Annotated in this window: 51 protein-coding genes and 1 pseudogene; 21 read left to right on the top strand and 31 right to left on the bottom strand. The window is 63.6% G+C overall.

The genetic code is table 11. The features are described 5' to 3' along the window. Positions 1 to 195: 195 nt before the first annotated feature. Positions 196 to 1665 (top strand): NCS1 family nucleobase:cation symporter-1, encoded by a 1470-nt coding sequence (locus RS027_RS04415; protein ID WP_311954737.1) that lies wholly within the window; start codon positions 196 to 198, stop codon positions 1663 to 1665. 209 nt (positions 1666 to 1874) lie between these two features. Here RS027_RS04415 and RS027_RS04410 read toward each other — a convergent pair whose 3' ends face one another. The 6 genes from RS027_RS04410 to RS027_RS04385 all read right to left on the bottom strand — a co-directional run bounded on the left by RS027_RS04410 (position 1875) and on the right by RS027_RS04385 (position 8654). After that, positions 1875 to 2357 carry a universal stress protein gene (locus RS027_RS04410; protein WP_311954736.1) on the bottom strand — a complete coding sequence of 161 codons (483 nt, stop codon included), beginning with the start codon at positions 2355 to 2357 and terminating at the stop codon, positions 1875 to 1877. A 70-nt stretch (positions 2358 to 2427) separates the two neighbouring features. Further along, positions 2428 to 3990: an AMP-binding protein gene (locus RS027_RS04405; protein WP_311954735.1), complete on the bottom strand. Its 1563-nt coding sequence runs from the start codon at positions 3988 to 3990 to the stop codon at positions 2428 to 2430. A 34-nt stretch (positions 3991 to 4024) separates the two neighbouring features. Beyond that, a complete protein-coding gene (gene sauS, locus RS027_RS04400) occupies positions 4025 to 5464 on the bottom strand; it encodes an acylating sulfoacetaldehyde dehydrogenase (RefSeq protein ID WP_311954734.1) in 1440 nt (479 codons plus the stop codon). A 129-nt stretch (positions 5465 to 5593) separates the two neighbouring features. Beyond that, positions 5594 to 6601, bottom strand: coding sequence for a Bug family tripartite tricarboxylate transporter substrate binding protein (locus RS027_RS04395; RefSeq protein ID WP_311954733.1), 1008 nt, complete (start codon positions 6599 to 6601; stop codon positions 5594 to 5596). Positions 6602 to 6675: 74 nt separating this feature from the next. Beyond that, the gene (locus RS027_RS04390) at positions 6676 to 7128 is read right to left on the bottom strand and encodes a tripartite tricarboxylate transporter TctB family protein (protein ID WP_311954732.1); all 453 of its coding nucleotides are present in this window, start codon (positions 7126 to 7128) and stop codon (positions 6676 to 6678) included. After that, positions 7125 to 8654, bottom strand: a complete 1530-nt coding sequence (locus RS027_RS04385) for a tripartite tricarboxylate transporter permease (protein ID WP_311954731.1) — start codon at positions 8652 to 8654, stop codon at positions 7125 to 7127. The genes RS027_RS04390 and RS027_RS04385 overlap by 4 nt, the downstream gene beginning before the upstream one ends. Before the next feature lie 261 nt (positions 8655 to 8915). Between RS027_RS04385 and RS027_RS04380 the strand changes: the two genes are divergently transcribed. The 3 genes from RS027_RS04380 to RS027_RS04370 all read left to right on the top strand — a co-directional run bounded on the left by RS027_RS04380 (position 8916) and on the right by RS027_RS04370 (position 12923). Then, positions 8916 to 9680 carry a GntR family transcriptional regulator gene (locus RS027_RS04380; protein WP_311954730.1) on the top strand — a complete coding sequence of 255 codons (765 nt, stop codon included), beginning with the start codon at positions 8916 to 8918 and terminating at the stop codon, positions 9678 to 9680. A gap of 211 nt (positions 9681 to 9891) precedes the next feature. Beyond that, positions 9892 to 11463 (top strand): Re/Si-specific NAD(P)(+) transhydrogenase subunit alpha, encoded by a 1572-nt coding sequence (locus tag RS027_RS04375; protein ID WP_311954729.1) that lies wholly within the window; start codon positions 9892 to 9894, stop codon positions 11461 to 11463. Positions 11464 to 11480: 17 nt separating this feature from the next. Further along, positions 11481 to 12923, top strand: a complete 1443-nt coding sequence (locus RS027_RS04370; protein ID WP_311954728.1) for an NAD(P)(+) transhydrogenase (Re/Si-specific) subunit beta — start codon at positions 11481 to 11483, stop codon at positions 12921 to 12923. A 107-nt stretch (positions 12924 to 13030) separates the two neighbouring features. Here the strand turns inward: RS027_RS04370 and pgi are convergent, their stop codons facing one another. Beyond that, positions 13031 to 14728, bottom strand: coding sequence for a glucose-6-phosphate isomerase (gene pgi / locus RS027_RS04365; RefSeq protein WP_311954727.1), 1698 nt, complete (start codon positions 14726 to 14728; stop codon positions 13031 to 13033). Positions 14729 to 14842: 114 nt separating this feature from the next. Here pgi and cmoA point away from each other — a divergent pair, with 114 nt between their 5' ends. Further along, on the top strand, positions 14843 to 15586 hold the full coding sequence (gene cmoA / locus RS027_RS04360) for a carboxy-S-adenosyl-L-methionine synthase CmoA (protein WP_311954726.1): 744 nt from the start codon (positions 14843 to 14845) through the stop codon (positions 15584 to 15586). Positions 15587 to 15590: 4 nt separating this feature from the next. After that, the gene (gene cmoB, locus RS027_RS04355; RefSeq protein ID WP_311954725.1) at positions 15591 to 16595 is read left to right on the top strand and encodes a tRNA 5-methoxyuridine(34)/uridine 5-oxyacetic acid(34) synthase CmoB; all 1005 of its coding nucleotides are present in this window, start codon (positions 15591 to 15593) and stop codon (positions 16593 to 16595) included. Here cmoB and RS027_RS04350 read toward each other — a convergent pair. From RS027_RS04350 to RS027_RS04335, 4 genes are all read right to left on the bottom strand, one after another. Further along, a complete protein-coding gene (locus RS027_RS04350) occupies positions 16592 to 17743 on the bottom strand; it encodes an App1 family protein phosphatidate phosphatase (RefSeq protein ID WP_311954724.1) in 1152 nt (383 codons plus the stop codon). The genes cmoB and RS027_RS04350 overlap by 4 nt on opposite strands. Positions 17744 to 17836: 93 nt before the next feature. Further along, entirely contained in the window at positions 17837 to 18595 is a 759-nt protein-coding gene (locus RS027_RS04345; protein WP_311954723.1) for a phosphodiesterase, read from the bottom strand. 47 nt (positions 18596 to 18642) lie between these two features. Next, on the bottom strand, positions 18643 to 19104 hold the full coding sequence (locus RS027_RS04340; RefSeq protein ID WP_311954722.1) for a DUF1249 domain-containing protein: 462 nt from the start codon (positions 19102 to 19104) through the stop codon (positions 18643 to 18645). Between the two features lie 17 nt (positions 19105 to 19121). Continuing rightward, positions 19122 to 19811: an NUDIX domain-containing protein gene (locus RS027_RS04335; RefSeq protein WP_311954721.1), complete on the bottom strand. Its 690-nt coding sequence runs from the start codon at positions 19809 to 19811 to the stop codon at positions 19122 to 19124. Between the two features lie 145 nt (positions 19812 to 19956). Between RS027_RS04335 and greB the strand changes: the two genes are divergently transcribed. From greB to cyoE, 6 genes are all read left to right on the top strand, one after another. Next, the gene (gene greB / locus RS027_RS04330; protein WP_311954720.1) at positions 19957 to 20493 is read left to right on the top strand and encodes a transcription elongation factor GreB; all 537 of its coding nucleotides are present in this window, start codon (positions 19957 to 19959) and stop codon (positions 20491 to 20493) included. Positions 20494 to 20934: 441 nt separating this feature from the next. Next, positions 20935 to 21849 carry a ubiquinol oxidase subunit II gene (cyoA, locus tag RS027_RS04325; RefSeq protein ID WP_311954719.1) on the top strand — a complete coding sequence of 305 codons (915 nt, stop codon included), beginning with the start codon at positions 20935 to 20937 and terminating at the stop codon, positions 21847 to 21849. 3 nt (positions 21850 to 21852) lie between these two features. Further along, on the top strand, positions 21853 to 23871 hold the full coding sequence (gene cyoB, locus RS027_RS04320) for a cytochrome o ubiquinol oxidase subunit I (RefSeq protein ID WP_311954718.1): 2019 nt from the start codon (positions 21853 to 21855) through the stop codon (positions 23869 to 23871). Next, positions 23871 to 24497 carry a cytochrome o ubiquinol oxidase subunit III gene (locus tag RS027_RS04315; protein WP_311954717.1) on the top strand — a complete coding sequence of 209 codons (627 nt, stop codon included), beginning with the start codon at positions 23871 to 23873 and terminating at the stop codon, positions 24495 to 24497. Before cyoB ends, RS027_RS04315 begins: the two co-directional genes overlap by 1 nt. A 1-nt stretch (position 24498) precedes the next feature. Next, the gene (locus RS027_RS04310) at positions 24499 to 24831 is read left to right on the top strand and encodes a cytochrome o ubiquinol oxidase subunit IV (protein WP_311954716.1); all 333 of its coding nucleotides are present in this window, start codon (positions 24499 to 24501) and stop codon (positions 24829 to 24831) included. After that, positions 24831 to 25730 carry a heme o synthase gene (gene cyoE / locus RS027_RS04305; RefSeq protein ID WP_311954715.1) on the top strand — a complete coding sequence of 300 codons (900 nt, stop codon included), beginning with the start codon at positions 24831 to 24833 and terminating at the stop codon, positions 25728 to 25730. The genes RS027_RS04310 and cyoE overlap by 1 nt, the downstream gene beginning before the upstream one ends. Before the next feature lie 223 nt (positions 25731 to 25953). Here cyoE and RS027_RS04300 read toward each other — a convergent pair whose 3' ends face one another. Beyond that, positions 25954 to 26958, bottom strand: a complete 1005-nt coding sequence (locus RS027_RS04300; RefSeq protein ID WP_311954714.1) for a methyltransferase — start codon at positions 26956 to 26958, stop codon at positions 25954 to 25956. Further along, positions 26955 to 27716, bottom strand: a complete 762-nt coding sequence (locus tag RS027_RS04295) for a methyltransferase domain-containing protein (RefSeq protein WP_376717578.1) — start codon at positions 27714 to 27716, stop codon at positions 26955 to 26957. Before RS027_RS04295 ends, RS027_RS04300 begins: the two co-directional genes overlap by 4 nt. Before the next feature lie 228 nt (positions 27717 to 27944). Between RS027_RS04295 and RS027_RS04290 the strand changes: the two genes are divergently transcribed. Further along, positions 27945 to 28370 carry a DUF488 domain-containing protein gene (locus tag RS027_RS04290; protein WP_311954712.1) on the top strand — a complete coding sequence of 142 codons (426 nt, stop codon included), beginning with the start codon at positions 27945 to 27947 and terminating at the stop codon, positions 28368 to 28370. A gap of 8 nt (positions 28371 to 28378) precedes the next feature. Here the strand turns inward: RS027_RS04290 and RS027_RS04285 are convergent, their stop codons facing one another. From RS027_RS04285 to RS027_RS04240, 10 genes are all read right to left on the bottom strand, one after another. Next, positions 28379 to 28762 (bottom strand): thiol-disulfide oxidoreductase DCC family protein, encoded by a 384-nt coding sequence (locus tag RS027_RS04285; RefSeq protein WP_311954711.1) that lies wholly within the window; start codon positions 28760 to 28762, stop codon positions 28379 to 28381. A 115-nt stretch (positions 28763 to 28877) separates the two neighbouring features. Next, on the bottom strand, positions 28878 to 30692 hold the full coding sequence (locus RS027_RS04280) for a monovalent cation:proton antiporter-2 (CPA2) family protein (RefSeq protein ID WP_311954710.1): 1815 nt from the start codon (positions 30690 to 30692) through the stop codon (positions 28878 to 28880). 61 nt (positions 30693 to 30753) lie between these two features. Beyond that, positions 30754 to 31449: an extensin-like domain-containing protein gene (locus RS027_RS04275; RefSeq protein ID WP_311954709.1), complete on the bottom strand. Its 696-nt coding sequence runs from the start codon at positions 31447 to 31449 to the stop codon at positions 30754 to 30756. Further along, a complete protein-coding gene (locus tag RS027_RS04270; RefSeq protein ID WP_311954708.1) occupies positions 31446 to 32624 on the bottom strand; it encodes a toxic anion resistance protein in 1179 nt (392 codons plus the stop codon). Before RS027_RS04270 ends, RS027_RS04275 begins: the two co-directional genes overlap by 4 nt. A gap of 60 nt (positions 32625 to 32684) precedes the next feature. Beyond that, the gene (locus tag RS027_RS04265; protein WP_311954707.1) at positions 32685 to 33626 is read right to left on the bottom strand and encodes a cobyrinic acid a,c-diamide synthase; all 942 of its coding nucleotides are present in this window, start codon (positions 33624 to 33626) and stop codon (positions 32685 to 32687) included. A gap of 260 nt (positions 33627 to 33886) precedes the next feature. Beyond that, on the bottom strand, positions 33887 to 35047 hold the full coding sequence (locus RS027_RS04260; RefSeq protein ID WP_311954706.1) for an ABC transporter substrate-binding protein: 1161 nt from the start codon (positions 35045 to 35047) through the stop codon (positions 33887 to 33889). Then, positions 35011 to 35223, bottom strand: coding sequence for a sensor histidine kinase (locus RS027_RS04255; RefSeq protein WP_311954705.1), 213 nt, complete (start codon positions 35221 to 35223; stop codon positions 35011 to 35013). Before RS027_RS04255 ends, RS027_RS04260 begins: the two co-directional genes overlap by 37 nt. Next, positions 35213 to 36406: a sensor histidine kinase gene (locus RS027_RS04250; RefSeq protein ID WP_311954704.1), complete on the bottom strand. Its 1194-nt coding sequence runs from the start codon at positions 36404 to 36406 to the stop codon at positions 35213 to 35215. The genes RS027_RS04255 and RS027_RS04250 overlap by 11 nt, the downstream gene beginning before the upstream one ends. Beyond that, positions 36403 to 37080: a response regulator transcription factor gene (locus RS027_RS04245; protein ID WP_311954703.1), complete on the bottom strand. Its 678-nt coding sequence runs from the start codon at positions 37078 to 37080 to the stop codon at positions 36403 to 36405. The genes RS027_RS04250 and RS027_RS04245 overlap by 4 nt, the downstream gene beginning before the upstream one ends. A gap of 21 nt (positions 37081 to 37101) precedes the next feature. Then, entirely contained in the window at positions 37102 to 37710 is a 609-nt protein-coding gene (locus tag RS027_RS04240; protein ID WP_311954702.1) for a helix-turn-helix domain-containing protein, read from the bottom strand. A 203-nt stretch (positions 37711 to 37913) separates the two neighbouring features. Between RS027_RS04240 and RS027_RS04235 the strand changes: the two genes are divergently transcribed. The 6 genes from RS027_RS04235 (at position 37914) to RS027_RS04210 (ending at position 43380) form a co-directional block, all read left to right on the top strand. Further along, a complete protein-coding gene (locus RS027_RS04235) occupies positions 37914 to 38951 on the top strand; it encodes a Bug family tripartite tricarboxylate transporter substrate binding protein (protein ID WP_311954701.1) in 1038 nt (345 codons plus the stop codon). Beyond that, positions 38951 to 39403, top strand: coding sequence for a tripartite tricarboxylate transporter TctB family protein (locus RS027_RS04230; protein WP_311954700.1), 453 nt, complete (start codon positions 38951 to 38953; stop codon positions 39401 to 39403). Before RS027_RS04235 ends, RS027_RS04230 begins: the two co-directional genes overlap by 1 nt. Next, positions 39403 to 40908: a tripartite tricarboxylate transporter permease gene (locus tag RS027_RS04225; RefSeq protein WP_311954699.1), complete on the top strand. Its 1506-nt coding sequence runs from the start codon at positions 39403 to 39405 to the stop codon at positions 40906 to 40908. The genes RS027_RS04230 and RS027_RS04225 overlap by 1 nt, the downstream gene beginning before the upstream one ends. Positions 40909 to 41321: 413 nt before the next feature. Next, positions 41322 to 42515 (top strand): NnrS family protein, encoded by a 1194-nt coding sequence (locus RS027_RS04220; RefSeq protein WP_311954698.1) that lies wholly within the window; start codon positions 41322 to 41324, stop codon positions 42513 to 42515. Positions 42516 to 42547: 32 nt separating this feature from the next. Continuing rightward, entirely contained in the window at positions 42548 to 42937 is a 390-nt protein-coding gene (locus tag RS027_RS04215) for a SirB2 family protein (RefSeq protein ID WP_311954697.1), read from the top strand. A gap of 29 nt (positions 42938 to 42966) precedes the next feature. After that, entirely contained in the window at positions 42967 to 43380 is a 414-nt protein-coding gene (locus tag RS027_RS04210) for a YbaN family protein (protein ID WP_311954695.1), read from the top strand. A gap of 22 nt (positions 43381 to 43402) precedes the next feature. Here the strand turns inward: RS027_RS04210 and scpC are convergent, their stop codons facing one another. The 3 genes from scpC to RS027_RS04195 all read right to left on the bottom strand — a co-directional run bounded on the left by scpC (position 43403) and on the right by RS027_RS04195 (position 46802). Beyond that, the gene (scpC, locus tag RS027_RS04205) at positions 43403 to 44941 is read right to left on the bottom strand and encodes a succinyl-CoA:acetate CoA-transferase ScpC (protein WP_311954692.1); all 1539 of its coding nucleotides are present in this window, start codon (positions 44939 to 44941) and stop codon (positions 43403 to 43405) included. A 255-nt stretch (positions 44942 to 45196) separates the two neighbouring features. Continuing rightward, positions 45197 to 45610 (bottom strand): DUF7282 domain-containing protein, encoded by a 414-nt coding sequence (locus tag RS027_RS04200; protein ID WP_311954689.1) that lies wholly within the window; start codon positions 45608 to 45610, stop codon positions 45197 to 45199. Positions 45611 to 45827: 217 nt separating this feature from the next. Beyond that, positions 45828 to 46802 carry a malate dehydrogenase gene (locus RS027_RS04195; RefSeq protein WP_311954686.1) on the bottom strand — a complete coding sequence of 325 codons (975 nt, stop codon included), beginning with the start codon at positions 46800 to 46802 and terminating at the stop codon, positions 45828 to 45830. Positions 46803 to 47021: 219 nt separating this feature from the next. Between RS027_RS04195 and RS027_RS04190 the strand changes: the two genes are divergently transcribed. Then, on the top strand, positions 47022 to 48122 hold the full coding sequence (locus RS027_RS04190) for an efflux RND transporter periplasmic adaptor subunit (protein ID WP_311954683.1): 1101 nt from the start codon (positions 47022 to 47024) through the stop codon (positions 48120 to 48122). Then, positions 48122 to 51208, top strand: a complete 3087-nt coding sequence (locus tag RS027_RS04185) for an efflux RND transporter permease subunit (RefSeq protein WP_311954680.1) — start codon at positions 48122 to 48124, stop codon at positions 51206 to 51208. Before RS027_RS04190 ends, RS027_RS04185 begins: the two co-directional genes overlap by 1 nt. Here the strand turns inward: RS027_RS04185 and rsd are convergent. The 5 genes and pseudogenes from rsd to RS027_RS04160 form a co-directional block, all read right to left on the bottom strand. Then, positions 51159 to 51662, bottom strand: a complete 504-nt coding sequence (rsd, locus tag RS027_RS04180; protein WP_311954677.1) for a sigma D regulator — start codon at positions 51660 to 51662, stop codon at positions 51159 to 51161. The two genes, RS027_RS04185 and rsd, sit on opposite strands and share 50 nt — an antisense overlap. Positions 51663 to 51793: 131 nt before the next feature. Beyond that, positions 51794 to 52291, bottom strand: coding sequence for a disulfide bond formation protein B (locus RS027_RS04175; protein ID WP_311954673.1), 498 nt, complete (start codon positions 52289 to 52291; stop codon positions 51794 to 51796). Beyond that, a complete protein-coding gene (gshA, locus tag RS027_RS04170) occupies positions 52288 to 53928 on the bottom strand; it encodes a glutamate--cysteine ligase (protein WP_311954670.1) in 1641 nt (546 codons plus the stop codon). The genes RS027_RS04175 and gshA overlap by 4 nt, the downstream gene beginning before the upstream one ends. Positions 53929 to 54093: 165 nt before the next feature. Continuing rightward, positions 54094 to 56469: a Tex family protein gene (locus tag RS027_RS04165; protein WP_311954667.1), complete on the bottom strand. Its 2376-nt coding sequence runs from the start codon at positions 56467 to 56469 to the stop codon at positions 54094 to 54096. 175 nt (positions 56470 to 56644) lie between these two features. Next, positions 56645 to 56749: pseudogene (locus tag RS027_RS04160) on the bottom strand (IS5/IS1182 family transposase); the annotation flags it as partial.

Here is a 56749-nt window from a genome sequence, read left to right as displayed (position 1 = left end):
ATATCCGCACAGATACAGGTCAAGGCTATCGCCGTTAGCCCTGCATATAAGAGAAAGCTCGTTGCGCCAGCGGGGCATTGCTGTCACCCTTCTTTTGTATACAAAAATCTGGAGAGGCATTGAGTCACGGCTCAACTCCCGCGGCTGGAATTTTTACAATAAAATCAACAACTAACAATAGGCACGAGTTTACCAATGCCCGATATTTCTGATAAAGAGCTTGAAATAACTCACGGCTCCAGCCTCCTGTACAACAAAGACCTGGCACCGGTTAAAAAGGCGTCGCGAACCTGGGGCTGGTTTGAAATTTTCAACGTCTGGTCCAACGACATTCAGAGCCTTTTCGGTTATACCCTGGCGGCTTCGCTGTTCATTTCCTACGGGCTGAACGGCTGGCTGGTTATGGCCGCTATCATTCTCGCGGGCTGTGTGGTCATGGTGCTGGTCAATCTCTCCGGGGCACCCAGCGTCAAGTACGGCGTGCCCTTCCCCGTACTGGTACGTGCCAGCATGGGGGTCTTCGGGGCCAACTTCCCCGCCATGCTGCGCGCCATTACCGGTATTTTCTGGTACGGCGTGCAAACCTACTTTGCTTCCACGGCGCTGGCCTTGCTGATTACCGCGCTGGTGGGTGACCCCGGCGGCCAGTGGCTGGGCATGTCGGCCGTCGACTGGCTGTCCTTCGCGCTGGTCTGGCTGTTCCAGGTGATGATGTTCTGGCAGGGCATCGAGCGCATCAAGCACTTCCTGAACTGGGCCGGCCCGCTGGTTTATGTGGTCATGGTAGCCCTGATGATCATCATCTGGTATCAGGCCGGCAGCGACCTGTTGCCCGCTATTGACTCCATTTTCAGCGGTTCGAGCGACTTTGAAGGCAGCTCTCTCAGCGCCTTTCTCGCCATCACCGGCACCATGATTGCGTACTTTGCCGCCGTGGTAATCAACTTTGGCGATTTCACCCGCTTTGTCAAAAATGAGCGGCAAATGAAAATCGGCAACCTGATCGGGCTTCCGCTCAACGTCGCCTTTTTCTCCTTTATCGCCTTGATCATTACCGCCGGCACCCTGGCGCTGTTTGGCGAAACCATGACCAACCCGTCGGATATTATCGCCCACGTTGATTCGCTGCCCCTGACCATTATCGCCGCGATTACCTTCTTCGCTGCGACGGTGGGCATCAACCTGGTGGCCAACTTCATTCCGCCGGCCTATGACCTGGCCAACCTCTTCCCCAAAAGAATCAGCTTCCGCACCGGCGGCCTGATTACCGCCACCATTGCGTTTTTCGTGGGCGGTCTGTGGGTGGCCGTTATCAGCAACATCGGCATTGCCGGCTTCGTCAACGCCATTGGCGCTATCGTGGCTCCCTTCTACGGCATCATCGTGGTGGACTTCTACCTGATCCGTCGCCAGAAGCTCAATATCCAGGACATCTTCTCCCGGGACCCGAACGGTGACTACTACTACGTCAAAGGCTGGAACAAGCGCGCCATCATGGCCTTTGCGCTGGCGGCCGTGTTCTCCATCTCGTCAGTTTGGGTGCCGGCGCTGGAATCGCTCGGCGGCTACGCCTGGCTAATCGGCGCGGCTCTAGGCGGCATTTTCTACCGTTTGCTGATGCTGGGGAAACGCCCGTCGGCCGAGCAGCAGGCACGCGCCCGCTGAGATTCGCCTAAACAACCGATCGCAATACGGTGCCCCAAACTGTATCGCCGAATTGACTTACGCCTTGCCGATCGCCACAGGTGGCGGAATTTCGGAGAAGCGACGACGCAGGGGGCGCAGTCAGCTCGTTCGTGGATGCGCCCCGCGCTCTTCTCGCCGCCGTGGAAGGCGGCAGGCAGGAATATGATAGACCGGCTGAAAAGTGAGGGTCAGACGGGGAAAAGAAAGACCGGTCGCGGCGTCTTGAGCGTGACTTTCCTGGCCACCGAGCCAATGATCATGTCGCTCATCCCCGAATAACGGTGCGATCCCAGTACGATGCAGTCGGCGTCTATGCGCTCCGCCTCGTTCAGAATCGTGCGCCCGGGTCGGCCGGTGAGCACCCTGATTTCAGCCACTCTTGCCCCCTGGGAATCCTCCGCCTCCAGCGCTGACAGGCTAAAGCTCTCCAGCCGCTTTTCTATCTCGCTAACGGCTTCGTCAAAGGCAGTGCCGCGGTAGGTGCCCAACACGGAACTCGAAACGTAACGTTCGGCAACGTTGTTTCGCAGAATGGCAGGATCCTCAATGACATGAAGAACATGAATCGCCGCACCAAATTTTTCGGCAAGCCCTATGGCGCAGCGAAAGACCTTGGGCCCGTGCGGCCCGAGGTCGGTCGCATACAAAATGCGTTGGATATTAAATTGCATAACGGACGCTCCGCATGGCCCGGAAGCCGTGTCCCGGGCCGGTTGAATATCGAGCCTCTATCTCGCCGTATCACTGGTTGTCGGCAATCATATCGGGGCTTTGCTTCAGGTCATCGAGCATGTCTGCAATACTTAGCCGCTGGACCTTCCCAGACGGCCCCTTGGGTAACCACTGTACAAACAGAACCTCCTTCGGCGTTTTGAACTTCCCGATATCCCTCTGGCAGAACTCGGTGAGCTCTTCCCCGCTTACCTCCTTGTTATGCTTGAGGACCACGCTTGCCATGATGTCCTGGCCGTAATGCGCATCGTCGATGGCAAAGGCGGCGGCTTCCAGAATCGCAGGGTGCTTGAGCAAGGTTTCATCAATTTCCCGGGGCGCAATGTTCTCGCCGCCCTTGATGATCAACTCCTTGAGTCGACCCGTAATAAAGAAGAAATCTTCGTCATCCTGGTAGCCAAGGTCTCCGGTATAAAACCAGCCCTTGGCATCCAGCGACTCCTGAGTCGCCTCGGGGTTCTTGTAGTAGCCCTGCATCACGTTATCGCCTTGAACCACAAGCTCCCCGATCTCACCGCGCGTTGCCTCAGCGCCGTCCTCGGAGACGACCTTGACCCTGTTGCGGTAGGCGACGCCCGGTGAGCCGTACCTGGTCTGGAAAGGCGGCAAGGGGTTGGAGAGGATCTGAGCCGCCGTTTCGGTCAGCCCCATGGTTTCTATCAGCGGGATGCCGAAGGCCTCTTCGAATGCCTTGTGCGTGGCGACGGGTAGCGCCGACGACGCCGAACGGCCGAAGCGCACCCGAGAAAAGTCGGGATTGTCCCGAACCCCAGGGTTTTCATTATTCGCCTGCTCCAGCAGATAGGTCACAATGGTGGGCACCACGCTGAACCAGGTGCAGTGCTGTTCGCGAATCAGCTCCCAGAAGGCGCGGGTGCTGAAGCGGTGCGGCATCACCACGCTGCCCCCGCTGATCAGCGGCGCAATCAACGTCACGATCTCGGCATTGATATGATACAGCGGCAGCACGCACAGCCCCCGATCCTCCCGGGAAAGCGTGTGGGCCTCTACCGTATTCATGCCGCCGGCGAGCACGTTGCGATGGCTGAGCATGACGCCCTTGGGCTTGCCGGTGGTGCCCGAGGTATACATCAGCAAGGCGGTGTCGTCGGGATCGACGGCCGGCAAGGTCTGGGCCCCGGCGGCTGCGCCGGCGTCCCATTCCGGCCCGCGGTCCGGGCAGGTGGGAATAACCCGGATCGGGCGTTTGACCCGGCCGGTGAGCTGAGCCGCGCGTTCCTCATGCGCCGGCGAGGCAAACACAAGGTCGGCATCGCAGTGGTCCAGCACGTACTCAAGCTGGCTATCGCCGGCGATGGCGTTGAGCGGTACCGCCACGCGCCCGCTGGCCATTAGCGCCAGCAGCAGCGTGGCCGTCCACTGGCCGTTATCCATAAGAATGGCGACATGCTCGCCCGCCCCGACGCCCATGGCATCAAGCTTAGCTGCGACCTGGGACAGCCGTTCGTCAAGCTGCAGATAAGACAGCGTCTCGTCATGCTCCGGAGACACCAGAAAGGTCCTGTCCCCGCTATCGGAGGCCCAGCGGCGAATCGTATCTTGAATCGTCATAAAGCCAACACTCCTAGCATCATTGTTGTTTACATCAGGAACTGGCAAGCCCATACCGGTTCAGATAGCTGCCGAAGAGCTCATCCATGGACGGCTCATCGACGGGAATAGTACGGGCGATACGAGTGATGTTGAGGTAATGCCGGTAGTTGAGGTTTTCCGAAATGCTGTTTTCTCCCCAGGTGCCACAGCCCATGGATAGCGAAAACGGCAGGCCGTTATCAAAGTTACCGCCGCAGGCAAAGGCATGGGCCTGGTTCACAATGACGCGACAGACCGGCATCTCCAGGCCCAGGCGCTGGATGTGGGATTCATCCTCGGTGTGAATACCGCACGAGTGTCCCTTGCCCTGGTGGTCAAGCAGGCGGTGGGTCTGGGCAAAAGCCGCATCGAAATCCTTGACGCGATACACCGCCAGTACCGGGGAAAGCTTTTCCCCCGAGAACGGATGCTCCTTGCCGACCTGGTCCTCCTCGACCATCAGGAAGTCCGCGTTTTCCAACGCCGGACGCGTCAGCCCCGCGAGCCGGGCAATCTCGGGAGCCGAACGGGCAATGATGTGCCGGCTAAGATTTCCGTCTTCCCACATCGCCGCTTCCAGCTGCTTTGTCTCCTCGGCGGTGAGCATGGCGCCGCCGCTGCGCTCAAGCGCCGTGATGGCCGAATCGTAAATGCCGTCGAGAATCACCAGACTATTTTCCGACGAGCAGCTGGTGGCATTGTCAAAGGTCTTTGAGGCCGCAATCTTGCGCGCCGCATCCTCCGGCTTGGCTGAATCGTCGATGATCACAGGCACGTTACCCGCCCCGACCCCGATCGCCGGCGTGCCGCTGGAATAGGCAGAGCGCACGTTGTTTTGTGAGCCGGTAACGACGACCAGATCCACCTGGTTCATCAGCTCATAGGTGGTCGCCTTGCTGACGGGTGTGGGTAGCTGCTGTATCAGGTCGCGCGGCGCGCCGACTCGGTCAAGCTCGGCGTGCATGTATTCCAGAAGCTCGGTACAAACCTGCTGCCCTTTGGGCGAGGGAGCCAGAATAATGGCGTTGCCACCCTTGAGGGCGTTGATGGTTTTGTTGGTCGGCGTGGCCGCCGGGTTAGTCGACGGCACAACGGCGCCGACCACCCCTACCGGCCGGGCAATTTCGACCAGCCCAAGCTCGGGCAACTCCTGAATCACGCCCACGCTTTTGGCCTGCCTAAGGTCGCGTAGCAAACCTATCGTCTTTCGATGGTTCTTGGTGATTTTATCGCTGACGTTGCCTAACTCCGTGGTCTCGACCGCCATCTGGGAAATGGCTTCGTTGCGCCCGGGATGCACCAGCGCCCAGGCAACGGCGGTCACCACCTCATCAACCTCCTGCTGATCGTACCGGGCAAACTGCTCCTGGGCGGTGCGGGCTCTTTCCATCAGGCCGGAGACGATGCTCTGCGCCTCGGATGACGCCTCTTGCTGGAATTTCATGTTACTCATGGCTATCTCGCTCCATACGGCTCTGCCGATTCAGACAGCGACAGTCACGACGCTGCTATCGCGCTGTCGCTTACGTGTTCCTGTGTGGATATTTAAACGCCAATAGCGTGGCGGGCTTCATGTCGAGTATCAGCTCTCTTCTTTTATCTCTTCGACATCAAAGCCCTCAAACAGCTCGTCCAGATAAGCCTTGCGGTCCTTCCACATCTCTTTTAGCTCTTCACGGTCCATGACTCGCATGGGAGCTCCGCCTTTCTTGAGCTTGGCCTGGATTTCTTCATCATTGAACATTTCCACAAACTTCTCGGAGAGCACATCAAGGCGCTCTTCAGGCACGCCGGATGGCGCCATGACGCCGCGCATGTTGACACTCGAATCGTCGACCTCGTAGCCGGACTCCTGGAAAGTCGGCACGTCGGGGAGGAAGTCGCTGTGCCGCTCCGTATCGGCGACGCCCAGAATTTTCAGACGATCCTGGTTACGATAGGCGTCCGACAGGTTGTTGAAACCCGCCATTACCTGACCGCCAACGACGAGACGCAGGGCATCGACGCCGCCCGAAGTCGGGATATACTGCATATCGATATCGGCCGCGTTTTCCAGCTGCACCGCGGCAATATGGTGACCCACAAAGAGGCCCGCACCGGACACCGTCACCTTACCGGGGTTCTCTTCGGCATAGTTGACCAGCTCATCGATCGTATCGAACTGGCTATCCTTTCCCACAATAAGAACGGCCGGATCAGCACCCCAGTTAGCAACCGGTTCAAGATTATCGATGTTGTAATGCGTGTCATACATCAAGGACTGCGCAATAAAATGGGGCACGTTATACGCCGCTATATCATAGCCATCCTGCTTTCCCTTCTGGACCAGATAGTTCCAGCCTACCTGGCCTCCGGCGCCGGGGCGGTTGACGATCGCAGTCGGCTCGCCCAGGTACTGTTCCGATTTTGAACTAGCAATGCGCGCCTGGAAGTCAGTGGCGCCACCGGCCGAGTAGGAGACGACCATGTTGAGCGGCTGCGTTGGAAAATCCTCGGCGGCGGCGACCATGCTGCCCATCATCAATAGCGAGCTGCCTGAAACGATACCCACGAGGGTTTTCACTGCTTTTAGTTGGCGTTTGATTTTCATTTTATGTTCCTCTCTCGGAGTCAACTATTGTTGTTGTTCCTGCTGAATCTTTCTGGGGTTTGAATCCTATCGTTTTAAATCAGCGCGCCCTTGGGGACCTGCACCTCTAGCAACAGCACGAATACGGCATAAAGCACTCCCATGAAGATGGCCGAAATAGCGCAGCCTCGAATGACGCGGCGCCAGCTCCATGGCCCCTGAGTGTAAAGCACCGCGATTAATGCAAAGGCAATGAAGGAAGTGACGAAGAATCCCAGCCGCTCAGCAATCAACAGAAGGCCGCCGAGAATCAACAGAACAGGGATAACACCGGCCCACGGGATCACGGCTTCCGCAAAATTAGCTTTGTGCGATTTTCGGGTAGCTACCGTCACCAGTAAATGAATGGCTGAAAGAGCGACTAGCACCAGGGCGATAATTTGCGGAAACTCATAGCCGGGCTCCGATGGCCAGTACGATGCTACCGCCAGGCCAACAGCAATGAGTAAAGTAATAAGTGACGTCAGGTGACGCTTTAAGGAAGTCATGACTCCACTCCTACGGTACGGCCAGTTTCCTGACTACGCCTCTTTGCCTTGGCCTTGTACTCGGCAAAGATGCTGTAGCCGATGGATAGGACACAGAGGCTCATCAGCAATATGTTGATATTACCGGTGAGAAAATACTGGGCATTGCCTCCCGTCGCCTGGGCAATCATCTCGCCCTGGAGGAAGTTGGTTTCAGCAATTGGCCCGAGTATAATGCCCAGCACTACCGGCCCAGGGCTAAAGCCAAACCAGGTGGCAAAGTACATCGCCACTCCCATCGTCATCATGATGATCACGTCCGATACGCTGTTCTGTACGCTATAAGTACCAAACACCGCCAGAATCGCCACGGCCGCTGCCATGTAGTGCTTGGGGATCCGGATGATGTACTTGCTGAACCGGCTGATATAAAGGCCGAACACGACCAGCAGCACCTGGCTTACCAGCAACGCCCCCATAAAGGTCCAGGCCACCGGGGCGTGCTCCGTAAACAGGTCGGGCCCTGGAAAAAGCCCCTGAATCAAAAGGCCACCCAGCAGTACCGCAGCGGTCGGACTACCCGGGATCCCCAGCGACAGCATGGGGACCAGCGAAGCCCCGACCATGGAGTTGTTAGCACTTTCCGACGCAATAACGCCTTCCGGCTCACCGTGGCCAAAAGCATCGGAATCCGGAGAAAACTTTTTCGTCTGGTCGTAGGCAATCAGCCCCGCTATCTGCCCCCCTGCCCCGGGAATCAAGCCAACCAGAGTACCGATAACGCTACCGATGCCTAATGCGCGCACCTTTGACAGGTTATAAATGATTGATGTCCAAACCGGCCGCTGTTCCATCCCGAAGGTTTCATCAGCACGACCTTGCCTCGCCATCTCGATCATCTGAAACACTTGAGGAATGGCAAATAGGCCGATCAAAGCCGGGATAATCGTCACGCCGCCCTGTAGATGCTCGGTGAATACGAAACGCTCGGTTCCCGCGACCGGGTTAAAGCCGATCAGCGCAATCCAGATACCAAAAGCCCCGGCAATCAGACCTTTCAGAACCGAACTGCTACCTAATGAGCCGATGACCGTGATACCGAGGATCGCTGTCCAGAAGAGCTCCGAAGGACCAAAGCTCAGCGCGAACCCCACCAGCACTGGCGTAAAGAAAATCAGCACCAGCACGCCGATCACGCCGCCCACGCCGGAGCTAATAAAGCAGTAGTGCAGGGCCTCGGTAGCGCGCCCTTTCTTTGCCATCGGATGGCCGTCGAGCATGGTCGCTATATTAGCCGGAGCCCCTGGAATATTGACCAGAATGGCGCTGACTGCCCCACCTGCCACCGTCGAGGTATACAGAACTCCCAATAGAATAAGCCCAGATGTGGCATCCATCTGGAAAGTGAAGGGGATGAGCAAAGCCACCGCCATAGTCGGACTCAAACCTGGGGTAGCCCCAAGCAGCAGTCCCACCACCGTACCGGCGATGAGAATCACAAGATTCCACCCGCTCAACACCTGGGGTAGGTACTCAAATAATTCCACAGGGCCTTTCCTCCTCGCCTGCCCCGGCTAATGCAGGGCCGGACGTGTGCTTATGCTTGTTATATGAGGCATTATCTGACCGCAAGGTCATATACATAACCTACATCATAGGCTAGACTTGGCTATCATGGGTGTCAAACAAGAAGCATAAAGCCGCCTCAGAACTGCACATAAAGCGCAGAGGCTGGCGGCACCCAGGCTGACGCCGCCAGGCGTTGAGCGAATGAAAAACAAACCAGGTTCCAAGCCAGTGAGGGCAATATGGCAGGAGAAGTTGACCGACTACACTTGTTTTCCGCGACGCCGCTCGAAGCTACGAAAGGCAAGCCGCTCTATCGCGTTGTCGAGGATCACATTCGCCGCCTCATCAATACGGGGCAGCTGGTACCGGGTGACCTGATCCCGTCGGAATCGCAGCTGGCAAAGGCTCTGGGGGTAAGTCCCGGCACCGTTAAAAAGGCCATCACCAATTTGGTCTGGGAGCAGCTGCTGTTCAGACACCAGGGAAAAGGCACCTATATTTCCCGGGTCGACTTCGAGAAGAGTCTCTTCCGCTTTTTCTCCTATGGCGATCCCGAAGGTCGCTCCATTCGCATCCACAAAAAGACCACCGAACGCTGCCGCCAGCCCGGCCCCGCCGATATCTGCCGACGCCTTGGCGTGCCCGAGGGCTCCGATCTGGTCTACATCGAACGCGTGGGCTTAGTCGGCAACCAGCCTATTCTGGTGGAGTACTCCTGGTGGCCAGCTGCCGTTGTGCCGGGCCTTGAGAACAAGAGCCTTCACATTCCCGACTACCTTTACGCCCTCGTGCTAGACCAGTATGGCGTCCCGGTCGTGCGCGCCCAGGAGACGCTCACGGCGGACGCGGCCGACGCCAAGACAGCCGAGATGGTCGGCATCGACGAAGGCACCCCGGTGGTCGTACTCAAGCGGACAACGTACACCAAGGAGGACCATATCATTGAGGTGCGGACCACCAAGGGCCGCGCCGATCGCTTTAGTTACAAAACCGAAATTCGCTAATCTTTCTTCCCGGTGATTACCGTCTACTGCTCTACTGTGGGACGATAAGGAGGCCAGATTGATAATCGATGATCGAGGATATGAAAGCTGACCGACAGTGCAAGTTTGAATAGGCCTTGCCGCGATCAAAGAAGACCGCATAGCGTTTTATGCTTTCTATGGCAACTGGCGATGGCAACTAACGACTGATATTAATAAGGGGGAGTCCAAGGTGAAAACTGGTGCACCCAAAGAGAGTACGGCCGGTGAGGCGCGCGTCGCGCTAACGCCGGATAGTGCGCTCCAGATACAAAAGCTTGGTCACGAATGCTACCTGGAAGCCGGTGCCGGCGAAGCCGCGGGTTTCACCGATGCGGCCTATCGTGAGGCGGGCGTTACACTGGTCGACGGGGCCGAGGCGCTGTGGCAGGCGGTAGATACCGTGATCAAGGTGCGCGAGCCCAACGACACCGAGGCCGGCTACCTGCGCAAGAATCAGACGCTGATCTCGTTTTTCTGGCCGGCCCAGAACGAAGCGATGCTGGAGCGCTGCCAGGCGACCGGCGCTACCGTGATCGCCATGGACATGGTGCCGCGTATCTCGCGCGCCCAGAAGATGGATGCTCTATCGTCCACCGCCAATATCGTCGGCTACCGTGCCGTCATCGAGGCGGGCAATCAGTTTGGCCGCTTCTTTACCGGCCAGGTGACCGCCGCGGGCAAGGTGCCGCCGGCCAAGGTGCTGGTGGTCGGCGCCGGCGTCGCCGGGCTTGCCGCCATCGGCACCGCTACCAGCCTGGGGGCCGTGGTGCGCGCCTTCGACGTGCGCCCGGAAGTGGCCGAGCAGATCGAATCCATGGGCGCCGAGTTCCTGTTCCTCGACTTCGAGGACAGTCAGGACGGCTCGGAGAGCGGTGGCTACGCGGCGCCCTCGAGCCCCGAGTTTCGCGAGAAGCAGCTGGCGCTGTTCCGCGAGCAGGCGCCCGACGTCGATATCGTGATCACCACGGCGCTGATCCCGGGCCGCCCCGCACCCAAGCTGTGGCTCGAGGACATGGTCGCTGCCATGAAGCCGGGCTCGGTGGTGATCGACCTGGCCGCCGAACGCGGCGGCAACTGCGACCTTACCGTGCCCGACCAGCGCATCGTTACCGACAACGGCGTGATCGTTGCTGGCTTCACCGACTTCCCGTCGCGTATGGCAACGCAGGCTTCGCTGCTCTACGGCAATAATATCCGTCACATGCTCACCGACCTGACGCCTGAAAAGGACGGCCAGATCGTACACGACATGGCAGACGACGTGATCCGCGGCGTCACCGTGACCCACCAGGGCGAGATTACTTACCCGCCGCCGCCGCCCAAGGTGAAGGCCATCGCCGCGGCCAAGCCCAAACCCAAGGAAAAGGAGCCAACCCGCGAAGAAAAGCAGGCCGCCGAGACGGCCGCCTTCAAGAAGCAGACCAAAAGCCAGGTGTCCATGCTGGTTGTGGGCGGTGCGCTGATGCTGCTGCTGGGCATGGTGGCGCCGCCCTCCTTCATGCAGCACTTCATCGTCTTTGTGCTGGCCTGCTTCGTCGGCTACCAGGTGATCTGGAACGTCAGCCACTCCCTGCATACGCCGCTGATGGCGGTGACCAACGCGATTTCCAGCATCATCATTCTGGGCGCGATCCTGCAGATCGGCTCCGGCAGCGTACCGGTGGCGTTATTGGCCGGCATTTCGGTGCTGATCGCCTCGATCAACATCTTTGGCGGCTTCCTGGTGACGCGTCGCATGCTCGCCATGTTCCAGAAATCCTGAGCGGTGGAGACTAATAAATGCTAGGACAACAGTTCGTCACTGCCGCCGCCATTGCGGCCAGTGTCTTGTTCATCCTGTCCCTGGGCGGGCTGAGTAATCAGGAAAAAGCCAAGCGCGCGGTATGGTACGGCATCGTCGGCATGGCCATTGCGGTGGTATTCACCGCGCTTGGCCCGGGGGTGGGCGGCTTCGGCTGGCTGGTGCCGCTGGTCATCATCGGCGGCGCTATCGGCGCCTATATCGCCAAGCGGGTCGAGATGACCCAGATGCCGCAGCTGGTCGCAGCGCTGCACTCCTTTGTGGGGCTCGCGGCGGTGTTTGTCGGCTTTAACGCCGACCTTGAGCGGCGGCGGGTGCTGGCCAGCCAGACGCTTCGCAGCGCAAGCGATGAATTCTCCGCCTTTGCCGCCCTGGTCGCGGAAAAGACCCCGGCCGAGCTGACCTTTCTGCAGGTCGAGGTCGTGCTGGGGGTGTTCATCGGCGCGGTGACCTTCACCGGTTCGGTGATCGCCTTTGGCAAGCTTTCCGGCAAGATCGACGGCAAGCCCAGGCAGTTTCCCGGCGGGCACCTGCTCAACGCCGGCGCCGCGGCGCTTTCACTGCTGCTGGCGATTGTCTATATCAACGGCGCGGGATTCTGGACGATTTTGCTGCTGGCGCTGCTGGCCTTCTTCATCGGCTGGCACCTGATCATGGGCATCGGCGGCGCGGACATGCCGGTGGTGGTCTCCATGCTTAACAGCTACTCCGGCTGGGCGGCGGCGGCCATCGGTTTCACGCTCTCAAGCGATTTGCTGATCGTCACCGGTGCGCTGGTGGGGTCGTCGGGTGCAATTCTGTCCTACATCATGTGCAAGGCGATGAACCGCAAGTTCCTCAACGTAATCCTGGGCGGCTTCGGCGGCAGCCAGGGGCCGGCCGCCGAGATCGAGGGCGAACAGATCGCCATCGATTCGGGCGGCGTGGCCAGCGCGCTCAACGATGCCGACAGCGTCATCATCGTGCCGGGCTACGGCATGGCGGTGGCCCAGGCGCAGAACGCGGTGAGCGACCTGGTACGCAAGCTGCGCGATGCCGACAAGGAGGTGCGCTTTGCTATTCACCCGGTGGCAGGACGCCTGCCCGGCCACATGAACGTGCTGCTGGCCGAGGCCAAAGTGCCCTACGATATCGTGCTGGAGATGGACGAGATCAACGACGACTTCGCCTCGACCGACGTGGTGATCGTCATCGGCTCCAACGACATCGTCAACCCGGCAGCCCAGGAGGATCCCAACAGCCCCATTGCCGGCATGCCGGTGCTCAAGGTGTGGGAAGCCAAGAACGTCTTCGTCAGCAAACGCGGCCAGGGAACCGGCTATTCCGGCATCGAGAACCCGCTGTTCTTCAAGGAGAACACGCGAATGTTCTACGGCGACGCCAGGGAAAGCGTGGAGTCGCTGCTGCCACAGCTGGACTAGCGCGCCGGTTAACGGCGAACGCTAACGCCAAGGCCCGAACCGCTATCCGGTTCGGGCCTTTTTTCGTGTCGAGCTCGGCCGTCTCCGCCTGGCGAACGACGAGAAGCTCATTCGGGCGGGCCGCCACCCGCTGCCCAAAAGGCTTCCATCAGCCCCCGGGTGGAGGCATCCATGCCGTCGGGCTCGGCGTCGCCTTCGAGAATTTGCTGGGTCTGCCCGGCGATCTGCTTGCCAAGCTCCACCCCCCACTGATCGAAGGGGTTGATGCCCCAGATCGTTGCCTGAACGAACACCTTGTGCTCGTAAAGGGCAATCAGCGAGCCCAGGATTTCCGGCGTCAGGCGGTCCAGCAGCACCGTGGTCGAGGGCTGGTTGCCGCGATAGCGCTTGTGCGCCGGGCGCGGCGTATCGTCGTCGATGGCCTCGTCGCCCAGCATCAAAAGCCGCGACTGGGCAAAGCAGTTGGCCAGCGTCAAGCGGTGCTGGGACTGGAGCAGCCGGCGGGTTTCGGCGTCCTTTACGTCGTCATAGCGCGTAAGCGGCGCAATAAAATCGCACACCACCGGCTGGGTGCCCTGGTGCAGCAGCTGGTAAAAGGCGTGCTGGGCGTTGGGGCCAAGCTGCCCCCAGAGCACCGGGCAGGTGGAATACTCGGCGGCCTCGCCGTTTCGCGTTACCGATTTGCCGTTGGATTCCATTTCCAGCTGTTCAAGATACGCCGAGAAATACTCCAGGCGGCCGTCGTAGGGCAGAATCGAGTGGGCGCGAATATCCAGAAAATTGACGTTCCAAATGCCGGCAAGGGCGAGCATGACCGGGGCGTTGTCTTCCAGATTGGCCCGGGCGAAATGGTCGTCCATGGCGTGGGCGCCGGCCAGCAGGCGGCGAAAGTTGGCCATGCCGATCACCAGCGCGATGGGCAGCCCAATGGTGCCCCACAGCGAGTAGCGCCCGCCGACCCACTCCCAAAAGCGCAGCTGATGGGCCGGAGCGATTCCCCAGGCGGTCATTTTTTCCGGGCTGGCCGACACCCCGATGAAATGCTGGCGAATGATCAGCTCGGCGCTGATGGGCGCGGCCCCCTTGGGCGTAAGGCGCGAAATCAGCCAGTCCCGGGCGGTACCGGCGTTGGACAGCGTATCCACCGTGGTAAACGACTTCGATGAGAGCACGAACAGCGTGGTTTCCGGGTCCAGGCGGCTGAGATAGTCGACAAGCTGGGAGCCGTCCATGGTCGAGGCAAAGTGGATCTTCAGCCGATGAATATCGTCGGGGCGAAAGTCTGCCAGCGCATGGGTCACCATCTGCGGCCCCAGGTCCGAGCCGCCCACGCCCAGGTTGACCACCCGGCGGATGGGCTTGCCCGTCGCTCCCCGCCACTGCCCGGCGTGCAGCCGCTTGACCAGACTTTCCATCCGCGAAAGGCTTTCCTGTACCGCGCCGACCACGTCTTCGCCTTCCACCTCGAGCGTCGCGCCCGCCGGCAGGCGCAGCGCGGTATGCAGCGCCGGGCGGTTTTCGCTCTGGTTCATCCGCTGGCCGCTGAGCAAGCCTTCGATGGCCTCCGGTACGCCGGCTTCCCGGGCCAGCGCCAGCAGCTGGTTCAGCGTGTCCTCATCCCAACGCTGCTTGGAAAGGTCCAGCGTCAGCCCGGCCACCCGACGGCTGAAGCGGGCAAAGCGGTGCTCTTGCCCCTCCTCGGCAAAAAGCGCGGCCACGTGGCTGTGTTTGTGCGCCTCGGCGTGGCGCAAAAGCGCCTGCCAGGCGGGCAGTCTGTCGGGGGTGGTGGGTTCAACGTTGGCCATCTGGCCCTCTCCTTCTGGCACGCGTTTTTGAAACGGAGTCTGTTCGCGTCATGGCGGGGCGCGTAAACTATGGCCTCATTCTCGACGGATCGTTTTTACGGATCGGCCTGCCCCATGAGTGATGCATCTTACCGTGACGCCATCTTTTCGACACCCCTTGACCGGGTGGCGCGGTTTTCCTTCGACGAGAAAGTCGTGGCGTGCTTTCCCGACATGATCCGCCGCTCGGTGCCCGGCTACGGCCAGGTACTGGGCATGCTGGGACTGATTGCCGAGCGCCACCTGCGCCACGGCGCCCGGGTGTATGACCTGGGCTGCTCGCTCGGCGCCGGCGGGCTGGCGCTTGCCGGTGCCCTGCCCCCGGACGCTTTTGACTACGTGGGCCTTGATCTGTCCCCGGCCATGGTCGAGCGCGCCCGGCAAACCTTTACCGACGAGTGCCCCGAGCACGCCATGCAGGTGGAGGTCGCCGATATCCGCGAGGTGGAATACGCCCCGGCGGGCATGATCATGCTCAACTTCACCCTGCAGTTTCTGCCCCCGGAAGACCGCGACGCCCTGCTGGCAAGGCTCTACCGGGCGCTGGAACCCGGCGGCGTGCTGGTGCTGTCGGAAAAGACCGTCGACGCCGACGAGTACGACAACGCCTGGCGGGTGGAGCGCTACCACGACTTCAAGCGCGCCAACGGCTACAGCGATATGGAAATCAGTCAAAAACGCACCGCGCTTGAGAACGTGCTGGTCCCGGACACCCTGGAGGCGCACCACGCCCGCCTTGCACGCTCGGGCTTTGCCCGCTCGATGACCTGGTTTCAATACCTCAACTTTGCCTCCATGATCGCCTTCAAGGAGGGCTGACGGCATGGCGCAGCCAACGACTCTGACCGACGACCAGCGCGCGCTCTACCAGGCGTTTCTCGACCAGGGGCTCACCGAGTGGCTTTCCCGGCTGCCCGAGCAGCTGGCCGCCGGGCTCGACCGCCGCCGCCACGGCGACCTGCCCAGCTGGGAAAAGGCCGTGGCCAAGCTGCCCGAACTGCCCGACCGGCATCGAGTCACGCTTGATGCCGACACCGTGAGCGTGGAGGTAACGCTTGATGACAGCCGCCGGCGCCAGTGTGAAAATCTGCTGAAGAAACTCGCACCCTGGCGGAAAGGGCCGTATTCGCTCGGCGGGGTCGAGATCGACACCGAATGGCGCTCGGACTGGAAGTGGCAGCGCGTCGTCCCGCACCTGGCCCCGCTCGAGGGCCAAAAAGTGCTCGACGTCGGCGGCGGCAGCGGCTATCACGCCTGGCGCATGGCGGGCGCCGGCGCGGCCTTCGCCCTGGTGATCGACCCCTCGCCGCGGTTCTACTGGCAGTTTCAGGCGGTGCGCCACTTTGTCGGCGACGCCGACGGCGGGCGCACGCACTTTCTGCCCGTAGGCATCGAGGACGTGCCCGAGACGCTTGGGTTCTTCGACACGGTGTTTTCCATGGGCGTGCTCTACCACCGCCCCTCGCCCCTTGAGCATATTCAGCAGCTGAAAGACGCGCTCGCCCCCGGCGGCGAACTGGTGCTGGAAACCCTGGTGGTGGAAGGCGACGAACACACCGTCATGCTGCCCGGCAGCCGCTACGCGGCGATGCCCAACGTCTACTTCCTGCCGTCTTCCCGGGCGCTTTGCCACTGGCTCGAGCGCTGCGGCCTTGAGAACGTCCGCGTGGTCGACGAAGCGGCGACCACGCTTGACGAGCAGCGCTCAACCGAGTGGATGACCTACCAATCGCTTGCCGACTTTCTCGACCCTGACGATATCACCCGCACCGTGGAAGGCTATCCGGCGCCGCGCAGGGCCGTGGTCATCGCCGGCAAACCGCGCTAGCCGCCTTCGCTTTCGGCGTCGTCTGTGCTCTCTGCAGCCTCAGGATGGTCGCGAACGTTGCGCCTTACGGCCTCGCGGCCGTGGGCCGAAATAAACCCGCGGTGGTGGGCGTGGCGGGCCATTTTCAGACTGTCGGCGGCGAGTATCAGCTCGCAGTCGCTGCCCACAAGCTCTTCGCGCAGCCGGTTGATGGCGGCTTCGCGGTCGGGATTATTGTCCACCCGGCGGATATAGATCGCCGCGATGCGCCCCGGGTGGGCCTTGACGATCTCGGTATAGACTTCGGGGTCGTGCTGACCGCTGTCGCCGATCAGCACGCAGGGGACGTCGTCGAACAGCCTGAGCATCCGCTCGATCAGCTCGCGCTTATGATCCTCGGCCTTTCGCGGCCAGGGGTGGCGCCAGGAAAGCCCCCACTCGCGCAGAAATAAAATCGGCCCCACGGGAATACGGTTGATCTGGAAAAACGCCTCGAGCATTTCATAAATCGCCCAGGGCCCCCGGGATACGTAGAGAATCGGCCGCTCCAGCTTGCCGTCCGCTCCCCGATGAAGCGCCTGGTAAAGCGCCGCCACGCCGGGAAACGCCGTGCGCCGCTCGGCGGTTTTCACAAACAGCCGGTAGAGCATCTTGAGCTTCTCAGCCACGCCGGTGAACATCACCGTGTCGTCGATATCGCTGATCACCAGCAGATCGGTTTCCTCGGCGGGAACGTAGACTTCCGTGTGAGTGCGCACCAGGCGGTCAGCCGCGGTGCTCACTTCAATATCGGCGCGGTGCCAGGAGACTTCCACGGGCAGCGGGATTCCCAGCGGCAGGCGCACGTTGAAATAGCCGTCGCGGTCGGTCACCACCTGGCGATGGTTACCCCCCAGGCGCACGTCGACCTCGGCTCGCACCACGCCCCGGCGCAGTATCCGCCGGGCGACGTCGGCGGTATCGCGCAGCGCGCCGCGCCGGGGGATCATCCGCCCCAAGGCCATCTGGCGGTACACCCGCCCCATGACGAACGCCTCTTCCCGGGAGCCGTAGCCGCGATACGGGTGCACCACCGTGCCTCCGCGGCCGTTGTCTCGACGTACGGGCGAGGCCGCCACGTGGGCCAGCCGCCGGAAAAAATACGTGACGCGTCGCAGCCCCTGTTTCATAACGCCCAACTCCCTGCAGAGGACGCTTTACTGCCGCCCAGTGGATTGCATAACGCTTGTATAACTATTACATAAAAGATAAAGCATCACAGGCTACTCGCTGCCAGAACTCGCGGCAAACGCCGCCACGCGCTCTAGCCGAGTGCTGAAACCGCTCTCGCTCAGGGTCATCACCCGGTAGCCGGGGCTAGCTTCGGCGTCCACGGCGAAGCTTACCGCATCGGGCAGAAACTGATCCGCCGCGGCCGGGCAGCCGTAGACCTGAACGCGGTGCTCCGCGCACGCTACGCCGCGGGCAAACGCCTGGTGAGCGTGGCCGAACAGCACCGTTTGCACCTGGGGGTAGTGTGCCAGCGTGCGCCAGAAGGCTTCGCTATCTTCAAGGCCGATGGCGTCCATCCACGCGGCCCCGACCGCCACCGGCGGATGGTGCATGGCGATCAGCACCGGGCGGTCGTTGCCTTCCAGCCAGGCCGCCAGCGCGGCGAGCTTTTCTGCCCCCAGCGCGCCGTGGGGCTTGCCCGGCACCCGGGTATTGAGCAGCAGCATGCGCCAGGTGCCGAGGTCTACGGCGTCGACCAGCTCGCGCTCGGCAGCCATCAAATCCAGCCGGTCGTGGTTGCCGGGAAGCCAATACCAGGGGCACGGCAGCGTACCAAACAGCCGCGCGGCGGCGGCGTAGGAAGCAGGCGTTTCGTCCTGGCTGATATCGCCGGTAACGACCACCGCGTCCGGGCGCTCGGCCCTCACCGCGGCGATCACCGCTTCCAGCTGAGCAAGGGGCACGCCGGTGCGCGAGCGCGCCAGCGGATCGGCGTGAAGGTGAGTATCGGTAATCTGAACCAGTTTCATGGGCGGGCTTTTATCGACGGGAGATACTCGCACTGCGTCAGCCGCGCTCAGGGGGTTTCGGCGACGAAGGCGCTGCGCCCGTGAGCCAAGCCGTGGGCCAGCCATTCGCCCAGAAAGCGGTTGAGCTGGAGCTTTTCGTCGGGCTGATGCATGCGCGGATTGGGGTAGCGGTAGCGCCCGCTGAAGTGGCGCTCGCGCTGAAAGTCGATGACTTCGGCCATGCGCACGTCGTGATAGAGATGCACGCGCATCCTGGGGCGTTCGACCACGCGGTCCAGCGGGCCGGTCTGGCTGATTTCGACCAGGGTGGTGTAAGGCGCGTTTTGCCGCACGTGCAGGCGCAGGGCAAAGGCGCTCTTCACCTCGGCGTCATCGGGTGCGTCGCCCAGACCGATCTCGCGCTGCTGCCCCTGCTCCATGTCGCCGACAAGGCGCAGCAGCCGCAGATAGTTGGCGCTGCATTCGCCCTGCAGCGTTTTCAGATCGGTGACGTAGGCGCTTCGTGCCATGTTCGCTCCTGCTCGAATTATTGCGCGGTCGTCGCGCCGAAGCGGCGCGCGTGCTCGGGAAGGGCGCGCAGCGAGGCGCGCCTGCCGGCAAGCCAGTGCATGCCGATCAGCGTCATGGCGTTATCGAGTCGCCCCGCTTCCATGAGTTCCCAGGCATCGGCGAAGGGTACCACATGCACGCGGATGTCCTCGTGCTCGTCTGCCGCGCCGTGCACGCCGCCCAGATGGGCGGCATCGACCAGCGCGCAGAACAGTGTGACCCGCTCGTTACAGGCACCGGGGCTGGGGTAATAGCGGTGCAGCCGGGTCAGCTCCTGAACCGTGCAGCCGGCCTCTTCCTGCGCTTCCCGACGGACCACTTCCTCTTCGCTTTCATCGCGGTCCTTGAGCCCCGCCACCAGCTCAAGCTTCCACGGCGAGGAAGAATCATCCACCGCGCCGACGCGGAACTGCTCGACAAACACCAGCGAATCCAGCGCCACGTCGTAAAGCAGCACGCCCACCGCGCCATGGCGGCAATGAAGTTCGCGGCGCACGGTGTCGCTCCAGCCGCCCTCGAACAGGCGGTGGCGCAGGGTCAGCGCTTCCACGTGGAAAAAGCCCTGCTGCAGCACCTCGCGCGAGGCGATATCGACGTCCTCGCCGGTAAACGGCGGCGTCAATAACGACCTGGCAGGCAGTCGCGATTCGTCGGATGTGGATATCATTCAACAGCTCCCGGCCCGGTTCAATATCGCCCCATTATCGGCGCTGACGGCTTGAAATGCCAATGGGCACCGGCTTGGCAACGCAGCCCTGCCGGCCTAAAGTGGGCAGCCGCTGACAGCGCGCGACGGTTAACAAGGAGCCTAGATGAAAGGCAGAAACATGACCCGCTGGCGCGACCCGGCCAAGGATCCGCGCCAGGAACCCAAGAGCAACCTGATCACCGCCGAGGGGGCCGAGCGCCTGCGCGGCATTCTCGATCACCTGGCTCGGGTGAAGCGCCCGGCGCTTTCCACCAAGGTGGGCGAAGCCGCCGCCCAGGGCGACCGCTCGGAAAACGCCGACTACACCTACAACAAGAAAGAGCTCGGCCGGGTGCTGGGCCGCATCCGCTACCTGACCAAGCGCCTCGACGAGCTCCAGGTAGTCGATCGCCTGCCGGCGGACACCGACAAGGTATTCTTCGGCGCCTTTGTCGAGCTTGAGGACGACGACGGCGAGACGCTAACCCTGCGCATTGTCGGCCACGACGAGACCGACACCCGCAAGCGCTGGATCAGCGTCGACGCACCGCTGGCCCGGGCGCTTTTGGGCAAGGCCGTGGACGACGACGTCACCGTGGCCGCACCCGGCGGCCAGCAGCACTATATCGTCACCGGCATCGACTACGCACCGATCCCCTGAGCGCTTGCCGCCTTGCCCTGCCGCTGCGGGCCTTGAACGCGAAGGTGAGCGTCTGCCTTGACCCAAATCAATCTCCGGCGCGGCAGGGGTGTGGCAAAACGTCGCTTCACAGCGCGGTTTTTCCTGTTTAATAATGCGCACTCCGCGGTTAAAGCCGCTGCGTTTGCTCCGGTTTTCCCTCCCTTTTACCGGACAGACGCACTGGCTTTACCTGCGGCCTACGCCAGACGGCGCGCCTTCTTACCGTCAGGACCTCGTCAGCCAATACCGACATCCAGCCGTTAAGAGTCAGTCTCACGCAACCCGTTAGCCTGCTAATAACTAGCCTGCCAACGCTGCCGCGAGGACACGACCCCTCTGTCGACGTCCGTCAATCCGTTGGCTCCGGCGCCTGACCGGCCCGAAAGCGCGCTCGTCTCTTCACTCCCACGAGGTCGCAAGATGAGAAGAAAGAGCTTTACGCGCGCCATCGGTACCTTGCTGCTGATCACGCTACCGCTGCTGCTGGCGGGGTGCGGGTCTGCCCTGCTGGACTCCCGGGGGCAGATCGGCCATGAACAAACGTGGCTGATCCTTACCGCTTTCGGCCTGATGCTGCTCGTGGTTATCCCGGTGATCGGCATGACCCTGTGGTTTGCCGTACGCTACCGCCGCAGCAGCAAGACCGCGGTCTATGAGCCGGACTGGGCTCACTCCAACGCCATCGAGGTGGTAGTTTGGCTGATCCCCTGCGTCATTATCGCGATTCTCGCGACGCTGACGTGGAAAACCACCCACAGCCTCGACCCCCACAAGCCGCTGGAAAGCGACGCCGAGCCCATGGAAATCCAGGTCGTTTCGCTGGACTGGAAGTGGCTTTTTATCTATCCCGAAGAAGGCATTGCCACGGTTAACGAAGTGGCCTTCCCCGAGGATGTACCGGTGCGCTTCCGGGTGACGTCGGGGTCGGTGATGAACTCGTTTTTCATTCCGCGCCTGGGCAGCCAGATCTACGCCATGGCGGGCATGGACAACGACGTTCATCTGATCGCCGACGAACAGGGCACCTACCCGGGGCGCTCGACCAACTACAGCGGATCGGGCTTTGCCGGCATGACGTTCGACGCCATTGCCACGTCCCAGGAAGGCTTTGACGACTGGGTCGCCAAGGCGCGCGAGTCCGACAAGACCCTGACGTTCCCCGAGCAGTACGACCATCTGGCGCTCCCCACCCGGGACGTCCCGGTGAAGTATTTCTCCGAGATATCGCCCGGTCTTTATGAAGACATCCTGCAAAGCTTTCATACCGGCCGCGAGGCGGATGGCCCGTCATCAAGCGATGGCAAGGCACTGCTAAACGCGGAGGCAGCGGAGTAAACCATGTTCGGAAAACTGAGTCTGGAGGCGATCCCCGTCCACGAGCCCATCATCATGGGTACCGTTGCGGCTATTGCGGTAGTGGCAGCGCTGCTGCTGGGGGCGATCACCTACTTCAAGAAATGGCAGTACCTGTGGTCGGAGTGGATTACCACCGTCGACCACAAGAAACTCGGCATCATGTATTTCCTCGTCGCTCTGGTCATGCTGGTGCGCGGCTTCTCCGATGCCATCATGATGCGTACCCAGCAGGCCATGGCCGCCGGGGGCGCGACGGGCTATCTGCCGCCCGAGCACTTTGATCAGATATTTACCGCCCACGGCGTGATCATGATCTTCTTTGTCGCCATGGCCATGGTCATCGGCCTGATGAACCTGGTGGTGCCGCTGCAGATCGGCGCGCGCGACGTGGCTTTCCCGTTTCTCAACAACCTGAGCTTCTGGCTGTTTGCCGCCGGCGTGGTGCTGGTCAACCTGTCGCTGTTCATCGGCGAATTTGCCAAGACCGGCTGGCTGGCCTACGCCCCGCTGTCGGAGCTTCAGTACAGCCCCGACGTCGGCGTGGACTACTGGATATGGGCGCTGCAGATATCGGGGATCGGCACGACGCTTACCGGTATCAACTTCTTTGTGACCATCCTCAAGATGCGCACCAAGGGCATGAAGATGTTCCGCATGCCGATCTTCACCTGGACGTCGCTGTGCGCCAACGTGCTGATCATCGCGTCTTTCCCGATCCTCACCGCGACCATTGCGATGCTCACCCTGGATCGCTACTTCGGCATGCACTTCTTCACCAATGACTTTGGCGGCAACATGATGATGTACGTCAATCTCATCTGGGCCTGGGGCCACCCCGAAGTGTATATCCTGGTGCTGCCGGCCTTCGGCGTGTTCTCCGAGGTCACCTCAACGTTCGCCCGCAAGCGGCTGTTCGGCTATACCACCATGGTCTGGGCGACGGTGTGCATCACGGTGCTGTCGTTCATCGTCTGGCTGCACCACTTCTTCACCATGGGAGCCGGTGCCAACGTCAACGCCTTCTTCGGCATTGCTACGATGATCATCGCCATCCCCACCGGGGTGAAGATCTTCAACTGGCTGTTCACCATGTTCCGCGGCAGCCTGCAGTTCACCTCGCCGATCCTTTGGACCCTTGGCTTCATTGTGACCTTTACGCTTGGCGGCATGACCGGCGTGATGCTCGCGGTGCCCGGCGCCAACTTCGTGCTGCACAACAGCCTCTTTGTCATCGCCCACTTCCACAACGTCATCATCGGCGCCGTGGTCTTCGGTATGATGGCGGGTCTCACCTACTGGTTCCCCAAGGCCTTCGGCTTCACGCTCAACGAGAAATGGGGCAAGCGCGCCTTCTGGTGCTGGTTCATCGGCTTCTACACCGCCTTTATGCCGCTTTACGTGCTGAGCTTTTACGGTGCCGCGCGGCGCATGCAGAGCTACGCCAACGCCGACTGGCAGCCGCTGATGATCGTTGCCTGGGTCGGTGCCGTGATCATCATGGCGGGCATTGCCTGCACGGTGATTCAGCTCTACGTCAGCGTCCGCGATCGCCGGCAGAACCTGGACGTTACCGGCGACCCCTGGGACGCGCGGACCTTTGAATGGTCCACCTCGTCTCCGGCGCCGTTCTACAACTATGCCCACCTCCCGGTCGTCACCGGCATCGACAGCTTCTGGGAAGACAAGCAGCAAAACGGCGCCGAGGCGCTGCTCAGCCACGGACCCTACGAGGACATTCACATGCCCAAAAACACCGTGGCCGGCCCGGTCATGGGCATTTTGAGCATTGCGCTGGGCTTTGCCCTGGTGTGGCATATCTGGTGGCTGGCCGCGCTTAGCGGTGCGGGCATCTTTGTGGCCTTTCTGATGCGCGTGTTCAACGACGACATCGACTACTACGTCCCCGCCGCCGAGGTCGAGCGCATCGAGCGCGAACACCGCGAGCGCTTCCAGCGTCGAGACGAACTCGAGCCCACCAACCGAGTGGAGGTGCGGGCATAATGGCAACCCAAACCATGACTAACCAACACGCCCCGGCGGCCGTTCAGGACGACCACGCCGAGCATCACGACGATGGCGGCACCACGGTTTTCGGCTTCTGGGTCTATCTGATGAGCGACCTGGTGATCTTTGGCTCGCTGTTCGCCACCTACGCCGTGCTCTCCGGGGGCACGGCCGGCGGGCCCTCGGGCCGGGAGATCTTCGAGCTGCCCTTTGTGCTGGTCGAGACCTTCCTGCTGCTGTTCTCAAGCTTTACCTACGGCATGGCCGTGCTCGCGATGAACGCCGACCGAGCCGGCCAGATCAAGGCCTGGCTGGGCATTACCTTCCTGCTCGGCGCGGGCTTTGTGGGGATGGAGCTTTACGAGTTTCACCACCTGATTGCGGAAGGTTTCGGGCCGGATCGCAGCGCGTTTCTCACCGGGTTCTTCACCCTGGTGGGCACCCACGGACTGCACGTGTCATTCGGCCTGATCTGGATCCTGGTGATGCTGGTCCAGGTGTCCACCAAGGGGCTTAACGACATGACCCGCCCGCGGATCATGTGCCTGAGCCTGTTCTGGCACTTTCTGGACATCGTCTGGATCTGCGTTTTCTCCTTCGTCTACCTGATGGGAGTGCTGTGATATGAGCGATTCGCATACCGCACCGGGCGGCGCCAGCCACGGCAGCGTCAAGACCTACGTCACGGGGCTGATCCTCTCCATTGTGCTGACGGTGATCCCGTTTGGCACGGTGATGAGCGGCGCCTTCAGTACCGCAACGACGGTGCTCGTTATCGTGGCCATGGCGGTCGCCCAGATTCTGGTGCAGCTGGTGATGTTCATGCACATGAACACCAAGTCCGACGAAGGTTGGAACCTGACGTCGTTTATCTTCACGCTCACTATACTGGCCCTGGTCGTGGGAGGTTCGCTGTGGATCATGCATCACCTGCATCTCAATATGATGATCGGCTAGTGGCGACGCCGAGCCGTTTCCAGGACTTCGTCACCCTGACCAAGCCGGGAATCATCGGCGGCAACGTTATCTCCGTTATGGGCGGCTTTTTCCTCGCCGCCCGGGGCGAGTTCGACGCCTGGCTGTTTCTCGCAACGCTTGTGGGGCTTGGCCTGGTGATTGCGTCGGGGTGCGCGTACAACAACGTCATCGACCGCGATATCGACGCGATCATGCGCCGTACGCAAAGCCGCCCGCTGGTTCAGGGGCGGATCACCCCGGCAGCCACGCTGGTATTCGCGACCCTTCTGGGGCTCGGCGGCTTCGGTCTTTTGGCTCTCGGCACCAACGCCCTGACCGTGGGACTTGCCGCCTTCGGCTTTGCGATTTATGTGGGGGCCTACAGCCTCTACATGAAGCGCCATTCGGAGTTCGGCACCCTGGTCGGCAGCCTCTCCGGCGCAGTCCCGCCGGTGGTGGGCTACTGCGCGGTCACCGGGCAGCTCGATACCGGCGCGCTGACGCTGCTGGCGATCTTCTGCCTGTGGCAGATGCCGCACTCCTACGCCATTGCCATCTTCCGCCGGGAAGACTACCGCGCCGCGTCGATTCCGGTGCTGCCGGTGGTGCGCGGTATCGAAACCGCCAAGCACTACATCCTCGGCTACATTTTGGCCTTTGTGGTGGCCACGCTCACGCTTAGCCTGGCCGGCTACGCCGGGGTAGGCTACTTCGCCGTCGCCCTGGTGATGGGGGTCTACTGGCTCTACCTGGGCCTTGAGGGCTACCGCGCCCGGGACGACGAGAAGTGGGCCAAGCAGGTCTTCGGCTTTTCCATCCTGACCATCACCGCGCTCAGCGTGATGATGTCGGTGGACTCGAGCCTTGCGCCCAACGTCGCGCTCTGGACCGCGCTGTAACGCCCGGCCGGTAGCTGCCAACGCAAAACCGCGCGCCCCTTCAGGGACGCGCGGTTTTTTTATGGGCGCCTATCGACGCCCGTCGCGCGGCATAGCCGCCCTCCTACGAGCTACGCGTCATCGCGAGCGAAGCGTGGCGATCTCATTACTGTGCCAATAGTAAAATCCCGAGATTGCTTCACTGCGTTCGCAACGACGCAAAAACAGGAATGCATCGGTTACCTTATTTACCCCGATACACCCGAAACCGGCGGTTGTCGGCGAGCACCTCAAATTTGCCAATCGCCCGTTCCAGCGGCTCGGCGTAAGGCAAAAAAGCGTTAGCGACCAGCACCAGCTGGCCGCCTCGGTTCAGCCGCTCGGGCGCCTCGGCAATCAGCCTTCCCGCCGGGCCGTAGTCGATATTGCGCTCCTGATGAAACGGCGGGTTGCTCACGATCAGGTCAAAGCGTACGTCTTCCTCAAGCCCGGCGTAGACGTCGCTTGCCAGCACCCGACCTTCCAGGGCGTTTGCGGCCAAAGTGCAGCGGGTTGCCTCCACGGCGAAGTGGTTCACGTCCACCGCCGTGACCCGATGCCCCCGGCGGGCAAGCCAGGCGCTGATAATGCCGTCGCCGCAGCCCACGTCGAGAACGCTGAGCGGAGCGTCGCCAAGCGTGGATTCAAGGGCTTCCAGCAGTAGCGCGGTGCCCTCGTCCACCTTGCCGTGGCCGAAAACGCCGGGGTGGCTTGCAAGCGTGATGTCGCCGGCGCTGAAGCGCTCCCAGGCGGCATCCGTCGGCGCGCCTTCAGGCTTTTGGGTCACGGTGACAAATACCGAACAGCGCCGGGCGCCGTCGCGCTTTTCGCACTCAAGCCCGCGCTCGGCGAGCATTTTCGAAGCTCGGCGAATACCCCCGCCGTGCTCGCCCACTATTGCCAGCGGCGTGCCTTCGGGCAGGGATTGGCTGAGCCAGTCCAGCCACCAGCCGGCAAGCTTCAGCGCCTTGGGCCAGAACAGCACCGCCGCCGGCACCGCCTCAAGGGGCTGACCAAGCGGGGACGCAATAGGCTTATCGGCCAAGCGCCAACGCTCAAGCGTGGCTTCATCGGCGCTGATGGTGCCCCCGGCAGCGCTCACCAGCCAGGGGTCGTCCGGCGGCGCCACCGCCCAGAAGCCGGCAAAGTCCGGGTCATCGAAGAAGGCGTCGCGGGAAAGCAGCTGGCAGCTGGGCGTCTGGGCACTCATGGAAGGGTCTCTTTTGTGGATGGCTTGCGCAGGGTATACAGCAAATAGCGGCCCAGCCGCCAGTGGGGCTCGGTGCGGCAGTAGGCACGCTCAAGGGCCCAAAGCGTCGCCCGGTCGGCGTCATCCGCCACCGGCTCGCGCAGGTAGTCCTGAAAGATACGAACACCCGCCGCGGCCTCGATCTCGAGCTCGGCGGCTTCGGCAAAGCGCTGGATATCGGCGTGGGTAAGCGGGGACACCGGCGTCAGCCGCTTGCCGCGCCCCCAGCCTTCCAGGCGGTCGTCCAGCGCTTTTTGCCGGTTGCCCTTGATCACGTTGGCAAAGCGCAGGGCGTCGCGGTTGAATACCATCAGGCTCAGCTGGCCGCCGGGGGCCAGCAGCCGGCCAAGAGTCAGCACCGCGGACTCGGGGTCGCCCAGCCACTCAAGCACCGCGTGGCAGATCACCAGCGGCCAGGGGCCGGAAGCGCGCGTCTCAAGGGCCTGCAGCGGCGCCTGCAGATACTCAATGCGCTCGGCAAAGGCTTCCCCGGCAAACTCACGGCGGGCGTAATCCAGCATATCCGCAGACGGCTCGGCAAGCGTGACCGAATGGCCGCGCCGGGCAAGCCAGGCGGCCTGCTGGCCAAGGCCGCCGCCGACGTCCAGCGCCGGCTGGCCGTCGAGGTTAAGCATCTCGGGCAGCAGCTCATCGAGCAGCGCCAGGCGCAGCGCGCCCCGCGGGGCGTTATACAGCGAGCGGGCAAACTTCTCCGCCATGCCGTCGAAGTAGCGGTCGCCGTCGGGCGTCAGCTCAGCGGCTGTCTCGGGGGCGTAAGCGATGGGCTTCACGGGTTCAGGGCTCGGCATCAATGGAGGACGGAATAAGGCGCCAGATTATGGTCTCATTGCGCCGCAATCAAGATAGCCGCCCCTCCGGCAGGCGGTAAACGCTCTGCCGGAGGTTTGCTAGACTGTACGTTCAGTGAGGAACAAGGAGGAGGCACAGTGAGCTACTCGATTGCGCTGAAGCGCGTGTATGCCCCCGCCGAGCCGGACGACGGCGCCCGAGTGCTGGTTGACCGCCTGTGGCCCCGGGGCAAAGCGCGGGAGGCGCTTGAGCTAAGCGCCTGGCATCCTGAGGCGGCGCCCTCGAACGCGCTGCGGCGCAAATACCGGCGCGACCGGCGCAGCCAGGCAGCGTTCGATACCCGCTACGGTCTGGAGCTTGCCGACAACGACGACCTGCTGCTGCCGCTGATGCGCTACGCCCGGGCCGGGCGCCTGACGCTTTTAACCGCCAGCCGGCGCATTGAGGACTCGCACCTGCCGGCGCTGCGCGAAAGCGTGCTGCAAGCGCTGGAAAAGGAAGACGCCGCCGACCGCGACCCCGTGGCGTCGCCGCCCTGCTATGCCCACGAGCTGGATCGCTAAGCGCGACGTCAGGAGGGAAGGCGCCCCTCCCGGGCCAGCCGGCGGCGCACCCAGCGCTTGTAGACCGCCGTCAGCACGGGCTTGACGCCCGGAAGCGCCATGGCAAACGCCGCCGGCCGCAGCCGGGGCACCCGCTTCATCAGCAGCACGTAGGCGTCGATGCCTTCGTAAAGGCGCCCTTCGGCGTCTTCCAGATGCAGCGACAGCAGCGCCACGTCGGGATCCACGCCGATAGCGTGCAGGTGCTCGCCGTACTCGCTGAGATCGCACCAGGTAACCGAATCGCCGGTTTCGCCGGCCCACTGCTCGTAGCGAGCGCGGTCGCGTCGGCATATGGGGCAGGCGCCGTCGTAATACACGTAAAGCTGTGTCAACGCCCGTTTCTGGCTCATGTCCACCTCCCGATTGTCATGCCCGCCGCCGGCACAACGCCGGCAGGCATCCTCCTCCCACCATAAGCCTGCACGCCGGCAATGCAAAGCGCCGGCGGGCCGGCAGCAGGCCGGATCAGGGGCGCGGCGGCGGCTCCTCGAGAGTGCCCGGGGTCAGGCTTTCCGCGTCCGCTTCGAAAAGCTCCTGCAGTTCCCGGTTAGCCTGGGCGTGGCTCTGCGGCTGCTGCTGTTCCTCCCGGGACGCCTCCATCTGCCGCGCCAGGGTATGCTCGTCGTGCCGGTGGAAGGTTTCGATGGTGTGCTGGGCAATTTCGTCCTTGACGCCCAGTTCCATCAGTACCCGCCGGGTCATTTCCAGGCTCGACAGCAGCAGCTCGCGAATCACCACGGAAACGCCCAGGCGCATCAGCTGCTGGGCATGGTAGCGATCCCGCGCCCGGGCCAGCAGCCTGGCCCGGGGGAAGCGCCGCCGAATCAGGCCGGCCACGCGCAGCGACATATCCACCTCGCTTACCGCCAGCACCAGCAGATGCGCGCGCCCTGCCCCGGCGGCCTCCAGCAGATCGAGCCGCGAGGCATCGCCGAAATATACCTGGTGGCCGTAGCGGCGGACGAAATCCACCCGCTCGGGGTCGCTGTCCAATACCGTGAAGGGGATTTGCAAACTCTGCAGCACCCGCCCGACCACCTGCCCGAAGCGGCTGAAACCGATGATCAGCACCCGGGGCTCGTGATCCTGGGGCCGGTCGTATTCCCGGGTTGGCTTTTTGTGCGCCAGCAAACCAGAGCGCAGCGCCAGCGCATTGGTCAGGGGCGCCAGCGCAATGGAAAGCGACACGATCAGGATCAGCGTATCGGCCAGCGACGCCTCCAACACGCCGGCGGACAGCGCGGTGGAAAACAGCACGAAACCGAACTCGCCGCCGTGCCCCATGAGCACCCCCAGCCGCAGGGCGACGGCCCAGGGTCGACGAAACAGCCGCGTCGCCACCAGCAGCATAAGAAACTTGACCACCGACAGCCCGAGCACCAGCAGCAGAATGCGCAGGGGCTCTTCCAGCAGCAGCCCAACCTGAGCGGTCATCCCCACCGCCATGAAGAAAAGCCCCAGCAGCAGGCCCTTGAACGGCTGAATATCCGCCTCGATCGCCGGGCGATACTCCGAGCCCGCCAGCAACACCCCGGCAACGAAGGCACCCAGCGCCATGGACAGCCCCGCCTGCTCCATCAGCAGCGCGGCGCCCAACACCACCATCAAGGCAGCGGCGAGGAACATCTCGCGGCTGCGCATTTTGGCGACCTGGTGGAAAAGCGGACGCAGCAGGTAGCGCCCGCAGAGAATCAATAGCGCAAAGGCGCCGAGGCCCAGCACAATATCCCCGAGAACGTCTGACGAGTTGCCGTCAAGGTTCGCCCCGGCGCCGAGAAAAGGAATCAGCGCCAGCACCGGAATGGTGGCCATGTCCTGGAACAGCAGAATGGAAAAGGCATAGCGCCCCTGGCGGCTCTGCATCTCACCGCCCTCGCCGAGCAGCTGCAGCACCAGCGGCGTCGAGCTCAGCCCCAGGCCGAAGCCGACGATCAGCGCCGCCGTGGGCGATAGGCCCAGCAGCCAGGCAATGACGGCGATGGCCAGGCTGGCGGTAAGGAGCTGCAGGCCGCCAAAGACAAACACCGCCCGGCGCATCAGCTTCAGCCGGGAGAGCTTGAGCTCCAGGCCGATGATAAACAGCAGAAACACAATGCCGATCTGGGAAAACCCCAGCACCTGCTCCGGCTCGCGCACCAGGCCGAGCGCGGCCGGGCCGATGGCCACCCCCGCCAGCAGATACCCAAGCACTTCCCCCAGCCCCAGCCGCTTGCACAGCGGTACCACCGCCACCGCCGCGACCAGAAACACCAGGGCGGAATACATCAGTCCAGCTTCCACGGGCGCCTGCTCCAAAATGTCATGATAAATCGGTTAGCCAACGCGGCGTTGCCGGTCGTGCCTAGCGGCACGTGCCGAACCCGCCCATGGCCAAATGAAAATGATTGGCGTGGGCGGCGTTATAGTCCGGCCCCAGCACCGTGGCAAAGTGGCGGCACGCGCCGCGGTGAAGCTCCCGGAGAAACCGGCCGCGTTCGCCCTCGTTCCGCCAGTCGGCAAGCACGCTGGCTCTGCGGCCGTCTTCCAGGGTAAACGCCGCCACGTCCAACGCGTCCGCCGTGGCATGGGCGCTGCGTCGGGCGTTCTGGCGCCCGTAGATGTTGCGGCAGGCAAAGCTGCCGTAGTGCTCAACGCGCCGCACCGGGCTGCCCAGGTGCTCTCTGGCGGCCGGCTGCAGCACGTGATGTTCAAACATCAGCCAGCCAAGCGCCAGCGGGCAGCTGGCGACAAAGCCGCGGTTGAACGACACGCCGCTGGCGTTCAGGCGCACGACATTGGTGAGTGGGCAGTTGGCAACCGGCGCGTAATCCTCGAGCGCCCGATAGTCGAGCGCCTTATCGGGAAAGCTCTCCAGCGCTGCCAGGCAGCCCTCGCGATCCTCCCTGAGCCGTTTGATCTTCCAGCCGGTCACCGGCGTCACCGGGTCCTGAATGCGCAGCGGCGCCAACGGGTTCCACTCCCTGGGGATCTCCCAGAGGCCCTTGTCGAGGGCAACGCCGACGGCGATCAGCACCAGGCAAACGAGTACCCGCTTCACCGAGGTGAGGACTCGTCGCGGCCGCGCTGCATCCGCTCGATGGCGTCACCGCCCCGGCGGGAAAGCGCGTCCAGACGGCTGACCTGTTCCGCCAGCTGGGGCAGCGCTTCCCGGCGATAGCGGGAGACCTCATCGATGGCCGCCATGACGTCGTCAAAGGACTGCTCGAGCTTCTCCATGTCGAGCATCGCCGACCCGGCGCGAGCCTGGATATCCGCGCCCTGGCGGCGCAGCGACTGAGCAGTGCCGGCGATCATGTCCGAAGTGGTGGCGTTGAGCGCCTCGACCTTGTCCAGTACCAGCCGCTGGTTAGCAAGCCCCAGCGCTACGGTCACGGCAACGCTCAGCGCCGATACGGTGACGTTGATCGCCCTGTCCACCCCGCGCATCAGCTCGCGGTTGTTGCGGATGAGCACCTCCAGCGCCAGCACGCCCTGCTGGCTGACCGCCAGCTGCTGCTGGAGATCGACGACGCGCTGGCGCAGCGGAAACAGCAGCTCCTCTTCGATAAAGCGCCGCTCGGGGTCTTCCGCCGGCAGCGCTTCGGCGCTGTGCACCAGGCGCTGATCGATCAGCTGGCCCAGCTCGATCTGCTCCTGGAGCTTTTCCGCGGCGTCTTCCAGCGCCTGCTGGTCGTCCGCCAGGGTGAGATTATCGCGGCCCAGCCGATCCTTTCCCGACTCCAGCTCGTGGATGATCGCGTCCAGCGCCTGCTGGGCACTTTCGTACTTGTGAAAATAGCGCTCCAGGCCGGTGCTCATACCGGGGATGAACTTCAGCACGCGGTCGATCCCCCGCCGAGACAGCCGGTGGCGCTGGGGGTCAAGCTCGCGCATACGGCTGCGCAGCCCGGTCAGCGCCTGGGTCACCGGCCCGCCTTCCTCGCCCTGCTCGGCAAGCGTACGCATGGGCGTCTTGAGCAGTTCGCTCTGGTAGGCGGCCTGGCGCTGGACGTCGCTGCCCAGCTCGTCCACGTGGCGTCGCCGGGACTGGCGCTCGTGCTCCTGAGCCAGCAAGGCGTCCGCAAAGCGCTTCGCCTGCTCGGCCAGACGCTCCCTGGCAGACGAGGCGACGCTCTCGGATGAGGCAAAAGACGGGCGCTCCAGCTCGGCGGCAACGTCCTCCGCCGGCGGCAGGTATAGCGCTTGATGACGTGGATCCTGCGACGTTGACATAAATCGGGCATCCTTTTTACAAAAGGGGAATACTCAACGACTACGGGCAGGCCAGCAAGTTCAGGAATGACGGCTATAGCGATCTGCCCCGGCGACGAAGCGCTGCAGGTCGTCCAGCGCCTGGTCCGCGCTGACGGACGCCTGGGGGCGGCGCGTATCCACCCGGGCCATGGCCACCGCCATGTTATCCAGCGCGGTCAATGCGGTTTCGTTGCGCCCGCCAAGCTCACGGAGCTGCCGGCGGGTATCTTCCACCAGCGCCAGGCGGCGCTCCAGGGCCAGCCGCTCTGCCTGGCTCAGCCGCTCGCCTTCTCCGGCCAGCCGGCGGCGTACGGCGTCGGCGTCCACGCCCGCTACGCCGCTGGCCCGGGACGCCATAGCGGTCAGGTTGTCCACCGCGCCGAAACACACCTCGGCAACCAGCGAGCGAGCGCGCTCGAAGGCCAGCTCTCCTGCCTCGAAGCGCTCCAGCAGCACCGCCATCGCCTTGCGATAGCGGCCGTAAAGGCGGTCCGCCTGCCCGGCAAGCGCCGGCTGCCGGGCCGCCAGCAGACGCTTTTTGGCATCGCAGAGCGCCAGGGTAACGTCGTCCGCATCGGCCGGAGGGTGCTCCGGGTCAAGAATTTCTTCGCCGCTTTCCCGCGCCTGGCGGGCCTGCTCGGCCCGGTGGGCGGCGCTTTTACGCTCGCGCCGGACGTCCGCGCGCCGCTGCCGGCGCTTTTGCCGCCAGCCTCGCCAACGGCGCTCCAGCGGAACCGCGACGGCCACCGCGGCAAGCCCCGCCAGCCAGCCGCCCAGGGACGGCCCAAAACCGCCCCACAGCGAGGTCAGCCACAAAAGCCCGGCCACAAAGGGCACGGCGAGGCCGTAGCGGCCAACCGCCTGCAAGCGCGTGGGCCGCAGGGTGCCCAGAGCGCGGCGCGGGCTCACCAGGCCGATGACCAACCAGGGCAGACAGGAAAGAAATAGCCCGTAGGAGAAACCTTGAAGAAATTCCAGCATGGGGCGTTAAATCCGGTAGACAGGCAAGTCGCCAGTGTAAAGCAAGGACGTCAGGCAGGGAAAAAGACCTCGGCTTTATTTGGGGCTATTTCAGCTAGCCTCAATCAAGCAGTTGAGCCGTCAACAGGTCAGCGAGGGGGCGCTATAAATCCTTCCCTGGACGCTACCTACGCCATCCATGGCGTAGAACCCCCTCTTTGACCTGTCCCCGGCTCCTGTGGACATATAGTCCTCGGCCTTATTCGGGGCTATCGCGGCCGTTATTCCGCGGCCTCCGCCTCGCTTTCCCGGTGAAACTCGCGCCGCCAGCGGGTGAGCAAAGCACGCCGCTTGAGCCGGTCAAGCGCGGCCAGCAGCTGCGGATTAAGCTCTACCGGACGCACGGCAGCGCCCATCTCGGTACGCAGCTTAGCGGCGCTGCCGCTGCCCCTCACCTCGGGATGAATGGCCCCCAGCGTCGTCTCCGTGGCGATGACCTGCTGGCCTTCCTTGCTGACCAGAAAGCCCATGAAAAGCCGGGCAGCCTCCGGGTGCGGCGCCTGCTTCGCCATAAAGGCGAGCCGCTGCACGACCAGGGCATAGTCGTCGGGAATCACCAGCTCAAGCTCAGAGTGCTCGTCAACGAAGGCTCGGGCATAGCTACCCAGGAGGTTATAGCCCAGCCAGTAGCGGCCCTCGGCAAGCCCCCGCAGGGTTTGTGCGGTGGTGGTGTTAAGCTCGGCGTTCACGCTGCCAAGTCCCGCCACCAGCTCCCAATAGCGCGGGGAAAGCCGCGACTCTTCCACCGCATAGCCGTAGCCCGCGCCGCTTTTGGCCGGGTCATAGGTGGCCACGCGCCCCTGCAGGGCGCTTTTCTGCTTGTGTAACAAAGCAAGCAGCTGGGCATGGTTCGCCGGCGGATCGGCCAGCTCCATTAACTTGGGGTGATACACCATCACGATGGGTTCAAAGGTAAAGGCCACCAGCTCCCGGCGCCAGTGCGCCCAGTCAGGCCAGTGCGCCAGCAGGCCCGCCTCCGGCGACTGGGCATAGCCGTCGTTGGCCAGCGAAAACTGCCAGGGCATCGCCGAGGAAATCACCACGTCGGCGCCGCCCGGATCCTCCAGGAAGCGCTCGTACAGGCCCAGCGTCGTCATGTTGCGATAGCGAACCTCAATTTGCGGGTAGCGCCGATGAAACGCCTTGAGCAGCGGCCGGGCCTGGGGCATATCCAGCGCCGCGTGAACGATGAGCGACGACGAGGCCTCTGCCGGCTCGGCGGCCGGCAGATGCAGGGTCTCTGCGGCCGTCCGCTCCCCGCTCGCCTGCCCCGAAGCGGCAGAGCTATTGCCCCAGGCCACCGCCAGCAAGAGCAGCACCAGAAGCCGGCAGATTGCTCGCAGCGTTACTCCGCCGGGTCGGTAAAGGTGAGCGTTACGCACAGGCCAATCCCCCCTTCTCCGTCGCTCAGCGCCAGCCGGGCGCCGTGGTTTCGCGCGATGCTGTCGACGATGGCAAGCCCCAGCCCCGAGCCGTCGCCATCGTCGTGGACGCGATGAAAAGGCCGGAGCACCACCCGCCGCTCTGCCGCCGCGATACCCGCGCCGTTATCTTCCACCCACAGGCGCGGCGGCGCCGGGGCGGCGCCGGGGCGGCGCCGGGGCGGCGCCCAAAGTGACGCGATCGGCGCCGTAGCGCCCAGCGTTATCCAGCAGGTTATTCAGGGCTTCCTCCAGCTGCCACGGCGTTGCGTCCACCATCACCGGCGTCTCGGCGCAGTCCGCGCCCAGGTCAATTTTCGCCTGGCGAAACGCCGGCCAGTGCTCGTGCAGGGCCCGGCGCACATAGCGATTAAGATCGATGCGCTCGGGCGCCGGCTCGTACTCGGGGTTTTCCAGCCGCGTCAGGGATAATAGCTGAGTCGCCAACCGCCCGGTCCGTTCGCTGGACGCATGAATGGCAACCAGCGCGTCATGCCACTGCCCCGGCGATGTCTGGCGCAGCGCCAGCTCGGCGCGGGCGGCAATGCCCGCCAGCGGCGTGCGCAGCTGATGCGAGGCATCGCCGATGAAGCGTTCCTGATTCGCACGTACGCGGCGCATTCGTGCCAGCAGCTGGTTGATCACTTCGCGCAACTCGGCCAGCTCCCGCGGCAAGGTCAGCGCGAGCGGCGACAGCGAGCGCGGATGGCGCGCACGAATGGCGTAGCGCAGCCGAGTCAGTGGGGCGAGCGCGGCGCGCACGGCAAGCAGCAGCATGGCCATCGACAGCAGGCCCATGCCGAGGATTGTGGCGAGACTGCTCCACCACAGGTCGCTGGCGAGCCGTGTGCGCCCTTCCCGGGTATGCGCCACGCGAACGGCAAAGCGCTTGCGGTCGCGCCAGCCGTCCAACCGCGTTCGGCGTATGCCTTCGCGCACGGCCATGCCGCGCCACCGGGTATTCTGATAGAGCAGCGTATCCGCCTCCGGCGAGTCCTCACCGGGATGGGCGGGCAGGCGCGCATTGCCGGTAATATAGCGCCCCTGGCCGTCCACCAGGGTGTAGAAAACGCGCTCCTGGCGCTTCCCCGAGAGCATTTGCAGCGCGGTCGGCGGCAAATCCAGCCACAGCCGGTCATCCTGCCACTGCACCTGTTCGGCTATACTCAGCGTCGCGGCCTGCAGCAAACGGTCAAAAGCGCGATCCGCCGCGGCCTGGGCATCCCGCCAGGCCTGGGTAAACAGCAGGCTTCCCAGCGCGATCAGCGGCAGCGAAAGCCAAACCAAAAGCCGGCCGTAAAGGCTTTTCGCCGGCGTCATTCGCCGATTTCCAGCGCGTAGCCAAGCCCGCGCACGGTGCGCAGCACAAGCGGCGCCGGCAGGCGTTTACGCAGGCGATGAATATACACTTCGATGGCGTTATCGCCGACGCTGTCGGCACCGAACGCCTCTGCCACCAGGTGCGCCTTGTCGACCGGCTGCCCGGCATGCTGCAGCAGACAGGCGAGCAAACGCTGCTCACGGGGTGGCAGCGAAAGCTCCCGGCGGTGGCAGCGAAAGGACAGCGTGGCGGTATCCAGCTCGAGCGGTCCAAAGGCGATCACGCCGCCGCGCCCGCGCCGGCGCAGCAGGGCGCGTACCCGGGCTTCAAGCTCGCTCAGGGCGAAAGGCTTGGCCAGATAGTCATCCGCGCCCAGGTCGAGCCCGTGCACGCGGTCTTCCACTCCGCCGCGCGCCGTCAGTATCAATACCGGCGTTTCGGTATCGTGCTTGCGCAGTGCCTCGAGCACCTCAAGGCCGCCTGGGCCGGGCAAATTCAGATCCAGCACGACAAGGTCCGCCCCGTGGGCGGGTTCGGCGGCATCGCTCGGGGCGAGCAACGCCATGGCCCGATCGCCGTGAGCCAGGTGCGTCAGACGATAGCCTTCGCTGGCAAACAGCTCGCTCAGGGTTTGCGCCAGCATTGTATCGTCTTCAATCAGTACAATATGCATGACAGGGCGTCCTTGAAAACGTCAGGCGGATGACGGCCCACCGCCGTCAGCTTCCTGCTCCCCCAGCGCGGCAGCCGCCTTTTGCAAAAGCGCTAACGCCCGCGCCTTCGGGATCCGCTCCGCAGGCCCGGAGACCGCCAGCCAGCGCAGCGGCGGCGGCCCCGGAAGCGCGACCGTGAGCATCTCGCCTCCCGGGATCGAGGGGCGCGGATCGTCCGGCATCGCGAAGGCCCAGCCCATTCCCGCCTGCAGGTTGTGCCGCAGCGCCTGGGACGGCAGCGCGGCCAGCAGGCACTTGACGCCTTCCGGCGTGCGCTCAAGCAGCGCCGCGGTTTCTTCAAGCTCGGCCGCTAGCTGCTCCAGATAAGGCTCCGCGCGCGCCAGCAGCCCCTGACTGCCGGCGTATCGCCGCGCCAGACGCCCGGGCGTATCTCCCAGCTGCCAGGTACCGTCCTCGGTACGACGCACGTAGTCAAAGCGAGCCAGCGACCCCAGCAGGCGCAGCAGCGTGCTTTTATAAAAGCCGGTGTGGCGAGCGAGATCTGCCAGGCTGAAGCTTTCTGTCGCCGTATCGAACGCTTCCAGCACCGTCAAGGCGCGCTCTACGGCCTCTACTCTGTTGTTAGCCATGAACCCAGCACCCTCAGCATTAACGCTGCCCTGATCAAACTTTAGTCGCAATCGCACGGCACAACGTTGACCGTGCCTTTTACTCTGCCTAAGTTTCTACTCTAAGGAACGGTAATTCTACCTTACAGAACTGTAAGGCAGCCTGCCGGGTTCTGCAACCCCTTGGTAAACCAACAACACAACGTAGCCCGTGAGGACAGATCATGCTCAATAAAACAATGCGTCACCCCTTGATGAACAAGACGTCCGCCGCCCGATTCGGCAAGGCGCCGCTAACGCTGATCGCCACCGCCATGCTCGCGCTTGGCAGCACCGGCGTGTTGGCTTTTGAGCCCGAAGGCAAGGTGGAATGCATTGCGCCCGCCGACCCCGGCGGCGGCTGGGACTTTACCTGCCGCAGCGTGGGCAACGTCATGGAAACCCTGGAGCTGGTGCCGCGCAGCGTGCAGACCATCAACATGGCCGGCGCCGGCGGCGGCGTGGCCTACGCCCATACCGTGAGCAAGCGCGAAGGCGACGAGCAAACGCTGGTTGCCGCCTCCACGGCGACCACCACGCGGCTGGCCCAGGGGCAGTTCCCGGGCATGGATGCCGACATGGTGAACTGGATTGGTGCGCTGGGCGCTGATTATGGGGTCATTGCCGTCGCCGCGGACTCCGAGTACGACGACCTGCCCGCGCTGATGGACGCCCTCAAGGAAGACCCGCGCAGCGTCAAGTTTGCCGGCGGCAGCGCCAAAGGTGGCTGGGACCATCTCAAGGTATTGATTGCCGCCAGGGCAGCTGACGTCGAGGCGCTGCCGCGCATCTCCTACCTGTCGTACAACAACGGCGGCGAAGCCATGACCCAGGTAGTCGGCGGCCACGTCGATGCCTTCACCGGCGATATTTCCGAAGCTCAGGGCTTTATGGAGTCCGGCGACCTGCGCGTACTAGCGGTGCTCGCGGAAGAGCGCCTGCCCGGCGAGTTCAGCGATATTCCCACCGCGCGCGAGCAGGGCATCGATGCGCTGGGGCCCAACTGGCGCGGCTTTTACATGCCGGCTGATATTTCCGCCGATGCCAAGTCCTACTGGGTCGACGCCATGGACACCATCTACTCAAGCGAGGAATGGCAAGACGTCATGACGCAAAACGGCCTGATGCCGTTTCACATGAGCGCCGGCGAATTTGAAAGCTTTGTCCACGATCAGATCGACGAGATCGAACAGCTTTCCCGGGAAATCGGGCTGACCCAGTGATGCGCCTGAACGACCGCGTCTTTGGCATTTTGCTCATCGTCCTGGCCGTGGCTTACGGCTGGGGCGCCACCCAACTTCCGGTGCCTTTCGGCGGTTCGGGGTCGGTTGGCCCCGAAACCTTCCCGCTATTGCTGGCAGGCCTTCTGGGCCTGTCCAGCCTTTATCTGGTGGTGCGCCCGGATCCGGATAACGCCTGGCCGCTGAGCCGTACCGGCATCGAGCTGATCATTGCCGTGGCGGTACTGATCCTCTACGCCATGCTGCTGGCACCGCTTGGCTTCATCATCAGCACCACCCTTGCCGTGGGCACGCTGTGCTGGCGCATGGGCTCAAGACCCCTTCGCGCCTACCTGACCGGCCTTGTTTCCGGCGTCGTGGTGTTTTTGCTGTTCAACTTTGTGCTGGATCTGGCCCTGCCGCTGGGTCTGTTAAGCTTTTTGGAGATAGGCTAATGGAAACCCTCGGCTTTCTCATTGACGGCTTCGGCGTGGCGCTTGCGCCGCACAACCTGATGTTTGCTCTGCTGGGCGCCTTTCTCGGCACCCTGATCGGCGCCCTTCCCGGGTTGGGCCCGGCCAACGGCGTGGCCATTTTGATTCCCCTGGCCTTTTCGCTGGGGCTGCCGCCCGAAACCGCGCTGATCATGTTGACGTCGGTTTACGCCGGGGCCATGTACGGCGGACGCATTTCGTCCATTCTGCTGAATATTCCCGGCGACGAGCCCGCCATGATGACCTGCCTGGACGGCTACCCCATGGCACAAAAGGGCAAGGCCGCCGAAGCCCTGGCCGTGTCGGCGGTGGCTTCGTTCATCGGCAGCCTGGTGGCCACGATCGGGCTGATCCTGCTGGCGCCGCTGCTCGCCAGGTTTGCTCTGACCTTTGGCCCGGCGGAATACTTTGCGCTATTCCTGCTCGCATTTGCCACCCTTGGCGGCATTACCGGCAAAAACCCGGTCAAAACCATTGTCGCGGCCTGTATCGGCCTGATGATCGCGACGATGGGCATTGATAACACCGGCGTTCAGCGCTTCACTTTCGGCGTGCTGGAGCTTTACGAAGGCGTTGACTTCATCATTGCCATTGTCGGCCTCTTTGCCATTTCGGAGCTGTTGTTCTTTATCGAGGCGCGCGCCAGCGGCGGCGCTCCCAAAATGGCGGTCAACAAGCTGTCGCTGTCCTTTGCCGATATCAAAGCGATTATTCCTTCCAGCCTGCGGGGCGGCGCGCTCGGCTTTATCGCCGGCGTGCTGCCCGGCGCCGGCGCTTCGCTGGGCAGCTTTATCGGCTACACCCTGGAAAAGAAGATCGTGGGCAAAAAGGGCTACTTCGGTGAGGGCGATCCGCGCGGCGTAGCCGGCCCCGAGGCCGGCAACAACGGCGCCTCGAGCGGGGCGTTGGTGCCCATGCTGACCCTTGGCGTTCCCGGAAGCGGCACCACGGCCGTGCTGCTGGCGCTGCTGATTTCCCTGAATATTACCCCCGGGCCGCTGATGTTCACGCAAAACGCCGACATCGTCTGGGGCGTGATCGCCGCGCTGCTGATCGGCAACTTTTTGCTGCTGCTGCTGAATATTCCGCTGGTGGGGATTTTCGTCAAGCTGCTTTCGGTGCCGCCGATGTATCTGCTGCCGGTGGTCACCATGGTGGCCTTTGTGGGCATTTACTCGATCAGCAACACCACCTTTGATCTTTATTTCATGGTGGCCTTCGGCGCCGCGGGCTACGTATTGCGCAAGCTGGAAATACCGCTGGTACCGGTTATCCTCGGCCTGCTGCTGGGGCCGGAAATGGAAAAGAACCTGCGCCACGCGCTGGACATTGCCGACGGCGACTGGACGATCCTGTGGAACAGCGGGCTTGCCATCAGCCTCTGGGCGCTTGCCGCTATTGGCTTGGTACTGCCCTATGTGGTCGGTCCTCTGCTGCGTCGCCGCATGCGCTCCAGCGCTCCTTAAACAGTGCGCAGCGACGTGGCAATCCCGCGGCTGTGGGGCACATTTCCCTCTACTGTCGTCGCGAGTCGCGTAGCGACGTGGCGATCTCGTGCTGTGCCGTTAGCGAGAAAAACCGAGATAGCTTCGCTTCGCTCGCTATGACACAGGAAAAATAGGTGCACGCTTCCCACTACTGTCGTCGCGAGGAGCGCAGCGACGTGGCGATCTCGTGGCTGCGGTGGCACGGTAAAGAAACCCCGAGATGGCCACGCTTCGCTCGCCATGACAGGTAAGTAAGTGGGCGCATGCTGCCCGCTACCTGTCATCGCATAGCTCTGGCTAGGCGCTGCAGCACATTGACGCAGATCATGCATTTCGAATGCGTTTTTCGTATGCTGAGACGCATTCCCCAGTAAAACCGTCAGGAATCGTCCATGAAGGAAACCACCTTACTTCGCCGCCTGCCGCTCATGCGCCTGGCGTTTCGCCCCTTTTTCCTGCTCGGTGCCGTGTTCAGCGTGCTGGCCCTGCTCGCCTGGCTGGCTTTCTGGCACGGCAACCTCTGGCTGTCGCCTTACGGCGGCATGTTCTGGTGGCACCCTCACGAAATGCTGTTCGGCTTTGGCAGCGCCATCATCGTCGGGTTTTTGCTCACCGCGGTGCAGAACTGGACCGGCCGGCCGGGCCTTGCCGGCTGGCCGCTTCTCGGGCTTGCCGCGCTGTGGCTTGGCGCGCGCGTGCTTTTAGCCTACGGCGCCTCGCTGCCGCCGGCGCTGCTGTTGGCAGTGGACGTAGCGTTTCTGCCCTGTGCGGCGATAGCCATGGCCCGGCGGGTGATTGCCGTGCGCATGTGGCGCAACCTGGCGTTTGTGCCACTGCTGGTAGCGCTTGCCTGCGCCAACGGCGCCATGCACCTGGGCGCGCAGCAGGGCGACGGCGCGCTGGTTCGCGAAGCCAGCCACTCTGCCATGCTGCTGATCGTTTTGGTTATGACGCTGCTCGGCGGGCGGGTGATTCCGTTCTTTACCTCGCGCAAGCTCGGGGTCGAACAGGCCTCCCGGCTGCGCCCGCTGGAAGCGGCCAGTCTGGGCGGCATTGTCGCCGTGCTGGTACTGCAGATACTCTCCGCTGCGGGGCTGGGGCTGGCTCACGCGCTGCTGGTGCCGGCGCTGCTGGTAGCGGCGACGGCCAACGCCTGGCGGCTGTCGCGCTGGTATCACGTCGGGATCCTGCGCGAGCCGCTGCTGTGGGGGCTGCACGCCAGCTACGCCTTCATTCCGCTGGGGCTTTTCATGTGGGCCATCGAGCACGCCGGCGGCCAACGGATCGAAACGGCGCTGCACGCGCTTGCCATCGGCGGCATGGGCACCATGATGCTGTCGATGATGTCTCGGGTATCGCTTGGGCATACCGGCCGTATCATCCGCACCCTGCCGGGTATCGGCATCGCCCTGGGACTGATGGTCTTCGCAGCGCTGATGCGCTCAGCGTGGCTATGGCTGTATCCGCAAACCAGCCACTGGGTTTATAGCCTGACCATTATCGCGTGGTGCATCAGCTATGTGGCCTTTCTCCTTTATTATGTGGTCCCCTTGGCGAGCCCGCGGCCGGACGGCAAGGCCGGCTAGCGCCGGAACACACTGACAACAGGAACGCCCCCATGGAAAGTTACTCCGCCCTTAAGCACCTGCACGTTACCGCAGCCTATCTGAGCATTATCTTCTTTGTGCTGCGGGCGTTCTGGTCGGTCAACGAAAACAGCGTGCTCAAGGCACGCTGGGTCAAAATTGCGCCGCATGTCATCGACACCGCGCTGCTGGCGTTTGGCGTGGCGCTTGCCGTGCTGCTCAACTTCTGGCCGCTGCCGGGGTGGCTTACAGCGAAGATCGTGGCGCTGGTGACCTATATCCTGCTCGGTACCGTGGCGATCAAGCGCGGCGCTACGCCGGCTAGCCGGGCGCTGTTTGCCGTTGCCGCCGTGGTGGTGTTTGCCTACATTCTGGGAGCCGCCAACCAGCACAGCGCGCTTTCCTGGCTTGCCGCCATGTAGCACGGCTGACCGCTCAAAGGAGGCTCGACATGCGTTTTGCCCCTCTAGCCTGGAGCGCACTGGCCTACCTTTGTATTGGCCTCGGCGCCGCCGGTATCGTGCTGCCGCTGCTGCCCACTACGCCGTTTCTGCTGCTGGCGCTGTGGGCCGCCACCAAAGGCTCGCCGCGGCTTGTCAACTGGCTACTGTACCACCCGCGCTTTGGCCCCTACCTCTATGCCTGGCGCGAACAGCGGGCTATCCCACCCCGGGCCAAGCTCACCGCCTATGCTCTGTTAGCCTTCAGCTTCGTTACGCTCTGGCTGGGCGGCGCCTCTCTCTGGCTGTTGGTTGCGCTGGCGCTTTTCTTCACCGGCGTGGCGATCTTCATCGCCACCCGCCCCGACGCTACTGCCACGCCGTCAAGGCCTACCGCCAACCCGCAGCGGCCGCCGCGCCGCTGAGTTTGCGCTGTTGACGCTCCGTTCAGGAAGCGGCGTCGGCGGTTTCTTCGCTGCGAAAACGGCGCATGTGGCCCTCTTCTTCCATGGCTATATGCCAGCCAAGCGCTTGCTCCAGGCAGTGCGGGGTGTGTCCGCCGCGCTTGCAGGCATCGGCAAAGTAGCGGCGCAGCGCCGGGCGGTAGGAAGGATCGACGCAGCGTTCGATGACCTGCACCGCGCACTCCCGCGGGGCCAGCCCGCGCAGGTCGGCGAGGCCGTGCTCGGTGGCGAGGATATCCACGTCGTGCTCGGTATGGTCGACGTGGCTGACAAAGGGCACGATGCTGGAAATATCGCCACCCTTGGCAAGCGATTTGGTGATAAACACCGACAGCTGGGCGTTACGGGCGAAGTCTCCGGAGCCGCCGATGCCGTTCATCATCCTGGTGCCGCCCACGTGAGTGGAGTTGACGTTGCCGTAGATATCCATCTCGAGCGCTGTGTTGATGGCGATAATGCCCAGCCGGCGGATAATGCCGGGATGGTTGGACAGCTCCTGGGGGCGCAGCACCAGGCGGTCGCGGTAGCGTTCGATATCGTTCCACACCCGCTCGCCGCACTCCTCCGACAGCGTGATAGAGCAGCCCGAGGCAAAGTCCAGCTTGCCGCTGTCGAGCAGGTCAAAGGTCGAGTCCTGGAGCACTTCGGAATACATCGTCAGGTGTTCGAAAGGTCCTTCGGCAAAACCGCTCATCACGGCGTTGGCCATATTACCGATGCCCGCCTGCAGCGGCAGCAGCGACGGCGTCAGGCGGCCAATTTTTACCTCGTCGGCAAAAAACCCGATCAGGTGGTCGGCAATGCGCTGGGTATCGGCATCCGGCGGCAGCACCGTTGAAGGACTGTCCTTGCCGCCGGTAATAACAATGGCGGCGACCTTGTCGGCATTCACGGGAATGTACGACGTGCCAATGCGCGTGTCCGGCGCCACTACGGGAATTGGCGGGCGCGTGGGGCGCATCTGCGGAATATAGATGTCGTGCAGCCCTTCAAGGGCTGCGGGCGCGTCGAGGTTGAGCTCGATCACGAGCTGCCGGGCCTGTTCGACATAGCTTGCCGAGTTACCTACCGACGTCGTCGGCACGATATGCCCGTCTTCGGTGATCGCGCAGGCCTCAATCACCGCCACGTCCATTTCCGCCAGCTGGCGATTGCGCAGAAGCTCCACCGTCTCGGACAGATGCTGGTCCATGAACATGACCCGGCCGTCGTTGATCGCCCGGCGCAGGGTGGCGTCCACCTGAAACGGCATACGCCGGGAAAGCGCGTTGGCCTCGGTCAGCAGCTTGTCCAGGTCGTTGCCAAGCGATGCGCCGGTCATCAGCGTGATGGAAAGCGGCTCGCGACCGGCCCGCTCGGCCAGCGCCCGGGGCACGGCCTTGGCTTCGCCGGCCCGGGTAAAGCCGCTCATTCCCACGGTCATGCCGTCCTCGATCAGCGCCGCGGCTTCCTCGGCGGTGCGCAGCCTGTCGCGCCAGCGGGGCCAGCGGCAGCGCTCATTGGCCAAATCCTCGTCAAACATGGGTTCTCCTTCAGCAGACACGTCGCGACGGCAACCGGGTCTGCCCCGCTGCCGCTTACCGCGGCGCATGATGCCATGCCACAGCGCAAAACGCCGCGTTTCACGACCAAAGTTGCACGGGGGATCGGCGTCTCGGGGCGGCCAAAGGCAGGGTACAAAAAAATGGCCCCGGCGGACCGGAGCCATTGCGTTACGCTGCGTTTACACCGTTTTGTCTACCTAAACCTGCATACGGCGGTGACAAACGCCGGAAAATTACTCGACGTCGACGGGGATAACCACGGGCTCACCGTCAGCCATCATGGGCGGATCCACGTCGGTAGAGCCTTCGCCGAACTCGTACTTGCCTTCTTCACCGGTATCCTCATGCAGCATGGCAAACACTTTATCACCGGACTCAAGCTCGCGGTCCACTTCGACGGTCACTTCATCCTGGCCGTCAATGGCGGCATGGCCGATGGACGCCGGAGCGACGGGCTTGCCTTCCTCGTTACTGTCGTGGATAACCACGAAGCCTTTCTCATCAGCCGTTACGCTGACGGTCACTTCATTGCCCGGCGACTGGGGGTCCGCCTTGAGGGACGGCCCGTCAGCTGCCATTGCCGTGCCTGCGGTGCCGGCGAGACCCAGTGCCAGCATCATCGAGAGGGAGACGTTGCGAAGTGTCATACGGTACCTCCTTGAGTAGCGCCCGAGTGTAAAGCATAAAGGGCGCTAGTTCGGTGCGGCAGGTCATTCTGCCGCTGCGCACTTTTCAAGCTAGACAACAAAGCGCGATCTGTACACGTCATTTTTCCATTTTCATATTGCCTGCTTTTTGCTGCCTCATTCTTACCGCCCCGACGGGGGAGAACCCGGCGAGGCCATCCGCGGCAAAGCCGGCCAATCAGCCCAGCAGGTGCTCTACCGCCGCGCGCTCTTCGCGCAGCTCATTTTCGGTAGCCTGCATTTTTTCCCGGCTGAAGGCGTCGATTTCGAAGCCCTGGACGATTTCATAGCTCCCACCCTTGCAGCGCACCGGGTAGGAATAGATGATGCCTTCCTCGATACCGTAGCTGCCGTCGGCGGGAATCGACATGCTGACGATGCCGTCGCTGCCCAGCGCCCAATCGTGCATGTGGTCAATGGCCGCCGCCGCCGCCGAGGCGGCCGATGAGGCGCCGCGGGCCTTGATGATCGCCGCGCCGCGCTGCTGCACGGTGGGGATGAAGTCGTTTTCGTACCAGTCGCGCTCGACCAGCTCCAGGGCCGGCTTGCCCTCAACCCGACACTGGGAAATATCCGGGTACTGGGTCGCGCTGTGGTTACCCCAGACGATCAGGCTTTCCACGTCGTTGACGTGCTTGCCGGTCTGCTGGGCCAGCTGGGTCATGGCGCGGTTGTGATCAAGGCGGGTCATAGCGGTAAACTGGCCGGCGTCGAGATCCGGCGCGTTGCACGACGCAATCAGCGCGTTGGTGTTGGCCGGGTTACCCACCACCAGCACCTTGACGTCGCGACTGGCATAGTCGTTGAGGGCCTTGCCCTGGACGGAGAAGATCGCCGCGTTGGCTTCCAGCAGGTCCTTGCGCTCCATGCCCGGGCCGCGCGGTTTGGAACCGACCAGCATGCCATAGTCGATGTCCTTGAAGGCGACTTCGGGATCGTCCGTGGCGACGATATCGCGAACCAGCGGGAAGGCACAGTCGTTGATCTCCATCACCACGCCGTTAAGCGCTTCCATGGCCTGGGGGATCTCCAGCAGCTGAAGTATGACGGGCTGATCCGGCCCCAGCATGTCGCCTGCGGCAATGCGGAAAATAAGCGAGTAGCTGATTTGCCCTGCACCGCCGGTAATCGCAATACGTACGGGATCTTTCATCATGACTCCTTGTTTGTTTCGCCTGGGGTGCGCCACGCCAAACGCTGCGACGCCCTGCTTTGATGTTAGGCGTCGCCAAGGCAAAAAACAATCAGTCAAGGGCCAGACCTTGGCCGTACAGAGTTGCGCCGGAGCCCCGCTATCGGGCAGGCTAAAGCGCTTCCTGTGGCGACCGAACAAACGGCCGTCACCATGATCCGAGCGAGAGACACAACGCCCATGCGGCAACAGCGATTTTCACGACTCCCTTTTTCCTACCTATTGGCAAGCCTGCTCCTGCTCGCTCTGGCGCTGTGGCTGGCGCTGGGGGATTTCAACGCCTTTCGCCGCGATGCCCCCGCCGACACCATTTCCGAACCCGCCCCCACGCGCGTTGAAATCCAACAGATAGAGAGCATGGACTACACGCCCGTCCAGGTGGTGCAGGGCGAGCTTGAAGCCGCCCGCGACGTCGCGCTGCGGGCAAGCGTCGAGGGCTTTGTCCAAGATAAGCCGGTCAAGCAGGGCGAGCGCGTCAGCCAGGGCGACACATTGCTGGTGTTGGATAACGACGCCCTGCCCGAGCGCCTCAAGGAGGCCCGGGACAACGTCGAGCTGGCCCGCGCGGAGCTTGCCGGTGCAGAAAAGCTGCGCCGCCGGGAGCTGATTGCCAAGTCCGAGCTGCTGCGCCGGCGCGCCGCGCTCAGCCAGGGCATCGCCGAGGTCGCGCGGCTGGAAAAGCAGCAGGCAGACACCCGCCCCCAGGCCCCCTTTGCCGGCCGGCTCGATCGCATCAGCGTGGACCTGGGCGAGCTGGTGCAGCCCGGTGAAGAATGGGGGCGGCTGATCGCGGACGACACGCTGAAAGGCATCGGCTGGGTCTCCCAGCAGGACGTGGGCCCGCTCGAAGAAGGCCAGCGCGTGACTGCCCGGCTGCTTAACGGCAACGCCCTGGAAGGCACGCTCACTCACGTGGCCAGCCGCGCCGAGGACGACACCCGCAGTTTCTACATGGAAGCGACCCTTGCCAACCCCGAGCACCGCGGGCTGGCCGGCGCCAGCGCCGAGCTCAGCGTCGAGCTGCCCACGCGCCGGGTGCATACGCTGTCCCCGGCGCTTTTGCGCCTGAACGATAGCGGCGAGCTCAGCGTGCGCCACGTCGGCGACGACGACTGCGTCAGGCAGTCCGCCGTCGAGCTGATCAGCGCCGACACCGACCGTGCCTACGTGGCCGGCCTGCCCGACCCCACCCGGCTGATTACCCTGGGCGCCGGGCTGGTCGAGCCCGACGACCCGGTCAAGACCGTGCCGGCGGACGGCGCCAATCAGGGTGAACGCTGATGCGCCAGCTGATCAACGCCGCGATGACCTATTCGCGCACCACCCTGATGCTGCTGGTGGGGCTTCTGCTTGCCGGGATCGCCGCCTGGCAGGTCATTCCCAAGGAAGCCAACCCCGACGTCACGATTCCCATCATTTACGTGTCGATGACCCTCGACGGCGTCAGCCCCGAAGACGGCGAGCGGCTGCTCATTCGCCCCATGGAACAGGAGCTGCGCGGCATCGAAGGGCTCCACAAGTTCACCGCTCAGGCAAGCGAGGGCCACGCCTCGGTGACGCTTGAGTTCGACGCCGGCTTTGACGCCGACACTGCGCTTTCCGACGTCCGCGAAAAAGTCGACATCGCCCGCAGCGACCTACCCGATGAAGCCGATGAACCCCGGGTCAACGAAGTCAACGTCTCGGAGTTTCCGGTGCTTACCCTGGGGCTTTCCGGCGAACTGGATCTGCGCGAGCGCGTCGCCGTGGCCCGGCAGCTCAAGGATGAAATCGAAGGCATCGCCGACGTGCTGGAAGTCGAGATCGCCGGCGAGCGCGACGACCTGCTGGAGATCGTCGTCGACCCGCTGGTGCTGTCGAGCTACCGGCTGGACTTTGACACCCTGCTCAACCGGGTGCGCAACAACAACCGCCTGGTCGCCGCCGGCAGCCTCGATACCGGCGCCGGGCGCACGCCGCTCAAGGTCCCCGGCATCATCGAAAACCTCGACGACGTCATGAACATGCCGATCAAAGTAGAAGAGGACCGCGTGGTCACCTTCGGCGACGTCGCCTGGATACATCCCACCTTCAAGGACCCCGACGGCTTTGCCCGAATTGCCGGCAAGCCCGCCGTGGTGCTGGAAATCTCCAAGCGCGCCGGGGCCAACATTATCGCCACCATCAGCGCGGTGGACGAGCTGATGGACACGGCCAGCGAGGAGTTTCCCGACGCGCTGAGCCTGACCACCATCCTCGATCAGTCGACCACCGTGGAAGACATGCTCGGCGAGCTTCTGAACAACGTGCTCACCGCCGTGGTGCTGGTGCTCATCGTGGTCGTGGCGGCCATGGGCTGGCGCACCTCGCTGCTGGTGGGGCTGACCATCCCCGGGGCGTTTCTCACCGGCATCATGCTGATCTGGGCGCTGGGTTTCACGCTCAACATCGTCGTGCTGTTTGCCCTGATCCTGGTCGCCGGCATGCTGGTAGACGGCGCCATCGTGGTCAGCGAGCTGGCCGATCGCCACCTGCGCGAAGGCATGGCCCCGCGCGAGGCCTGGCTTGCCGCCGCCACGCGCATGAGCTGGCCGGTCATCGCCTCCACCGCCACTACTCTGGTGGTGTTTCTGCCGCTGTTGTTCTGGCCCGGCGTGGTCGGTCAGTTCATGAAATACCTGCCGGCCACAGTGGTGCTGTGCCTGCTGGCGTCCCTTGCCATGGCGCTGGTCTTTCTGCCGACCCTGGGCAGCGTCTTCACCCGCCGCAGCGTCGCCTCAGCCGACGCCACCCCCGCCGGCGCCACCGCCTTTGGTCGCGGCTACCGGAAGCTGCTGGCACGGCTGCTCGGCCACCCGGGCTGGGTGGTGCTGCTGGCCGTGCTGCTGATGGGCGTGGCCTACAGCGGCTATGCGCGCTTCAACTACGGGGTGGACTTCTTCCCCAGCGTCGAGCCCGACAGCGCCCAGGTCCTGGTACGCGCCCGGGGCGACTTCTCGGCCGAAGAAACCGACGCCATCGTCAAACGGGTTGAGCAGCGCCTGGGCGGCATGGGCGAGGTAGAAGCGCTTTACGCCCGCTCCTTTGCCGTGCCCAACGAGCAGATGGGCAACGACGTCATCGGCGTGCTGCAGTTTCAGTTCATCGACTGGTACAAGCGCCGCCCGGCCCGGGCCATCCTTGACGATATGCTCGAGCGCACCGCCTCGCTGCCCGGCATCGTGCTGGAAACCCAGGAGCAGGAAATGGGCCCCACCAGCGGCAAGCCCGTGGTGCTTGAAGTCAGCGCCGCCGAGCCCGACAAGGCCAACCAGGCCGTGGATCAGCTCAAGCGCGCCATGCACGACCTGGGTGGCTTTATCGACATCGAAGACAACCGCAGCCTGCCGGGCGTGGAGTGGCGCATTAAGGTCGACCGCGAGGCCGCCGCCCGGCTGGGCGCCGACGTCACCACCGTGGGCAGCGCCGTGCAGCTTTTGACCAACGGGCTGAAAGTTGCCGAATACCGTCCGCCCACCGCCAACGACGAAGTAGATATCCGCGTGCGGATGCCCGAAGGCTGGCGCTCGCTTGACCAGCTCGAACGTCTCACCATCAACACCCCCCGCGGGCAGGTGCCGATTACCCACTTTGTCGATATCACGCCGTCGCCCCGGGTAGGCACGCTTAGCCGCATCGACGGCCGGCGGGCGATCACCGTCAAGGCCGACCTGGCGCCCGAGGCCCAGTCCGCCGAGCGCCTGGAGGCGCTATTCAATACCTTGGAAGGCACGCTGCCCGACGGCGCGCGGGTCAACGTCGCCGGCCAGCAGGAAGACCAGCAGGAAGCATCGCAGTTTCTGTTCAGCGCCTTCGCCGTCGCCATCGGCCTGATGACGCTGATTCTGGTCACCCAGTTCAACAGCTTCTATCAGGCTGTGCTGGTCCTCTCGGCGATTGTGTTTTCCACCGCCGGGGTGCTGCTGGGGCTTTTGGTCACCGGCCAGGCGTTTGGCGTGGTCATGGTGGGCATGGGGATCATTGCGCTGGCGGGCATCGTGGTGAACAACAACATCGTGCTGATCGACACCTACAACGAGCTGCGCCGGGGAGGCGAAACGGCAAACGAGCCGATGGCGCCGACGGCGGCGGCGCTGGAAGCGGGCTCCCTGCGACTGCGTCCGGTGCTGCTCACCGCAATCACCACGGTGCTGGGGCTGATGCCCATGGTGCTGGGGATCAACGTCAACCTGATGGCGCCGGCGCTGGGTTTCAACGCGCCCTCGACCCAGTGGTGGGGGCAGATGTCCAGCGCCATTGCCGGCGGGCTGACCTTCGCCACCGGCCTTACGCTTTTGCTTACGCCCTGTATGCTGGTGCTGGGCGAGCGCCGTCGCCGGGGAGGTTGACCGCGTGCAGCCGCGCGATCAGCTGATCTTCCAGAGCAAAGCGCTCGGCAAGCCCCCGGGCCAGGCGGTCAAGCCAGGCCGGCAGGCGCCCCAGGTTCTGCCGGCAGCGCACCGGACTTGAATAGTCGTCGTCGAACGCCAGGGTCAGCTCGGTCGACATTTCCAGGCGTTCGAGCAGCTTGCCGGCAAGCGCCAGCGCTGCGTGGTCGTCAAAGGCGCGGGCCTCCTTGGCGAGCTGCGGATAAACGCTGAAGTGCCCGGCGCTGATGTAGTCCATCAGGCGCTCGCTGAACGTGTCCAAATGCGCCTTGTCGACCTTGGAAAGCTCGGCATCGCAGCTCTCCTGAAGCACGATGAGGCTCTCCAGCAGCGCCCTGCGCTGCACTAGCCAGCGGTCGATGACGTCGTGCACACCGCCCCTGCGCTCCAGGGCATCGTTGCAGTGATCCAGCATGGCGAATCTCCTTTCCAGCAGCGGCGGCAACCTGCCGAAGGCCGCTTGACCCTGAGCAGACCAGACAGCCTGTCAGCCAGAGAGTCGCTTTTCCCCGCGCGGGTGTCAATTGCCGCCGCCCGCCGGGCCTTTCAACGCTTGGCGGCGCGCCACAGCATGGCAAGCGGAAACGCCGCCAGCACGATAAAACCGACCAGGGTCCAGGCCGGGAGCGAAACGCCCAGCAGCGCTGCGTCAACGTCGGCGCACTCGCCGGAGCCGGAAAGCACCGTGGCGATCACTTCCTGCATGGGCAGCACGTCGATCATGTAGTCAAGCCCCGGGCCGCAGCTGGGCACCTGGTCTGCGGGCAACGACTGCAGCCAGACGTGGCGCCCGGCAACGAACGCCCCGCCGGCCACGGCAACGAGCCCCAGCACGGCGTAAACGCTGCGACCGATGCGACCGCCAGGGTTATGCCCCGCCGCCACGGCCAGCGTAAGCCCGGCGGCGATGACGCCCACGCGCTGGAAAACGCACAGCGGGCAGGGTTCGAGTCCGCCGATATGCTCAAGCCCCAGGGCCACCGCCATCATCAACGCGCAGAACGCCACGCCGGCCAGGGGCAGCCACCCCCACGCCGGCCTCACCGGGCGGCTCCCAGGCTCAGCGGCGTTACCGCGTGGGACTCGCGCGCCTGGGCAAAGTAATCTTCCAGAAAGCGATCAAAGCACGGCTCGTCGGCGGCGTCCATGTCGCGCTGCTGCTGACGCGAGGTCACCGCCTGCTGTTCCATCAGGGCTTCCCGGGTGGTGGTGGCCGGCTGCTGGCGCAGCATGTCGGCCTGATCCCGGGCCAGCGACATCACCACGTCGGCGAAGGAGCCGTCCCCCTCGCGCAGCCGCTCAAGCAGCCGGGCGGAAGGCGTCAGCGCGGCATCCTGCAGCCGCGGGGCAAGCGCAGCGACGGCGTCCAGGTGCGGCGTACCGTCTTCGTCGGCATCAAGAAGCCCTGCCACCGGCTCCATCTCGGCGACGATCTGCTCGCCCCATTCGCGCAGGCTGATGGCGCCGCCGTCCTTGTTCAGACGCAGCGCCGGGTCCCGGCCGCGCTCTACCACCAGCCGGCGGTTGTCGTCCAGGTGGTCGCACTCCTCATCCGAAATCCACGGGCTTTCGCTGAGCAGGCACCACATGAGAAAGGTGTCCAGAAAGCGCATCTGGGGTTCGCTCACGCCTAGCGGCTCGAAGGGGTCAAGATCCAGACAGCGTACCTCGATGTACTCCACGCCCTGGGCCTCCAGCGCCTGGCTCGGGGTTTCCCCCGACCGGGCCACGCGCTTGGGGCGGATATCGCTGTAGTACTCGTTTTCGATCTGCAGGATATTGGCGTTGAGCTGGCGCCAGTCGCCGTCCACCTTCACCCCCTTGGCCTGATAGTCCGGCCAGGGCGTGGAAATGGCGTTGCGCAGCGTGTTGACGTAGTTCGACAGCGAATTGAAGCAGATCTTGAGCTGCTCCTGCACCGTATTCTGGTAACCCAGATCGGACATGCGCAGCGTCGTGGCGTAGGGCGCTATATAGGTATCGTCGCCCAGCGGCTCGAGCTTGGTAGGCACTTTCTTGCCGTCGAGAAAGCTCTTGTCGATGGCAGGCGACGCGCCGAACAGATAAAGCAGCAGCCAGCTGTGACGACGAAAATTGCGGATCAGGCTGAAATAGCGCGTCGACCGGTAGTCGTTGAACGCCGTATCGTCCTCGCTTTCGACTTCGCGCAGGGCCTGCCACATCTCATCGGGCAGCGAGACGTTGTAGTGCACCCCGGCAATGGCCTGCATGATGCGCCCGTAGCGCACGTCGAGCCCCTTGCGATACACGCGCTTCATGACGCCCGAGTTGGAGCTGCCGTAATCGGCGATGGGCACGCTATCGTTTCCCGAGAGCCTGGACGGCATGCTCGCCGGCCAGATCCACTCGCCCTCCAGGTGACGATAGCTGTAAGCGTGCAGATCAGAAAGAAACGCCATCGCTTCCCGGGGCTCGCTGAGCACCGGCGTGACGTATTCCAGCAGCGCTTCGGAATAGTCGGTGGTGATGTGCGGGTGAGTCAGCTTCGAGCCCAGCGCCTTGGGGTGTGGCGTCTGGGCAATATGGCCACTCGCATCCACGCGCAGCCCTTCTTTCTCGATGCCCCGGCGCAGGCGGCCAAGGCGCCCGTCGCGTGCCGCCGGCAGCAGCTTCTCGATGCGTTGGCCAAGCGTGGACGACACGGTGAGTGGTTCAGACAAGGGGTGCACTCCCAGTTAAGCGGCCCGCCGTCGCGGGCCTGAATGCCTGGTTCATCGGCTCGCCGTCGCGAGCCTGCATAAAAGCGTCAGGCTGTACCATCGGGGTACAGCCAAAAAACGGTTACGCGTAAGATATGATGCCTGGCTAACGATATTCAAGCGGTGTTACTTGCCGCCCCTGGCCTTCAGCAGCGCAGCGCCCAGCGCCCCGACGTCAGCTTCCTTGCTGTCTGCCTTGCCGCCGCGCGATCGGCGGCGGGATTTGTTGGCCCCGGCCTTGCCGTCGGCTGCGCTTCCGGCATTGCTGCTGGCGGCATCCGCCTTGTCCGCTTCCGGCTGGTCATCAAGGCGCATGGATAGCCCGATACGCTTGCGCGGAATGTCCACGTTCATAACCTTCACCTGAACGATATCGCCGGCCTTGACCACGCTGCGCGGGTCTTCCACAAAGCGGTGGGAAAGCGCCGAGATATGCACCAGGCCGTCCTGATGCACGCCGATATCCACAAAGGCGCCGAAGTGGGTGACGTTGGTGACGGTGCCTTCCAGCACCATGCCCGGCTCAAGGTCGTTCAGGGTTTCCACGCCTTCGCGGAACTCTGCGGCCTTGAACTCGGGGCGCGGGTCGCGGCCGGGCTTGTCCAGCTCGGAAAGAATGTCGGTGACCGTGGGCACGCCAAAGCGCTCGTCGGCAAAGTCGGCGGGCTTGAGCGCCTTGAGCGTGGCGCTGTCGCCGATCAGCCCCTTGAGTTCGCGGCCGCTCTGGCGGGCAATGCGCTCCGCCAGCGGGTAGGCCTCGGGATGCACGGCGCTTGCGTCCAGCGGGTTGTCGCCGCCGGTCACGCGCAAGAACCCCGCGCACTGCTCGTAGGTCTTGGGCCCCAGGCGGTTGACGTCCAGCAGCGCCCGGCGGCTGTTGAAGGTGCCGCGCCGGTTGCGCTCGGCGACGATATTGTCGGCAAGCGTGGATGACAGCCCCGCCACCCGAGAAAGCAAGGCGCTCGAGGCGGTGTTGAGGTCTACGCCGACGGCGTTCACGCAGTCTTCGATTACCGCCTCGAGGCTTTTGGACAGCTGCAGCTGGGAGACATCGTGCTGATACTGGCCCACGCCGATGGACTTGGGCTCGATCTTGACCAGCTCGGCCAGCGGGTCCTGGAGGCGACGGGCGATGGACACCGCGCCGCGCACGGTGACGTCGAGGACGGGAAGCTCCCGGGAGGCGTATTCCGAGGCCGAATACACCGAGGCGCCGGCTTCGGACACCATTACCTTGCTCAGCGGCTGCGAGGCTGACAGCGCCTTGACCAGCTCGCCGGCGAGTTTGTCGGTCTCGCGGCTGGCGGTACCGTTGCCCACGGCGATCAGCGCCACGCCGTGCTGCTTGACCAGGCGGGCCAGCTCTTCCAGGGATTCGCGCCAGCGGTTTTGCGGCGCGTGGGGGTAAATCGTGGTGTGGGCGAGAAACTGCCCCGTGGCGTCCACCACCGCCACCTTGCAGCCGGTGCGCAGCCCCGGGTCAATGGCCAGCGTCACCTTCGGCCCGGCGGGGGCGGCAAGCAGCAGATCCTGCAGGTTGGCGGCGAATACTTCGATGGCGGTAAGCTCGGCCTGCTCGCGCAGCTGCCCCAGCAGCTCGGTTTCAAGCGCAGTGTAGAGTTTCACCCGCCAGGTCCAGCGCACGACTTCGGCGAGCCACTTGTCGCCGGCGCGGCGGTCTTCAACGGCCGAGGCCAGCCTGATACCCACCTGCTTGGCAATCATGACCTGAGCCGGATGAATCGGCGCCTCGTCTTCGCCGGGCAGGCGAATGGCTAGGCTCAGCACGCCTTCGTTGCGCCCGCGAAACATCGCCAGCGCCCGGTGAGACGGCACCTTGGCCAGTTTCTCATCGTGCTCAAAGTAGTCGGCAAACTTGGCGCCCTCGCGCTCCTGACCGCCAAGCACCCGAGCGGAGAGCTCGCCTTCCTGCCACAGCCGTTCGCGCAGCCGGCCGATGAGCTCGGCGTCTTCGGCAAAGCGCTCCATCAGGATCTGCTTGGCGCCGTCGAGTGCGGCCTTGGCGTCTTCCACCGCCGGCGTCTCGCCCTCGGCTGGGCGCAGGTAGGCCTTGGCTTCCTGCTCGGGATCGAAGCCGGGGTCAGCAAGCAGCGCATCGGCGAGCGGCTCAAGGCCGGCCTCCCGAGCCATCTGGGCCTTGGTGCGGCGCTTTTTCTTGTACGGGCGGTACAGGTCTTCCAGACGCTGCTTGGTATCGGCGGCGTTCAGGTCGGCGGCAAGTTCAGACGTCAGCTTGCCCTGCTCGTCAATCGCGGCAAACACCGCCTCGCGGCGCTCTTCCAGCTCGCGCAGGTAGCGCAGGCGCTCGTCCAGGCGCCGCAGCTGAGTATCGTCCAGCGCGCCGGTGACTTCCTTGCGGTAGCGGGCGATAAAGGGCACCGTCGCGCCCTCGTCCAGCAGGCCTACCGTGGCGGCTACCTGGGCAGTGCGAACGCCCAGCTCATCGGCCAGGCGTTCCAGAATACGCTGATTGACATTCATATATCGCAACTAACTCATGCAGCAATGAAGAGGGCCACAAGGTACCACACTCGTCCGCGCCCCGCTTCCGGCAGCGGCAAACACGGCAGCGTCCCGAAACGCCGATACTGGCGACGCCTTGCAAGTGACCTACGTAACGATTAAAAAACCCTTCAGGCTAGGGCCTGTTGACGTTTCACATTGGTAGCCATAAAAAGCCGCATGCCAAGGCCACCATGCTTTCGTAATTTCGTTTGAGCTTATCGTAGCGCGTCGCAATGGCGCGATACGGTTTCAATCG

This window comes from Halomonas garicola, assembly GCF_031935715.1.
Lineage (GTDB): Bacteria > Pseudomonadota > Gammaproteobacteria > Pseudomonadales > Halomonadaceae > Vreelandella > Vreelandella garicola.
Note: the sequence above shows the minus strand (reverse complement) of the source record. Positions and strands in the feature narration are given on the sequence as shown.

Bases quoted from the DNA above. Each gene is read 5' to 3' on its own strand.
- RS027_RS04415 (WP_311954737.1), top strand. From the start codon at position 196: ATGCCCGATATTTCTGATAAAGAGCTTGAAATAACTCACGGCTCCAGC.
- RS027_RS04410 (WP_311954736.1), bottom strand. From the start codon at position 2,357: ATGCAATTTAATATCCAACGCATTTTGTATGCGACCGACCTCGGGCCG.
- RS027_RS04405 (WP_311954735.1), bottom strand. From the start codon at position 3,990: ATGACGATTCAAGATACGATTCGCCGCTGGGCCTCCGATAGCGGGGAC.
- sauS (WP_311954734.1), bottom strand. From the start codon at position 5,464: ATGAGTAACATGAAATTCCAGCAAGAGGCGTCATCCGAGGCGCAGAGC.
- RS027_RS04395 (WP_311954733.1), bottom strand. From the start codon at position 6,601: ATGAAAATCAAACGCCAACTAAAAGCAGTGAAAACCCTCGTGGGTATC.
- RS027_RS04390 (WP_311954732.1), bottom strand. From the start codon at position 7,128: ATGACTTCCTTAAAGCGTCACCTGACGTCACTTATTACTTTACTCATT.
- RS027_RS04380 (WP_311954730.1), top strand. From the start codon at position 8,916: ATGGCAGGAGAAGTTGACCGACTACACTTGTTTTCCGCGACGCCGCTC.
- RS027_RS04370 (WP_311954728.1), top strand. From the start codon at position 11,481: ATGCTAGGACAACAGTTCGTCACTGCCGCCGCCATTGCGGCCAGTGTC.
- pgi (WP_311954727.1), bottom strand. From the start codon at position 14,728: ATGGCCAACGTTGAACCCACCACCCCCGACAGACTGCCCGCCTGGCAG.
- cmoA (WP_311954726.1), top strand. From the start codon at position 14,843: ATGAGTGATGCATCTTACCGTGACGCCATCTTTTCGACACCCCTTGAC.
- cmoB (WP_311954725.1), top strand. From the start codon at position 15,591: ATGGCGCAGCCAACGACTCTGACCGACGACCAGCGCGCGCTCTACCAG.
- RS027_RS04350 (WP_311954724.1), bottom strand. From the start codon at position 17,743: ATGAAACAGGGGCTGCGACGCGTCACGTATTTTTTCCGGCGGCTGGCC.
- RS027_RS04345 (WP_311954723.1), bottom strand. From the start codon at position 18,595: ATGAAACTGGTTCAGATTACCGATACTCACCTTCACGCCGATCCGCTG.
- RS027_RS04340 (WP_311954722.1), bottom strand. From the start codon at position 19,104: ATGGCACGAAGCGCCTACGTCACCGATCTGAAAACGCTGCAGGGCGAA.
- RS027_RS04335 (WP_311954721.1), bottom strand. From the start codon at position 19,811: ATGATATCCACATCCGACGAATCGCGACTGCCTGCCAGGTCGTTATTG.
- greB (WP_311954720.1), top strand. From the start codon at position 19,957: ATGAAAGGCAGAAACATGACCCGCTGGCGCGACCCGGCCAAGGATCCG.
- cyoA (WP_311954719.1), top strand. From the start codon at position 20,935: ATGAGAAGAAAGAGCTTTACGCGCGCCATCGGTACCTTGCTGCTGATC.
- cyoB (WP_311954718.1), top strand. From the start codon at position 21,853: ATGTTCGGAAAACTGAGTCTGGAGGCGATCCCCGTCCACGAGCCCATC.
- RS027_RS04315 (WP_311954717.1), top strand. From the start codon at position 23,871: ATGGCAACCCAAACCATGACTAACCAACACGCCCCGGCGGCCGTTCAG.
- RS027_RS04310 (WP_311954716.1), top strand. From the start codon at position 24,499: ATGAGCGATTCGCATACCGCACCGGGCGGCGCCAGCCACGGCAGCGTC.
- RS027_RS04300 (WP_311954714.1), bottom strand. From the start codon at position 26,958: ATGAGTGCCCAGACGCCCAGCTGCCAGCTGCTTTCCCGCGACGCCTTC.
- RS027_RS04295 (WP_376717578.1), bottom strand. From the start codon at position 27,716: ATGGCGGAGAAGTTTGCCCGCTCGCTGTATAACGCCCCGCGGGGCGCG.
- RS027_RS04285 (WP_311954711.1), bottom strand. From the start codon at position 28,762: ATGAGCCAGAAACGGGCGTTGACACAGCTTTACGTGTATTACGACGGC.
- RS027_RS04270 (WP_311954708.1), bottom strand. From the start codon at position 32,624: ATGTCAACGTCGCAGGATCCACGTCATCAAGCGCTATACCTGCCGCCG.
- RS027_RS04265 (WP_311954707.1), bottom strand. From the start codon at position 33,626: ATGCTGGAATTTCTTCAAGGTTTCTCCTACGGGCTATTTCTTTCCTGT.
- RS027_RS04250 (WP_311954704.1), bottom strand. From the start codon at position 36,406: ATGACGCCGGCGAAAAGCCTTTACGGCCGGCTTTTGGTTTGGCTTTCG.
- RS027_RS04245 (WP_311954703.1), bottom strand. From the start codon at position 37,080: ATGCATATTGTACTGATTGAAGACGATACAATGCTGGCGCAAACCCTG.
- RS027_RS04240 (WP_311954702.1), bottom strand. From the start codon at position 37,710: ATGGCTAACAACAGAGTAGAGGCCGTAGAGCGCGCCTTGACGGTGCTG.
- RS027_RS04235 (WP_311954701.1), top strand. From the start codon at position 37,914: ATGCTCAATAAAACAATGCGTCACCCCTTGATGAACAAGACGTCCGCC.
- RS027_RS04230 (WP_311954700.1), top strand. From the start codon at position 38,951: ATGCGCCTGAACGACCGCGTCTTTGGCATTTTGCTCATCGTCCTGGCC.
- RS027_RS04225 (WP_311954699.1), top strand. From the start codon at position 39,403: ATGGAAACCCTCGGCTTTCTCATTGACGGCTTCGGCGTGGCGCTTGCG.
- RS027_RS04220 (WP_311954698.1), top strand. From the start codon at position 41,322: ATGAAGGAAACCACCTTACTTCGCCGCCTGCCGCTCATGCGCCTGGCG.
- RS027_RS04215 (WP_311954697.1), top strand. From the start codon at position 42,548: ATGGAAAGTTACTCCGCCCTTAAGCACCTGCACGTTACCGCAGCCTAT.
- RS027_RS04210 (WP_311954695.1), top strand. From the start codon at position 42,967: ATGCGTTTTGCCCCTCTAGCCTGGAGCGCACTGGCCTACCTTTGTATT.
- scpC (WP_311954692.1), bottom strand. From the start codon at position 44,941: ATGTTTGACGAGGATTTGGCCAATGAGCGCTGCCGCTGGCCCCGCTGG.
- RS027_RS04200 (WP_311954689.1), bottom strand. From the start codon at position 45,610: ATGACACTTCGCAACGTCTCCCTCTCGATGATGCTGGCACTGGGTCTC.
- RS027_RS04195 (WP_311954686.1), bottom strand. From the start codon at position 46,802: ATGAAAGATCCCGTACGTATTGCGATTACCGGCGGTGCAGGGCAAATC.
- RS027_RS04190 (WP_311954683.1), top strand. From the start codon at position 47,022: ATGCGGCAACAGCGATTTTCACGACTCCCTTTTTCCTACCTATTGGCA.
- RS027_RS04185 (WP_311954680.1), top strand. From the start codon at position 48,122: ATGCGCCAGCTGATCAACGCCGCGATGACCTATTCGCGCACCACCCTG.
- rsd (WP_311954677.1), bottom strand. From the start codon at position 51,662: ATGCTGGATCACTGCAACGATGCCCTGGAGCGCAGGGGCGGTGTGCAC.
- RS027_RS04165 (WP_311954667.1), bottom strand. From the start codon at position 56,469: ATGAATGTCAATCAGCGTATTCTGGAACGCCTGGCCGATGAGCTGGGC.